Origin of the sequence: Pseudodesulfovibrio pelocollis (assembly GCF_030282845.1) — a bacterium.
GTDB classification, from domain to species: Bacteria; Desulfobacterota; Desulfovibrionia; order Desulfovibrionales; family Desulfovibrionaceae; genus Pseudodesulfovibrio; species Pseudodesulfovibrio pelocollis.
On record NZ_JASTWE010000025.1, the window covers coordinates 1 to 53,116 of the forward strand.

The window sequence follows — 53,116 nt, forward strand, 5'->3', positions numbered from 1 at the left end:
CACGTGCGTCGTGAGGTGGGTGTGGACCACCTCCGCCTTGCTCGCCAAGGCCGCGCCCAGGCCGGACACGTCGGCCATCCCGTGGGTGTGGTCCACGTCCGCCTTGTCCGGGTGGGCGTCCCCGGCCGCCGCGTGGTCGGCGATGGACTGGACCACATATTGCCGGGTGGCCAGAACCACGGTGGGGTCCACCTTGATCTGGATGGTCCCGGCCTCGGCCGTGCTCATGACCAGGTGCATGCGCACCGTCATCTCGGCCCCGGCCCCCTCGCCCGTGGCGGGCTTGACCGAGGCGGGCACGCTGCCCACGGCAAAGAGGTTGCCGTCCGCATCCATGAGCCCCACCTCGCGCACGGTCCACCCGCCCTGATTGTTGGGGATGACCAGTTCGGCAATGACGTGGCCCGGGTCATCCGGGTTGACGAACACGGTGTTCACCGGGGCCCGGTACACCTCGCCCACCAGCCCGGTCATGGATGCCTGGGGCGCGATCAACGTGCCCCCGCCGTCGCCCACGGCCATCTGGGCCAGGGCCACGGCCTGGTTCAGGGCTACGGCATTGGCCACGGCCGCCCGGCCGCTTTCGGTTAACAGACAAAAATAGGTGCTCATGCGCCCGCTCCTTGTGGTTCGATGTCGATGATGGTGTAGACTGCCAGGCCCGCTCCGCTGCGCAGGCCGCCCGCAATGTTCTGATCCTCGGGAATCCAGGGGTACACGTCGAGGCTCACGCCCACCTGGGCGGCCACCGGGGCCGCCACCCGGCCCTGGCCCGACAGGTACACGTCCAGCCGGTCCAGGTGCGACCGCCCGGCCTTGGTCTCGTCGATGGAGCGCAGTATCTGCCCATAGGCGGCAGCATCCGCCCCCTGGTCGAGCACGTCCACCTCCAGCCGAAAGGTGTAGGGCGTGCCGTCGTACTCGGGCCAGTTCACGTGCCGGGCGCGAAAGCCCATGGCCGTCAGCCCGTCCACCACGGCCCGGGCCGTGCCCTTGCGCCGGTGCACGGACAGGGCGCTGGCCAGCACCGTCCGTTTGCGCCCGTCGCTCCATTGCGGCTCCCACACGTCCACCGCACACTCGGCGGCCAGGGCGGAGAGCATCGGCTCGGTCAGCCGTTCAAGAGCCTGCCAGGGCGCGACCAGGGGCATGAGCGCGTCCACCCGGGCGAACTCGGCGTCCAGCATCTCGGCCGCCGCCAGCATGGCCGCGTCCCCGGCAAGGGACGAGGGCAGCAGGTCCACCACGCGCCTACTCATCCTCCAACCCCCCGTAGATCAGTGCACAATGCCCCGCGTCCTCCACGGCCACCTGGTGCCGCTCGATGGGAGTGAACCCGGGCAGGGTCACGGCCACGCGCCTGACCCCCGCGCTTTTGAGCCGGTGCACCAGCTCAGACGGGTCGATGTCCCGACCCAGCCGGGAGCGCTGCCAGACCAGCCACCCGTCAAAGGCGGCCCGGGCCGCGTCCTGAATCCGGTCAGACACGGCCGCGTCCCTGGCCGAAATCCAGTAGCTGGCCGCCACCTGATACGGCACCGGCTCCGGGGCCAGCACCGAGACATGATCCGTGTCCGCCCGGATGGTGTCCGCCCCGCAGATGGCCAGCACCGCGTCCAGTATCTCCTGGTCGGGCAGTGCGCCCCCGGTCATGAGCGGCCGCAGCTCCACCTGCCCGGGGCTGGGCGAGCGAAAGGAAATGTCCGCGATGTCCTGGTGGGCGGTCCTGCCCCACCAGATGTAGGCCGAGGCCGGTCCGGCCACGGAAAAGGCGCGCGGCGCGTCCATGATCCGCACCCGGTAGCGCTCGTCCCCCTCCAGGTCCGCGCCCCCTGCCGACAGGGTCGTGTTGACCGCCCCGGCCACATAGGCCTGGGGGTCCACCAGCTTGGCGATCTGCCCGGGCAGAAACCCGTTGCCCGCCGCCCCGGCGGTCAGGCAGGTGGCCCCCACCAGCCCCTCGGTCTGCCCGGGCGCGATGGTCAGGGTCTCGTCCGTGGCAAACAGCAGCGGGCCGCCCGGAGTCAGCCGCGTCCCGGCCGGGATGGTCGCCGCGAAACCAAGCGCTCCCTCCAGGGTGAAGCGCACCGTGGTCCGGGCCGCCGAGGCGGGCAGGCGCACGCAATCCACCGGAGCCCCCAGGTGATCCAGATGCCCGCCCCGGGCAAAGGAAACCAAATTCATCCGCGCCGCGTGCTCTATCTCCTGGTGGGCCAGGGAGAGCCGGTACAGCAGCGCCTCCACAAACAGCCGCTCCGGGTCGCCCGGCGACAGGGTCCGGCCGGTGACGGCCTCATAGAGCGCCATGCCCTCGGCCTCGATGCGGGCCGGGTCGGTCTCCACAAAGCTGATCCCGGGCAGGCTCGACAGGTCCACGCTCATCTCGTCTCCCTCCTCGATGCTGAAGGCTCCACGCCTTCAATGCTGACGGTGACGACGGGATACAGCCGCCCGTCCACGGCCCCGTCCCGGTCCGGGACAAATTCCACGCGCTCAACGCGCACCCCGGGCACCTGGGCCTGCACCTGGGCCACCACCTCGCCGGTGTACTCGGCCATGGCATGGGGCAGCGGCCGATCCAGAAAGGTCAGGGACAGGCCAAAGGTCCGGTCCAGCGGCACGCTGCCGCGCACCGTGGTCAGGACCATGCGCACCTGCTGCAATACGGAGCGGACCCCGGTTGCCCCGATCTCGACACGCTCCGGCACACTGGCATCGACGACAAACACCGCTACCTCCCTCCATAATTGCTGACAGACATCTGCCGCACCGGCGCGGCCGTGGCCGCGCGCACCCGGGTGACCCGGACCACGCCCGAGCCGTCGTCCGCGTATTCGCGCAAGTTCAGGTCCAGGGTCGCGGTCTCGATCCCGCCGCCCCGGGCAAAGACCGTGGTGCTCTCGGCCAGGCTGGCGAGCACGAAGCGGCCCAGCACACGGCCCCCGATCACCAGCGGATGGTGTTCGCCAGCTTCCTGCAGCGCCTCCAGCCGGGCTATGCGCGTCTCCGGGTCGGTCCATGCCCGCGACAGGGTGATCCCAAGGGAAATCTCCCACAGCCCGATGCCCGTGAACTGGAGCCGGGTCGCACCGTTGACCACCGGATGCTCGGCAAACCCGGCCTCGCGCTTACGCCCCATCTCGCGGACGGTGAATATCTCCCGGGCGCTGACCGCAAAGCCCACCGGCCCGAAGCTCCCGATGTCCGAGGCCGGGGCGGCCAGCCTGTCCAGGCCCAGGGCCGAGGGCAGCGATACCTGGGGCAGCCCCACGGCCGTTTCGGCCCGGTCGCCATGGTCGGCCAAAATGTCGAGCATGGCGGCAGCGGCCGCTGCCGCGTCCCGGCCGTCCCGCCAGGCCGCGCCAAACCCGGCCGCCAGCTCGCCGCGCAGTCGGCCATCAGTCCACAGCCGCCAGTCCGTTGCCCCGGCCAGATACCGCCCGCGCAGCAGCCCGCCGACCGCCTCGCGCACATAGCCAGTGGGCGCGCCCAGCGCCCCGCCCGCTTCCAGCAGGTCGCCGGACACGGCCTGAAATTCCCGCGCCACCTGGCTGGCAAAGCGCGCATACGCAGCCAGGTCCGAGGCCGGGACTGAAACCCCGCCCGGCATGGCCGCCGCCACCTCCCCGGCCACTTCGGTCACAGGCCGGGTCCAGGCCGCCCCGGTGGCAAACAGCCTGTCCAGCAGTTCGGTGCGCATGGCAGCCAGGGTCATATGCTCCCCCCGCTGCGCGTCCCGGCATGGGAGTTGCCCGCCGTGGTCAGGCTCCCGCCCACCCCGGCGTCCTGGCGCACCACCAGCTGGTCCACGTCCAGCACACCCACCAGCCGGTAGCTGCCGGTGTGGGTGGTGTCCGCGTCCTTGATCTCGGCCCCGCGCCCGCCGTCGCGCCCGGTCTGTGACACGTTGCCCATCAGGTATATGGTCGGGGCCTTCACCGCCGCAGACACCCCGGCCGTGAGCGTGGCCGCGTTGTCCACCACCAGCTCGGTGTCGCCGTTCACCACATGGCCGCGCAGCACATGGGCCGCCCGGTCGTACTCGAACCACGACCCGTCCGCGAAATGCACCCGGCGCGTATCGCGGCTGGCCACCGGCACCGCGTCGCCCCCGGAGTAGAACGCGCCCAGCACAAACCCGGCCTCCTGGCCGCTTGGCAGAAACACGCAGACCACGTGCTCGCCCAGGTCGGGCATGTGCAGGCACTTGTCCGCATGGCTCTTGGCCACCAGCACGGGCAGGTCGTGGGAGACCAGCCCGTCCGCATCGCCGAACCGCACGCGCACCGTGCCGCGCCCCTCGTCCACGCCCACCACATGGCCCACGCGCACCGTGCGCGCCAGGGCCTCCTCCAGACGGTCGATGCGGGTCATCATCTCCTGCAGCATCAGTACCCCAGTGTCCTGCGGACATTCAGATCCGTGGTGTAGCCGGAGTCCTTGTCCACCGCATGGGTGGCGGACTCCACGAAATACGTGCCGTCAAAACCGCCGAACCCGGCCAGGGCCACCACGCTACCACCGCGCAGGCGCGGCTCGCCCATCAGGGTCAGGGTGCCGGTGCATTCGCCCGCGTTCCTGCGGCGCAGCTCGCTTGCGGCCCGGGGCATGGCCGCGGCCTGCGATTCCACGCGCTCGTTGATCCGCAGCGTCTGGCCCGTGACCGGCGCGTTGTCCGGGGTGTAGGTGTACTCCCGGTCCTCGTCGGCCAGGGCGTCGTGATAGGTCACGGTGCAGGCCCGGTAGACGTCGTGCATGGCGTCGCCAAGGCGCACCGAAACGATGGCCGCCGAGCCGCGCGTCAGGGTCATGGACGCGGGCCGGGCGTCGTAGTCGGCCGCGTCGTAGACCACCAGGGCGTCCTCGGCCGCCTTGAAGTTGAGCCCGTACTGGTCGGCCAGCCGCTTGAGAAAGGCGAGGTCTCCCTCGCCCCGCTGGTCCACTCGGCCCAGCACGATGTCCGCCGCGTCAAAGACAGCCTCCATCCCGGCCGCTTCGGCGATGTCCCGCAGGATGCGGCGCAGGGTGGCGTTCTCCCAGGCCCGGTGCTTCTTCTCGCCGCGCAGGGAGTTGCGCACCTTGGCCGAGACCCCCTTGAGCGTCACCCGGTCCCCGCCCCGGCCCACGGCCAAGTCGATGCGGTCCAGCTCAAAGGTGCCGCAGGCCAGGGCCAGGGTCTGCCCCGGCTCATCCCAGTCGCGGCAGACGATCCAGGCCGTGAGCGTGGCCCCCTTGCCCGGATGCCAGCCCCCCTGCCACAACCCGTCACGGTCCTCCAGGGCCAGGGTGAAGTCGTCGGCCTTGCCCGATGCGTTGTCCGTGAACGAGGCCGAAACCACATAGGGCGAGACCGTGGCGCTGATGTCCACGCCCTCGTACTCCACCCGGACGGCGGCCCGGCGCGTGGCGGTCATGCCCGCCTCCCGGCCGCATCCTTCTTCCAGGGCGGCGCGATCTCGGTGGCGTTCTCGGGCAGGTCGGGCACGGCCAGGGCCAGCCCGCCGGGCAGCGAGGCCAGCCCCCGGATGTCAGGATTGGCCGCCACCAGATGGTGAAACAGCGTCTCGTCCCCCCACAGGTTCAGGGCTATGCGGTCGGGCGTCTCCCCCTGGCTGGTGATGTAGGCGTCAGTTGTAGGCAAGGCGCTTCTCCTCCTCGATGATCTGCGGCAGCACGCGCCGCACCGCCTGCTCCACCTTCTGCCCAAGGCTCCCGGCCCGCTCGGGCGGCAGGTCGCCCAGGTGGATGGGAAAGTTCAGGGTCAGCCCGCCGCCCCCGCCAGACCCGGACGGGATCGCACTCTGCGCCCCTCCGCCCCGGGGCTCGGCAGCGGGTTGCATTACCGGCCCGGCCTCCCCGCCGAAGAGCAAGGACACGGCCTTGCCGCCCAGGGTCAACAGGTCGCCGATGACCGGCACAGAGGTCACCCACCCGGCAACCCCCTTGAGCGCGTCCCAGGCCCGGCCGATGGCCCCGGCCACCGTGTCCCAGAGGCCGACGAAAAACTTGCGCGCAGGCTCCCACCTGGTCATGAGCAGCCCGGCGGCCAGGGCAATGCCGGTGATGACCAGCCCGATGGGATTGGTCATCACCGCAAAGCGCAGGATATTCAGGCCCGTGGTCATGGCCGCCGCAGCCCCGGTGACGATGGCCGAGCCAATGGCCCAGGCCCGCTGGGCCACGGCCAGGGCCACGGTGGCCACCCGGGCGCGGACGCTGGCCGTGGTCAGCCACAGCACCGCCCGGCGCAGGTCGCGCACCCCGCCGACGACAAAGGTGGACACATACCCATAGGCCAGGGTCGCCATGCGCATGGCCAGGAATCCCACCACCACCCCGCCGATGACGCTGGTCAGGGTCTCGTGTTCCGAGGCCAGCCCGGCCACCAGCCCCAGCCCGCCGCCGATGACCGAGAGGACCATGTTCACGCCCGGCAGCAGGGTCTTGCCCAGGGCATCGCCCAGCACCACCGCCGTGTTGGTCATCCGGTTCCACTGGCCCATGGAGTCCTCCTGAAAGGCGAGCACTTCCCTGTCCACGATGCCGCGCGAGCTTTCGGCCACGTCGGCCAGGGCCGCGTCCAGTTCCCCGAGCTTGTTCAGCAGGGGCACCACGCCCTTGGCCCCCTCGTCGCCAAACACCTCCTGCAGGGCCACGGCCCGCGCGTCCGTGTCCAGCCCGTCCAGAGCCGCGCCCAGCTGCTTGAGGGTGGCGATCATGTCCAGCTGGCCGCGCGCGTCGCGCACCATCTCGATGTTCCACTTGGCCGCCGCCTTGGGCAGCTGGCGCAGCACCGCGTTGAGCGCGGTCCCGGCCCGGCTGCCCTGGAGCCCGGCCGTGTTCAGCTGGCCGAGCAGGGTCACGCCCTGCTCCAGGTTGACGTTGTAGTTGGCCAGCCCGGCCGCGCCCTCGGTCATGGACTCGCCAAGCTGGCCGAAATCTCGGATCTGGAACTTGAGCTGCGCCTTGGTCAGCAGGTCGCCGATGCGGTCGATCTTCTCCGCTGCCGTGCCCTCCAGGGCGCTGCCCAGGTTGTTGTAGGTGGTGGCGATGACCTCGCCCACCCGCTCGTGGGAACCGGCCGTGACCGTGGACACCTTGGCCACTACCGAGGTGGCGGCCCGGGCCAGCCCGGCGTCCAGCCCCGCGCTGTTCAGGGCGTACTGGATGTCGAACGCCTCCTGCAGCGAGGCCAGCCCGGTCCTGGCCGCGTCCTGGGCCGCCTCCCTGCCCAGCCGCGACGCCTCGGCCCTGTCTTCCGCATTGAGCACCGTGCCCAGCCGGGTGGCCGAGCGCCCGGCCCGGGCCGAAGCCACCACCGGCGAGAGGGCCACCGCGCCCATGGCCGCCACGTCCGTCATCCGCGAGCGGTACTCGCCTCGCGACGACAGCAGGTCCTGCTGTTGCTTGGCCGCACGCGCCTGCCGCTCCTGGGCCTTGGTCAGCTTGTCCACCTCGGCGCTCGCCTTGCGGTATCCGGCGCTCACCTCGCCCAGGCTCTGGCCCATGGAGCGCATCCGCGCCCGCTGGTCCAGAAACGACGACGCGGCCCGGTCAGAGGCCGTGCGCATCTGCTTGACCCTGGCCTCGGCCTGGGCGATGCGCCGACCCATCAGCTCGCTGGCCCCGCCAGCGGCCGCAGCCTCCTGGCGCAGCCCGGCCAGATCGGCCTCGGCCTTGCCCAATTCGGCGCGCGAGGTACGCACCTGATCGCGCAGCCGGTAAAAGGCCGCACCGGCCTTGTAGACCGCGTCGCCCTTGATCTCGGCTATGGACTGGCCCAGTTGCTTGACCCCTGCCTTGCCCTGACTTACTGTCGAGGTGAAGCTGGGGCCAAGCGCGGCCCCGATGGCAAACGAAAAGGCAACGGTTTTTGCAGACATGCGTATCCTTCGGCTCCTGCTCTCTTTCGCGTTCGCGACCTGGGCCCTGTCGGGCCTCGATCTCGGTGCCTACCCGGCCGAGGCCTTGGTCGGCGGGTTCGTGCTCCTGGCCGCTGCGGGCGGCCTGCTGGCCATCCCCGTGGTCGAGGCGGTCAGCGCGGTGGTTCAGGGGGTTCGGGAATCGCGTCAAGCCAGCCCAGGAACTCGTCCATAAACATCGCCAGAATCGATTCCCGGCTCCACCCGCCAGCCGCCCTGGCCAGGCAGAGCACTCCCTGCATCAACCGTTTTCGCTCTTCACCGGCTCCTTGCCAGCGGTCTCGTCCGGCCCAGCGCCCCACTTGCCTGTCGCCCCTGTCCGGTCCGGGCGCTGGCGTTTCAAAAAAAGATACGTCTCCTGGATCTGCTCGTAGTCCTCGTCGTAGAGTTGCTCCATGTCCTGTGCGGGCAGGCCGCACAGCAGGGCAAAGAGGGCCAGTTCCATCTCCGCCTGGGTCGCGCCGTCCGGTGCGGTCCGGGCCGCGTCCAGCCGGTCCTGGACCGTGGACTTGCGCATGGTCAGTTCCGTCACCGTCCTGCCGCCCAGTTCATAGGCGTGGCACAGCGGGATCTGCTTCTCGGTGATCATGGTCATCCCTCCCTGCCCAGGTCGGCCCGGACCCCGGCCAGATAGTCCACACCATCGACCACGAACTTGTAGCCGAGCTGGTCGATCTCCAGCATGTCCACCCCGTTCTCCACCATCTTCAGGTAGGTCACGGAAAAGGTGAACTCGTTGTCCATGGCCTTGCCCGCCTCGTACTTGCCGCCGGGAATGCCTGCGGGCGTGCCCTGCAGCACCACCCGCTCCGGGCTGGTCACCAGCGCGCCGCCCACGGTGCGCGACTGCTTGGAGGCGCGCAGCTCCAGCATGTGCGCCGCCGGAGCCAGCAGCTTGTAGCTCTGGCTGGTCTTGACCCGGAACTTGATCTTGGCCTCCATGGGCTCCACATGCCCCAGGGTGATGGACTTGATGGCCCCGGCAATGCCTGCGCCGCGCAGCTCCTCGGACAGGAACGTGATGTCCGTGATCTCGGCGTCCACCACGCCCAACAGGGTTTCCCCGGACAGATACGCCTCGAACGCCACCAGTTTCTCGGGAATGTTGCTCATCACTCACCTCCGAACAACGCGCTGACATAGCTGGCGTCGTACTCAAGAATGTTCTCGATGACCCGGTTGGGCGAGGGCGGGGTCATGTAGGTGTGGAACCGGCTGATGCCGTCCATCAGGTCGGTCACCGGGTTCTCGTCCGCCAAAAAGGCGATGCGCCCGCCCAGGATGTATTCGCGCCGGGCAAAGCCGCTCAGCCGGATCTGCTCGGAGTCCACGATGGTCTCGATCTGGCGGCGGCTGAGCGGCGCATCGAGCAGCTGCCAGTAGGTCAGAATGAAGGTGTTGGCGTGCCAGTTGAAGAAGCGCCGGATGGGAATGAAGGCGTCCTTGGGATCGGTCACCGAGGGATAGGCGGCGGTGCGGTTGCCAAAGAGCTTCCAGCCGCCGTCAAAGTTGAAGGGCACGACCACGCCCTGGCCGTTGAGATACTCGGCCTCGGTCAGCCCCAGGTGGAGAGCCAGGCCGTTGACCCTGGCCCCGGTCACCTTGAGTCGCTTGTTGGAGGGCGAGACATAGGGCACGTCGTCGTGATCAACGTCGGTCAGGCAGATGCGCCCGGCGATCTGGGTGGAGGCGTGGAAGACCATGTCCCCCAGGACCGTCTTGCCCCAGCCCGCGATCATGCGCGCGCCGGTCAGGTTGTTGGTCTCCTTGTAGCCCGGCACGTCGGTGTACCTGGTCACGGTCGCGTCCGGGATGTCGATGACCGCCATGGCGCTGAACAGGCCGTTGATGTTCTCGGCCTTGGCCTCCATGACCACGGACACGGCCGGATCGTCCGACCAGCCCGGGGCCACGATCTGCCCGGGCACCAGCCGGTAGCGGGGAAACACCTCGGCCACCAGCTCAAGGCCGGTCCTGGCTCCGGTCCCGGCGTCGATGCCGCCGATGATGTCGGCGGCCGTCACCGCCCCCGGGTCGCTCGCCTCCCCGGCCTTGTGCACGGCCGGGTCGTAGACGTTGATGAACACCACCGGGGCCATGCCGAACAGGGCGAAATGCGAATAGGCGAACTCGCACAGGGTGTATTTCGCCCAGTCGTCGGACCAGCCGAAAGCGATCACGAACTCGTCATAGGTGTGGATCACCCGCACCTCGTTGACCGGCTTGTCGGTCAGGCCCTCCACGGGCGCGGTGCCCACCACCACGGGAATGCCCGCGCTGATCCGCCTGGGCGGCAGTATCCGGGTGGGCACCTCGGACGCCTTGACTCGATGATAGTAGGTCATGGGTTATCCCTCCATGGCGGCCACGGCCCTGTAGGCGGTGGCCATGTCGCTGGTTGCGTCGCGCAGGGCGGCCCGCGCCCTGCCCGCCTCGGACACCGGCACGAACAGCGCCCTCAGCGCCTCGTTGCCCTTGTTCCTGACGGCCCGGGCCAGATGCTCGGGCAGCACTCCGGCCGTGAAGACCGCGCCGTGCGCCACATGCAAGGCCCCCATCTTGGTGGGGCCGATGTACATGACCGGGCCGGTGTCGGGTTTCTTGTCAGCCATTCTCACGCCTCCAGGGTTTGTGCGGGAGCCGGTGCGCTCCACGTGGTTGTTATGGTCGCCAGATGAAACCGGTTCTGCTGTTTCTCCGGCGCGGGTTTCATGGAGCGCAGCGGCCATTGCAGCTCGTATCTGCCGTCCAGCACCCGGGTTTCGGTCAGCAGCCTGCGCAGCCGGGTCGCGGCCACCAGGGTCCACTGCTCGGCCACGGCCGCAGCGTGCTCGCCGTCATTTCCGCCGTCCTCCACGCCATACACCCCGATAACCAGGGCAAAGGTTTCCAGGCTGTCCCCGGTCTCGCTGTCCTCGCCTTCGAGCCAGCGCACGATGACAAAGGGAAACGCCTGCTCGTCGCGCTCGGCGGGCGGCAGCGCGCCGCGAAATATGCCGGGCGGCCCGGGTGTGCGACCCGGTCGCTCAAGGGTCAGCCCGGCGAGGTTCGCCCGCAGGAAGGCGATGATTGCGTCCTGGATCAGCAGGGCGGTCATCGCAGCCCCGCCTGCTGGAGCACGAAGCGGGCCTCATGCTCCATGTGGTGCGCAAACCGCTCGGCCACCCGCTCCTCCAGCTCGTCGGCCACCAGGTCGTTTTGCAGCCAGGTCAGGTAGGATATGGAGTACAGCTCCCGGATCTTCGAGTCCCACCCCTCGTCCACCCGCTCAAACACGCCCACATGCCCGGAATCCATCCTGGCCAGAAAGGCGCTTGTGAGCACGCTCGCCCGGCCCGTCTTCTTGACCCGGACCTTGACGCCCCGGTGGCGTTGCGCCTTGGGCGTCCTGTAGTATCCGGGCATGGTCGGCACCGGCTCGGTGGAGCCGACCACATAGCGGACAAGGGGCAGCGAGCCGCGCCCGGAAAAAACCAGCTCCCCATCAGGCCGGGCATAGGTGGCCTTGCGCACGTCCACCTGGGCCAGCACCTCGGACTGGGTCACGCGAAATTCCCCGGCCACCATCCGGGCCGTGAGCCGGGCCGCGTTCTTCAGCGTCTTGTTGATGGCCCGGCTTGCCGCCTTCTGCGCCCCCTGCTCCACAGAGGAGAGCGCGTCGAGCATCTCCTCCACCACGGCGCTGGCATTGTCCATGTCGAGCCTGATCAGCAGGGCCATCAGCAGACCTCCCGCCACATCTGGACCTCAAGGATGCCGCGCGAGCTTTCCACCCGCGCCACCTCGCGCTCCTGGCCGTCCACCGTCATCCGCTGCCGCACCTTGGGCGCGGGCAGATCCGCCTCGCGCCAGAAAAGCGTCCACACCCGTATCTCGACCCCTTCACGGCCGCCGCCCCGGCCGTCGCCGTCCAGCCCTGCGCCCTCCTCCCGCTCCACCACGCACAGGGTCACGCCGTCGATGACCACGGCCCGGCCGAAGTCGCGGAAGAAGAGATCGGACAAAACGTCCCGGTCAATGGTGTGGTGCAGGGTCATGTGTGCCTCCAGTCCCCGTCCCCTTCGGGCGGCCCGGCCAAGACGGTGAAGCCGGGCCGCCCTTGTTCAGGGGAGGTGCGGGGAAGACGCTACTTGATGCCGGTAAACACGTAGCCGCAGTTTTTGGAGATGTCCGAGAGCACGTTGCCGTCGTCGTCGTAGCTCTTGAGCAGGCGCACATCGATGTCGTGACGCACGCGCAGGATCGTGGCGCGCACCGTTTCGTCCCAGTAGTCCTCCACCACGTACTCCTCGCTTGAGCCCTCGTTCCACTTGAAGGTCCGGGCGATGGACGGCTCGACGATATCCGACCCCTCGGCAGCCACGCAGGCCAGGGTGGCCACCGCGTCGCTCCAGATGTCCTCCAGGGCCGGGTTCTTGGCACGGTTGCTGCCGTTGACCAGGGCCCCGGCCAGCTCGATCCTGATTTCGAGGTAGGTTTCCAGGTGGGAGATGTCGATGGTGCCGGTCTTCCTGGCGTCCGGGAAGATGGCGTACACCGCATCCTGCACCTTCTTGCAGGCGCACAGGTTGTTGTAGGTGGGCCAGGCGATGATCAAGGTGTTGTAGAAAACACCCTTCCTGCGCCCTATCTCGCGGGCCGCCTTGATGTCCGCCTTGGGGTCGGCGTCATCGGGCAGCGACCACTTGGCCGAGGCCGCGCCGGTCAGGAAGTTGCCCGGCTTCTGGAGCTTTGCGGCGGTCTCGATCTCGTAGGCGCGCAGCACGATGTTGGTGCACTGGTTGAGACCGGCAGCCTCCATGTCGATGATGGACGAGTAGATGGCCCGAAAACGGGCATCGAGCGGATGCTCGTGACCGCGCTCGCGGCAAGAGTAGTGTCCGGCCTCGAACTGGCCGCCGCTGCGCTTGTAGGCAGCGCCGGGCGCGCGGTGCACTTCCTCGGCGTTGAAGGCGTACTTGGCGGGCAGCACCGGGAAATCGGCGGCCTGGGCACTCACGGGAAAGTAGGGTGCCACCCTGGAGGCGATGAAGCCGAAGGCGGCCGCGCCAGTCATGGTCTCGTGCACGAGCACGGACAGGTCCGGGCGCAGGCGTCCGGCGGTTCCGGGGGTTGCGGGAATCATGGTTCTCTCCTTGGTTAGCTGCTGACAGTGATGACCTTGCCGCTCTCCACGGCCAGGACTTCGACGAGATCGCCGTCATCGGCAGCGGCCTCCAGGGCCACGCCGACCTTGACGTAGTCCCCGGCCGCCGTGGGCAGGGCCCGGACCTTGCCGAACGCGGCAGCAAACACGTCCGCGCCCACCACAAAGGCTCCGGCCGCCACCATGAGGTGGGTGCCGGGCTTGTTGAAGTAGGCCACGCCCACGTCTTCGCCTTCCACCTGATCGAGTCGGGCCACGCCGATGCCAAGGCTGGTCGCCGTCGCGTAGACCAGCTGCCCGCTCGCATTGAGCGCCACCCGGCGGCCAACGGCCACATCCTGCCCGCACCCGTGGGTGCCGATGCCGTAATCGTTGTAGCTCATGGCTTCCTCCTACTTCTGCCCGGCCAGCCAGGCCGCGTGGAGTTCGGGGTTCTTGCGGGCCACGGCCAGGATGGCCTTGCCCTTGGAGCACTCGGCCTCTTCCATGTGGGCCTTGACCAGGGCGTCGAAGTCGTCACCGGCCACAGCGCTCACGGCCTGGCCGTCCTGCCCAGCGCTCTCGCCCAGGCGCTCCTCAAAGGCCTTGAGTTTTTCGGCCCTGCCGGTCCGCTCGGCCGCGAGCGCCTGCCGGTAGAAATCAGCGGGCGCTATGCCGTCCCTGACCGCACTGGCGGTCGCTTCCGGGTCGGCCCCGGCGGCCATCAGATCGACCACGCGCTGCCGCTCGGCGTTGACGCCGTGTGCGTACAGTTCCGCAGCCAGATCGGGATTGGCCTGGGTCAGCTGCTCGGCGGTCATCGCCGAGAGGTCCATGAGACCGGAGCCACCGCTGTCGGCTCCGGCACCTTTGGGGGTGGTTCCGGGCATGTCTGCCTCCTGGGTTTGCATGTTGTTTCTGGCGTCGGCCAGTTCCAGAGCCCGCGCCACTGCGGACTCCATGTTGCCGACGCTATTGACAAAGCCGCGCACGGCAGCCTCGTTTCCGATATGGGTTGCGCCATCGGCCAGTTGTGCCAGGACATCCTCCACGGACATGCCCCGGTTCACGGCCACGGCCTCGACAAACAGCGCGTAGTAGTGGTCCACCCGCGCCTGCAGATAGTCGCGCCCTTCGTCGCTGAGCGGTTTCTCGTCGCTGGCGATGCGCTTGTACTCACCGGCGAAAAGCACGGTCCGCCGCACGCCCTGCGCCTCGTCGCGCCGGGAGTAGTCGAAATGCATGGCTGCCACGCCGATGCTGCCCACCTGGGCGTCCAGGGTGCACATCATCTCGTTGGCGGCAGACCCGATCCAGTAGGCCGCCGAGCACATCAGCTCGGCGCTGAAGGCCACCACCGGCTTGATCTGCCCGGCCGCGCGGATGGTCTCCGTCAGGTCGGACAGGCCAAACACCCCGCCGCCCGGCGAGTCGATGTCCAGCACAATGGCCCGCGCGGCCGGATCGGCGGCAGCCTTGCGCACCTGCCTGCCGAGCAGTTCGGTGGAGCATCCCCCGGAAATGGCCGAGAAGAGATTGAGCCGCCGGGCAATGACGCCGGACACGGGAATCACCGCCACCCCCTCCTCGGTCAGGGTATAGGGTCGGCTCTCGCCGCCGCCCTCTCCGGCCAGGCTGGCGAACACCTCGCCCCGCGTGGCCCGCCCCTCGATCAGGGCCTGGGCAAACTCGGCCACCTGTTCCATCTTCCCGGGCTCCAGGGCCCAGGTCTCGCCCATCAGGGCCGCAGCGGCCCGGCTATGTCTCATCCTCATTCTCCTTGTTTTCCTCCCAGGCCGATTCGGGAATGGCCGACGCGCCCATGGTCACGCCGTACTGCGCCTCGATCTCCCGGATGAACCGCTTCTCCTTGGCGATCTGGGTCAGTTCGCCTCGCCAGTCGCTGCCCTTGCGGCCGTAGATGGTCCGGTAGCTGGTCACGTGCGAGCCCAGCTCCATCACATCTGCCTTGGCCGCCTTCTCGCGGTCGATCTGGCGAAACGGCTGGGGCAGGTGCTCGCAGTGGGTGTACTCGTAGAGATTGGCCAGGAACTCATCCGCCCGGACAGGCAGGCGGCCGCGCAGGGCGGCCTCGAAGAGAATCCAGGACCAGAACGGCTGGTTCCACTGCAGGTTGAGGGTGCGGTGCTCAAAATCGTTGAACTGGTCCGCCTTCTCCATGGACGCCTTGGAGGCGGAGTAGCTGGCCTGAAACTTGCGCACCACGTTCTCGGCCCCGCGCCCGGTGGCCATGCCGATGCGGTCGATGATGGCCGAGAACATCTCGGTGTAGCGCGAGGGCGCGGCCTCATGCTGGAAGAAGGTCGGCTTCTCCTTGCCCGAGCCGAGCAGGATGGTGCCCTTGTTCGTCTCCACCACCCGCTGGTGCCAGGGGGTATCGCGCGAGACCGCGCCCTGGCCGTAGTCGTTGACAAACATGGTGTAGAGGTTGCGGATCATGGCCCCGACCACGGCCGCCTCGGCCAGGTCGTTGGAGTGCTTGATCTCCGAGATCATGGGCCCCAGGATGGAATCCTGCCGGTACTCCCCGACATTGCGCACGTCGGTCACCAGGAGCATGCGGGGCAGCCCTGTCTCCTTGTCCCACACGTCAAAGGCGGCGCACTGGCTCTTTGGCGGCCGCAGCATGGTCACGCCCGGCTGGCGTATCCAGACACGCACCGGCTCGCCGTCCCGGTCCACCTCCACCCCGTCGTATATCTCGACGCTTGTCGCGTCGCTCGGCGTGACCAGCCGAAAAGGATCGATGGGCAGCAGGCAGGTGGAGAGCGGGGCCAGTGGCCGCCGCTTGGCCATCACCTGGAACACCCCGATGCCCAGCAGCTTCCAGTTGAAGTAGGCCAGCCCTTGCAGCCCGTAGTAGTCGAGCCGCCGGGTGGCGTCGCAGAAGCGGCGGCAGTCCAAGGCCTGCTGCTCCCACACCCGCAGGGCAGCGGTCTGAAATTCCTCCTCCCACGCCGCGTCCCGGCCCAGCCACTCGGTCCTGGGCGAGGGCTGCGGGGTCAGGCCGATGCCCACCGCCTCCACCAGCAGCGACTCCAGCACCCCGTGGGCCATGGCGTCGTTGTAGTAGAGGTCAAAAGCGCGCTCGCTCGTACGCTCCTGCTGCCGCTCGGCCTCGCGCTGGGTGACGATGGAGTTGGTCCACGTCGAGAGCGAGCCCTCAAGCGAGGCCCCGGCCCGGCGCACGCGCCGCCCGCGCGAGACCCTGGCAAATGCGGCATGGCGAGAGGCCACTATCCCTGCCTCACCGCGCCGACCACGGCACGTTCCAGCACGTTGCCGCTGCGGGCCACCCTGGCCTCGGCGTTCAGCCCCTCGCGCACGCGCATCAGCTTCTCCGGGTCGCGCTTCACACGCCGCCCGTCGTGCTCGTACTCCTCGGCCTCGATGGCGCTGCCAAGCGCCTCGTCAGGGACTTCCGGTCGCACAGCCTGTTCGCTCATCCTGCCTGCCTCCATCGGGTTTCGCGGTAAAAACAACTCCCGTTTACCGCACCCGCAAGAGGCCGTCCGTAGCATGGACCCCAAATCAGGCTAATTGCTATCCGTGGAGTTTTGCTACACGGCGACCACAAAAAAGCGGGCGGCACTGTGCCGCCCGCCCGGGGATTCTTCTTCTTAAGATAGCAACCCTCATGCCAATCAACCATCCACCTCGACGCTCTTGAAGCGCAGCCCGCATATCCGGCACCGATGATTGCGCATCCGCACCTGCCCGGTCCATGCCCCGGTGTTGGTCACCCGGCAGCGCGCCGCGCCGCAGACCGGGCACACCCCGCCCATGCGCGGGCTGTAATCGACCCCCTCGCTGTCCTGTATCGCCTCCACCAGCTCCCTGAGCATCTCCCTGGGCAGATCCTGCGCGGCCTTGTTCATCGCCGTCCTCCGGTATAGTGGGGATTGATGATCCGCCCGGCCAGCGGCGACCCGCCCCGGACATCGTGGGCAAACCCGGCCGAGGGGTCGACCACCCTGCGGTACGTCGGTCCGGGCAGCAGTTGCAGCGCCGGTGTCCAGTCCGGGTGTGCTGCGGCCGCAGCATAGACCTCGCAGTCCAGGTAGTGGTTGGCCGCCTTCCTCTGCACCCACACCGGGTTGCCGTTCCTGTCCATGTCCCGCTCCTCGCTGGCCATCTGGCGCAGGTAGTCGTCGCCCACCTCCCGGTGCAGCCACATGGGCTGGATCGAGTCCGGCTGCATGCGCACCAGAAAGATCAGGTCCTTGAGGTCGTGGGTGTCCAGGGTGTAGATGGTGATGTTCTCCTGATATTCCCGTGGCACGTCCTTGTGCACGCCCGTTTCGGATCGGCGCACCACCGCATCCTGCTTGCGGCTGGCACCCTTGATGACAAAGAAGTCGTCACGGTCGGACTCCAGCACCATGAGCTTCACGTCCTCGGAGCGCGACCACCCCTCGGCCCGGCTCTCGTCGCGCGTGCCGCCCATGTCCACGCACGAGCGCCAGATGGGCATGACCACGTCATCGCGCCCGGCCACCGGATAGACTGCGTCGAGCTGGGCAAACACGTCCGCCCTGCCCGCCAGCTCGCCATAGTCCACCTGCCACGACTCGCCGGACTTGGCCCAAGCGCGGACCACGAAATAGAAGCTCGCCTTCTGCGAGTCGATGCCCATGGTCAGGGCCACGGCCTCGGCAGGCACCTCCCGGGCGGGGCGGTCATGCCGGATCATGGCTTTCACCTGGTCCTCGGGCGTCTTGAGCGTCACCACCTTGTAGGGCTTGGAGGCATGAGAATTGTCAAACCACTCCATGGCCTTTGGCGTGCCCTTCTCCACGGCGGCGAACCAGTCGCCCATGACCGTTGACAGGCTCATCCCGGCAAACACCCAAGACGGCATGATCACGGCCACGGCATTGGCGTCCGGCAGGTCGTGCTCGGCCCACAGGTCGCCCCGGGCCACGGCCAGGTTGCGGTAGTGGTCGTTCCAGTGCATGCCGCAGTGCTCGCACTCGTACCACGCCGCCTTTTGCTGCTTGATCTTCTTCGGGTCGCGCATCCTGCCCGGCACCCGGATGCGCTTGAGGTCCATGACCTGGAGCGTGCCGCAGTTGGGGCAACAGGCCCGCACCTGATAGATCACCTGCGCCTCCTCGCGCAGGGCCTTCCAGATGGACGACGAGCGCTCGTTGCCCCGGATCTTCGAGTAGCGCAGGGTCTTGGCCTCGTCGTCGTAGCCCATGTTGCGTTCCACCATCCGCCGCGCAGCCATGGGGTCAAGGTAGGCGTCCTCCTCGTCCACCAGCACTACGCGCGGCGATATGGACGAGGCCGAGGCGTCGGACCCGGCGTGCATGCCGTAGACCGCGCCGAACTTGGTCAGGATCAACCCCTTCTGCACTGCCTGCGCGTCCTCGGAGAGCATCTCCCGCAGCGGCCGCGTCTGCTTGAAGTGCGGCCCGATCTTCTCGTCGAAGATGCGGTTGCGGGTATCCTTGTCCGGCATGCCCACGGCCACCGAGCAGGGATCGCGGTACATCTCGGCCGCCATGCAGCAATAGGCCAGGGTCGTCTTGCCCGAGACCTGCGACGGGCCGACGATGAACAGCGTCCGCAGCATGGGCCGGTCCCACAGGTCCATGACCCAGCGGGCGATGGGGTTGCGCTCGTGCCGATAGGTCTGCCCCTTGTATGGGCCGGTGACGAGCCGGAAATGTCTCTCAGCGAAATCGGCAGTCGCTATCCAGGGCCGGGATTCCAGCACCTGCCGCTCGCCGGGGTAGAGATCAAAGGGAGGGCGATTCACGACGCGCCCCCTCTGCTGCGAACATCGAAACTGTCCGTCGCGGCCTTGAGCCTGCCCGGGTCGCCGTCCACCAGGGCGATGAACCGCAGCGCGGCCTCGGCTGCCTCGTCCCGGACAGCGGCCGCGTACCGCTCCCAGGCCTCGCGCATCTCGTCGGTGAACCACTCGCCCCTGGCGTAGGTGTTGATGGCCTCGGTGATGCGCCGCTTCCACGCCTCGATGATCAGCGGCCGCCTACCAAACACAAAGGCCGAGAGCTGCTCCGCACGCTCCTCGTCTCCACCCACGATGCGGATCATCTCCCGCGCTGTCTCCAGGTCGCCACCCATGGCCGAGAGCAGCTCCGGGGCGAAATCTCGCATGAACGAGGTCAAATGCAGCTTGATCCCCTGGGCCCGCTCGCCCAGCTCGCGCTCCACGCTGGCCGTGGACACGGTCTTGCCCAGCTCCCGCTGGAACCGCAGTTCCTTGAGCTTGGCCTCGATCTCCTTGTTCTTGGCGTCCGCCTCCACCCGCCGGGCGGCGCTGGCCTGACTGCCGGTCATCTCGGTCTCGTCCGCAGCCTCTGCCGGGTCGCCATCGGCCACCACCTTTGCCAGGTGCGTCCTGGCGTAGATGTCCACGGTCCTCTGGGCAAAACACCGCTTGCGGTTGCGCTTGAGCTTCTCGTTGCCGTCCTTGTCGTCCGTATGGTTGTAGACAGTCTTTTCCGAGACCTCGTAGACCGTTCCGCCCTCCTTCGTGGCCGACTCGCCATCGCCCCACAGATAGGTCTCACCAATCGGGCAGGTCAGATATTGGTGCACCTGCCTCGGCGTCTTGAACCACACGGTCGCTCTCTGTTTCCCGCTCATCCGCGCACCTCCAGCCGATCTCCGAAATACCCGAACACCATGTCCTCCAGAGAGCCTTCGCCAATCCACTCATCCAGCACCCGCCACGCATGGAAGCGCTGCCGCGTCTCGAAAACCACTTCCGCAACCTTGGGGTCGCCGTAGCCCGCGCTGTCCACGCACCCCACCCACAGCCGACCCTCGGCGGACTTGTACACCTTCAGCCCGTTGGCCGAGAGGTGATCCCGGAACGCCATCAGTTCGGCCCGCCACAGAGGCAGGTTCTCCAGGCAGTCCAGCACCTCGTCGAAGTAGGACTCCGGCGGAGCGGGCTGATCCTCCACAGGCTCCACCGGCGCGGTATCGACCCGGGCGTCTGTCGCGGCGAGATCACGCCTGACATACCCGGGCAGGCCATCAAGCACCCACTGCCGGATGTCCAGACCGTTCTGCGCCGCCTCACCCACATCCTTGCCCATGGACGGCGGCGCGGGCCAACGGACCGTGACAGGGTATTCCTCCTGCCAGAAGGTGTAGCTGTTGGTCGCCCCGGCCTTGTCGAAGTCCATGGCGTTGAGGATCACCCTGGCCCGGGTCAGGATGTCGGCCACGTGGCCACCCGGCCGCTTGGACGCCCCGCCGTTGCCCATGGCCCCGATGCCCAGATCGTGCACATGCTGCCAGACCAGGGCCGCGTCGCGCTCGGTTTCCAGCACTACCCACACCCGGTTCAGCGGATTGCCGTAGACGTGAAACAAGCCATTGGCCCCGCCCTTGACCTCCCAATACTTGCGCATCTCTCCCCACGGCGTGACCGGGTTCGGACGGCGTATCTTGAGCTTGAGCACCCGCCCGCCCCTGACCGCTGGCATGACCAGCCCCTCGGGCAGCCACACTTTCTTTTCCTTGCCCTGCGCGTTCTCCTCTCGGGGCAGCCCCCAGGCCGTGAACGGCGGCCACTTGTCGCGGTCGTTCCAGCCGAACCGGCACCTGAGCGCAGTCTCCACACTGATCCCCCATGCCGCCAGCTCAGCCAGACGCTCGGGACTCGCCTGTAGGCGCTGCACCGAGTGCTCCACAAAGGCTGCGGCCTTCTCCATCCACAGCGCGGGAGGGGCCTCCTCCTCGCGAGGCTTCCACCCCCTTGCTTCGCGCGGTTGCCTACCGGGTCGCGGCAGCGGCCTCGCCCCACCCTCGGGGCAGTATGTCTTGACGAACTCGGCGCACCCGTCAGGGTCGGCAGCCGACCGGCCGTGCGCGGCGTTGAAGATACCCACCAGATCGGAATTGGCGCCGCAGCTGTGGCAGTACGCGGCATCGATCTCGTAGTTGTAGAAAAACGCTCCGCCCGGAGTCTGCTCCCGGTGAAACGGACAGTGCGCACCAACCTCGTCGGCCCGGCCGCCCCTGACTTCGGTCAACAACGCCTCGGCAATCACGCGCCGCTCCTCGGCACCCAGGCGATCCCCGGCGATGCTCATTCCGCCCCCCTTCCTGCCGCCAGGCACAAAAGCCGCCTGCGAGAATGGCAAAGGGCGAAGGCGCGCCTTTCCCGGCTCGGTCCGCCGGAAATCATCGAAGGCTTCGTGGTCGCCTTCGACCACGATACAGCCTGCAAAACCCCGCCAGCCAAAGGATTCAGCCACAGCCTTAGACCCTTAGACAAAAAACAGCCAAAGTGCTCCCCCCATGTAATTTTCCTCTTTCCTCTTCTTGTTTTTTCTCTCTCTCCATTTTGAATGAAATAGGTATAAGAAGGGGTAAGATGGAAAACAAAGCCTGATAATGTGGCGACTTGGACATTAGAGAAAGCCTTAGACAACGCCTTCGACCTTCGACCATGACACAGGCTAGAACAACCCATCGTTGCCCCCCTTCCACTCGGGCCTGATCGAGATGTTGTAGTAGGTAAGGTTCTGCGGCGACACCCTATAGATGTCGCTCCTGTTGCCGAAGTCGCTGCCCAGTGTGCGCATGGCCCACACCTTCTGCTCGGGTATAGACTTCTCTTCGATGCACCACTTTTTGAATACCGCGTAGATGTCCTTCATCTGCGCCTTGCACTCTTTGGGCGTGTTGGTCTTGGGCGCATCCGCATGCACGTCGAGGCAATCCCGGATGAACTCCCCGATGAAGTCGTTGTTCTCCATGAAATCCCGAGTGTCGGACAGGACAGAATCCGGTGGGATCAACACCCCGGTCTCTATGAACTCCATCGCTCCCCGGACGCACCATGCCAGAATCCCCGGCAGGTGTTCCGGCGTATGCAGCTTGTTCTCCAGCTGCGGGTCCATGGGATAGACCTTGGCCACCGGGTCGGGCTCCGCCCCATGCTTGAACGTGCAGGGGAACTTGATGATGCGCAGGCGCTCCTGGAACGCCTTGTCGTCTCCGTTCACGGCCGGAACCCGGTTGGTCGCGAACAGCATCTTGAACTTGGGGATGAACTCGGTGACGTCCAGGGAATACATGCCCCGGCAGGTGATGGGATCACCCCCGGACAACTGCTTGATGGCACCCTCGGAGAACTTGGCCCGCTTCGGTGCCTCCGAGGCGCAGGCCAGCCGGGTATGCTCCAGCGAGACCAGATGCTGGTCAGGCTTGTCCGTGTTCTGGAGGCTCTTCTCGTCGAGCAGGTATTTCGACGGCATCATCTGAAAGTAGCTGCCCATGACCATGCGCAGAGTCCGGAAGAAGACGCCCTTGCCGTTTCGACCCTGCGGCCCCCACAGGCAATAGAACTCCTGATGCGTCATCAGGCCGGTCATCCAGTAGCCCACGCATTTCTGAATGTAGTCGATCAGTTCCTTGTCCTGGTTGAACACCTGGAACAAAAACTCGTCCCACAACAGGCTCTCCGCATGCAGCCCTCGCCATTCGATGGTCGACGCCCGGTTGATGAAGAAGCGGGGATCGGGATCAAGCGCCTTGCCCGAGCGCAGATCCAGCACCTTGTTCCCGCAGGCGAACAGATACGGGTCCAGGTTCCACTCCTTGCCCACCATGCCCAGGTAGCCCGGTGCCGCCACACTAGCCATGTCGAGCACCTTGTTGATCCGCGTCGGGTCTTTCAGGTCCTTGGCCCTGGCCGCCCACGCCTTCTGCTTCTGTCGCAGAGGCTGCAGCAGATCCTTCTTGTCCATCTTGCTCATCGCCAGAAATTCCGGCTTGCTCATCTCCTCCCGGATGCGGCGATCATAGTAGGCGGCCTGCCCCGCGAAGTCCCCGGCCACCTCGGCCACCAGATGCTTGTGGACCCGCCCCTTGTCCTGAAACCAGTGGGTGCAGTTGTACTGATACCAGCGGCCCTGGATGTTATCGAAGGCCAGCTTGCCGTCGAACCGTTCCGAGAATCGCCGCGCATCCCCCAGGTGGTTGTCGTCGAAATCCTGCTTGAGCAGCTTGACGTAGCCCTTGCCCGGCCCGCTCCCCGGCCCCGGCTTCTGGGAATCCTTCTCTGCCCGCTCCTGGCTGAACCGTTCGCGCTCCTGCTCCACGGCCTCGGCGATCTCCTTCCTGATCTCGTCCGACATCAGTGCACCTCCCACGACATGGACCACCCAGAGAGCATTCCCCTTCCGCCCACCCAAGGCGGCAACAGACAACCCCCACATGGCGGCAACAGTCCGCCGCAGCATGGCAACATCAGTCCGCCGCAGCATGGCAACGCCAGACGGCCGCAGCATGGCAACACCAGACGGCCGCAGCATGGCAACACCAGACGGCCGCAGCATGGCAACGCCAAACGGCCGCAGCATGGCAACACCAGACGGCCGCAGCATGGCAACGCCAGACGGCCGCAGCATGGCAACGCCAGACGGCCGCAGCATGGCAACGCCAGACGGCCGCAGCATGGCAGCAACAGACCGCAAGCATTGTAAAATTGTAAAATATTTACCACCCCACCCCCGCACACGAAACGCGCTCGATAGGTCCCGTATCTGGAGGAGCGCTGGGAGGACCCAAACGGCCTAGCACCACGAGTCTCGCGCCTTAGACCTTTTGACTCGCTATCTCTTTTTGAGGGGGTAAGGGGGAAGGCGAAGAGCGTGGTGACGCTCTGCGGATGCACCCGCTTGCGCGGGTGCGAGGACAGACGCAGGCTGGCAAAACCACGAAGGTGGACGCGACGGAGATGGTTCACCTTCGGTTCACCTTCAGGTGTCGCGGCATTTGAATTCAGGGGGAGGCAGTGGCAGCTATTTACAACGGTTTCCGTGCGGTGGCGGGGCATATAGCTCCTTCACACGGTGGAAGTCACAGGTTCAAATCCCGTATCGCCCACCACCGACCACCCAGGCGGCTCCGAGAAATCGGGGCCGCCTTTTTTTGCGTGGCCCTTCCGTCAGCCTGGGAGACGTGATACTTTATGAAACCCGGGTACGGGAGGAGGACAATGCAATGAACCGAATAGTTTTGATTTCCGCCATGTTGGTGGCGCTTATGCCGATCGCTCCCACGGCGTTGGCACTGGGGGACGGCACGTACATGCTGCGCAGGCAGGCGGATTCGGAATTCCGGATCGCGCAAAAGGCCTACCGCAGCGCCAGGGAAAAATACGGGGATTCTCTCGACGCCATGCCCGCCGACGAACGGGAGTCGGCATGCCGCAAGGTCGGCTGGGCCTTGCACGACAACAGAATCCGGTATTCCACTGAAGACATGATCAGCCAAATGCAATATAAGCGTCAGGTTGAAGCGCTTGAGACCTACGCCTCGGGCCTGGGCTGCCCCGACTAGCTGGCGAACTCCACTGACACGGCCACACGGCCGGTCATGGCCCGGATTGCAGCCCGCTGGGATTCCACCTGCTGGCCGTCGAGGGGCAACAGGTGCGCCTGCTGGCGGTCGAGAAACTCGGCCAGTTCAGCGGCGTCCAGACTGATGCCACGGGCCAGCACGGCCTCGCCCGTGTCCACCGCCAGGGTGCTGAAAATCTTGACGAACACGGTGATGACCTCGCGACTGTCGCCAACGGCCTCGTCGGCCAGGGCCGAGATGTCGCTGCGGAACCCCTTGTAGGGGTTGTCGCGGCCCATGCAGATGCCGATGAGGCCGGGCATGGCGCTGCCCAGGGCGAGCCTGTCGCCATCGCGCACATGCGCCGAGTCGATGTCGTCCATGGGGCTGCTGTTGAGGAAGATGGTCCTGACCTGTTCCTCAATGGTCCTGTCGTCATAGCCAAGGGCTGAGACCAGAAACTCCCGCACCGTCATGCCCGACCGTCCGGCAAGGAAAAATCCCTTCTGAAGCAGAAAGTTCCAGGCCAGACGGCCTTCCGGCCGCATGCGCACCCGCAGACATTTCTCGCTCGTCGTCATGAGATTTCCCGCCTTGCGTGGGCTGACACGCCCGGTTGCACGATTATGCCGAAGCAAGCATAGTGTGATGTTTTCTTTGACTTTTTAAAATCACAGTGCATAGATAATACACACTGTCAGCGAAAGTCAAACGTGCGTTTGCGCACGCTCCCAAAACCTCAAACAGCGAGGATGCATATGCCGAAGATTCTGAGGATCAACACCCGTACCAAAGAGTACACCTATGAAGACGCAGGGAAGTACGCCAACCTCGGCGGCCGCGCCCTGACCTCCCGCATCATCAACACCGAAGTCCCGGCCGACTGTCATCCGCTCTCGGCCGAGAACAAGCTCGTCATCGCCACCGGCCTGCTGGGCGGCTCCACCGCCGCCAACTCCGGCCGCGTCTCGGTGGGCACCAAGTCGCCCCTGACCAAGGGCATCAAGGAGTCCAACTCCGGCGGCCTCTTCGCCCACAAGATGCCCAAGATGGACCTGCTGGCCATCATCCTGGAGGACAAACCCGAGGAGGGCGCGCCCTTCTCCACCCTGTTCATCAGCGACGGCAAGGTGACCTTCAAGGACGCCACCCCCATCGTGGGCATGGACAACTACCCGGCCCACGACAAGCTGCTGGCCGAATACGGCGACAAGATGATGGCGGCCATGATCGGCCCGGCCGGAGAGACCCAGCGCCTGACCGCCACCATCCAGTTCACCGACCCCTACAAGCGGCCCGCCCGCTCGGCAGGTCGCGGCGGCACCGGCGCGGTCATGGGCTCCAAGAAGATCAAGGCCATCATCCTTGACCCCGAAGTGAACAACAAGGTCGGCGCGGTCGATGCCGAGGCCTTCAAGACCGCCCGCAAGACCTGGGTGGACATCCTCCAGGGCCACCCTGTCACCAGCCAGGGGCTGCCCGGTTTCGGCACCTCCATCCTGGTCAACGTGGTCAACGAGGCGGGTGCCCTGCCGGGCAAGAACTTCCGCCTGGGCCAGATCGAGCACGCGGCCGACATCTCGGGCGAGAAGATCGCCGAGGTCATCACCGCCCGCGGCGGCAAGACCACCGAGGGCTGCCACGTTGGCTGCGTCATCCAGTGCTCCCAGCAATACAACGACGCCAAGGGCGAGTACCTGACCTCCGGCTTCGAGTACGAGACCGTCTGGGCCTTGGGCGCCAACGCCATGATCAAGGACATCGACGACATCGCGGTCATCGACCGCCTCTGTGACGACAAGGGCATGGACACCATCGAGGTGGGCAACACCCTGGCCATCGCCATGGACGGCGGCATCATCCCCTGGGGCGACGGCAAGGCCTCCATCGAGCTGCTCTCCAAGGTCGGCACCAAGGACCCCATGGGCATGATCATGGGCAACGGCGTTGACTTCGCGGGCGCGGCCTTCGGCGTCGATCGCCTGCCCACGGTCAAGGGCCAGTCCATGCCCGCCTACGACCCGCGCGCGGTCAAGGGCGTGGGCGTCACCTATGCCACCTCGGCCATGGGCGCGGACCACACCGCCGGGTATGGCGTGGCCCAGAACATCCTCAAGGTGGGCGGCGACATCGACGGCCTGAAGAAGGAAGGCAACGTCGAGCTTTCCAAGAACCTCCAGATCGCCACCGCGGCCATCGACTCCATGGGCTTTTGCCTCTTCGTCGCCTTTGCCGTGCTCGACGCCCCCAACGGCGTGCAGGCCATGGCCGATCTGGTGCAGGCCTACACCGGCAAGCCCTTCAGCGCCGACGATCTGGTCAACCTGGGCGTCAACTGCCTCAAGGACGAGCAGGCCTTCAACGAGCGCGCCGGGTTCACCAAGATGGACGACAAGCTGCCCCGCTTCTTCGAGACCGATCCCCTGCCGCCCCATGGCGTGGTCTGGGATCTGAGCGTTGACGAGCTTCAGGGCGCCAAGGTCTAGCCCGCTTCACTGACACCACACGGCGGCGGCCGGGGAAACCTCCCCGGCCGCCGCCTCTGTTATTGACCATACCCGCAGGCCCGCGCTAGTGTCGGCGCATGGGTATCGAAATCAAATGCTTCGCCACACTGGCCCCCAGCCTGCCCGACAACGCCGCCGACTATCCGGCCGAGCCGGGCGAGACCGTGCGCTCGCTCATCGCCAAACTGGGCATTCCCGAGGACGATATAGCCCTCATCTTCATCAACTCCGCCCGGGCTTACCTCGATAGCGAGATCAAGGACGGCGACAGGATCGGCCTGTTCCCGCCCGTGGGGGGCGGCTGATCCATGGCCGAGTCTCCCGACGCGGCCATCCGCCGACTGGCATCCCAGGCTCCTCTGCCCCAGGGCGGGCAAGGTCTGGTCCTGTCGCCCGAGGCCGTGGCCGAAATCGCGGCGGGCACGGGCCTTCCCGGGTGCGGCATCGAGGCCCGGGCGCTTGAACTCGACATCCTCCCGACGCGCTACCTGCGCAACATGCACGGCATCACCCCCGGGGACCAAATCCGCCTGCTGCGCGGCAGCGTGGCCCAGGTCGGCCTGGGCGGGTTGGGCGGGACCCTCTTCGAGCAACTGCTGCGCCTTGGCGTGGGCACCCTGCGCGTGGCCGACGGCGACAGCTTCGAGGCGAGCAACCTCAACCGCCAAGCCCTGTGCGACATGACCACCCTGGGCCAGTCCAAGGCCGAGAGCGCGCAGCGCACGGCGGCCCGCGTCAACCCATCAGCCACGGTGGACGCCCGGCACGAATTCCTGACCCGGGACACCCTGCCCGGCTTCCTGGCCGGATGCGATCTGGCCATCGACGCCCTTGGCGGGTTGACCCACCGCCTGATTCTCCAGCAATGCGCGGCCGAGGCGGGCATCCCCCTCGTCACCGGAGCGCTGGCTGGCTGGACCGGTTACGTGGGCGTGGTCATGCCCGGCCAGCCCGGCCCGGCCCAGTTCATGGGCCAGGACAACGGGGCCGAGGAAGCGCTTGGCTGCCCGGCCCCTTCGGTCAACATGGTGGCCACCCTCATGGCTGCCGAGGCCGTACGGATTCTCAGGGGCGAGCCTTCTCCCCTGGCAGGCGGCATGATCCTCATCGACCTGAAACAATTGACTTTTGAAACCGTACGCCTGTGATACCGGGTGCAAAACCACACTCAATTATGCTTATCTTGACTTAATAGTTCGAATTCTGCCATGACGGGCTTAGTGTTCTTTCCGCAAAGGATAAGACCGCCCCCGTCCCAACAACTGCAACCCTGATGATTATGCCGAAAAAAAACAACGCCACCATTCGACTGCGAGTCTGGATCGAACAGGACCACGAGACCTACCTCGGGATAGGCAGCACGCTGCTCCTGCAACACATCGAAAGGCTCGGATCGCTGCGCAAGGCGGCCGAGGAGCTGGGCATGTCCTACCGGCGCGCCTGGGGCAAGCTCAAGAGCGCCGAAGAGCGCATCGGCCACCCTCTGGTGGAAAAGGTCAGGGGCCAGGGGCAGCGCTTTACGCTCTCGCTCTATGGCAGGGAGTTGATGAACAAATTCCTCTACTTCTATCTCGACGTCGAGGCATATGCCGCCCAGCGGGCGACTGAAGTGCTGGGAATGCAGGTGGACAAGGCGGGCGAGTTCTATCGGGAAGACACCGAGTGAGATGTCGGACCTATCCCTTTCCCGAACCAGCAAACCTGGAGGAACTCCCGTGAAACGATTTACCGCTCCCGCACTGTGCCTGCTCCTTGTCCTGACCCTGGCCCTGCCCGCCCTGGCTGCGGACAAGACCCTGCTGATGGCGACCACCACCAGCACCGCCAACACCGGCCTGCTCGATGAGCTTATCGTGCCCATGTACCTGAAGGACACGGGCGTGGAGATCAAGTTCGTGGCCGTGGGCACCGGCAAGGCCCTCAAGATGGCCGAGGGGTGCGATGTGGACGTGGTCCTCGTCCACGCGCCGGACGCCGAAAAGGCGTATGTGGATTCGGGCGTGCTCATGGACCGCAGGGAACTGATGTACAACGACTTCGTCATCGTCGGCCCGACCGCCGACCCGGCGGGCATCAAGGGCATGAGCGTCATCAACGCCCTCAAGGCCATCGAGGGGGCACAGGCCGTCTTCACCAGCCGGGGCGACAACTCGGGCACCCACCAGATGGAGCAGTCCCTGTGGACCTCGGCCGGACTGGCCATTCCCGAGAAGCAAATCTGGTACGTTCAGACCGGCCAGGGCATGATCGCCACCATCAACGTGGCGGCCGAGAAAAACGGCTACACCATGACCGATCGCGGCACCTACATCAAATACGCCGACACCAAGGGCGGCAACCCGCCCATGGTGGTTCTGGTTGAGGGCGACACGGTCCTCTTCAACCAGTACAGCGGTCTGGCCGTCAATCCGGCCAAGTGCCCCAACGTCAAATACGACATGGCCAAGCAGTACATCGACTGGATGGCCTCCCCGGCCGTGCAGCAGGCCATCGGCAACTTCAAGCTCCTGGGCAAGCCCCTCTTCACCCCCAACGCCAAATAGGCGCGACACGACAACACCGGGGGAGCGGCCTACCGCTCCCCCAACCAGCACAGGCACCACATGGACTTTCTGCTTCAGGGCTTCCTTCAGGGCTTCTTCCTCCTGCTTTCGGGCGATCCCGAAACCTATTCCGCCATCTGGGCCACGGTGGCCGCATCCACTATGGCCATGATCGCCAGCCTGACGCTTGGCATCCCCCTGGGATTCCTGCTAGGCCACAAGTCCTTCCGGGGCAAGAAAATCGTGCGCACCCTGGTGGACACCCTGCTCTCCTTTCCCACGGTGGTCATCGGCCTGCTGGTCTATGCCTTCCTGACCCATCGCGGCCCCTTTGGCGGGGCCGGGTTGCTTTTCACCCTGCCCGCCATCGCCATCGGCCAGACCATCCTCGGCCTGCCGGTGATCATCGCCATGACCGCCACGGCCGTGGAGGCGCTGGACAAGCGGCTGCCCATGACCCTGATCACTCTGGGCGCCAACTCCCGCCAGATTCTCTGGGCCACGGTGGTCGAGGCGCGCTTCTCCATCATGCTGGCCGCTGTCTCGGCCTATGGCCGCATCGTCTCCGAGGTGGGCATCTCCATGATGGTGGGCGGCAACATCAAGTGGCACACCCGGACCATCACCACGGCCATCTCCCTTGAGACCGGCAAGGGCGAGTTCGCCATGGGAATCGCCCTGGGCATGGTCCTGCTGACCGTGGCCCTGACCGTCAACATCATGGCCTCGGGCCTCAAGCGAAAGGCCGTGAAATGACCAAAGCCCTCATCAGCCTCTTCAACGTGCGCCAACGCTACGCAGGCCGCACCGTGCTCAGTGTGGACCGGCTCGACATAGCGCCCGGCAGCATCGTCGGGCTGGCCGGGCCCAACGGCTCGGGCAAGTCTTCCCTGCTTCGACTGCTCGCCTTTCTCGAATCCCCGGCCTCGGGCACCGTGACCTTCGAGGGCGTCCCGGCCACCGCCTCGCCCGGGCCGGTCCACCGCAAGGTCACACTCCTTGTCCAGGAGCCCTACCTGCTCCGGCGCAGCGTCTTCGGCAACGTGGCCTACGGCCTCAAGGCCCGGGGCGAGGCCGACCCCACTGAGCGGGTGCGGCACGCCCTGGAGGCCGTGGGGCTGGACCCCGAGCGCTTCGCGCGGCGCCAGTGGTTCGAGCTGTCCGGTGGCGAGGCCCAGCGGGTGGCCCTGGCCGCCCGGCTGGCCCTGCGGCCACGGGCGCTGCTCATGGACGAGCCAACAGCCAGCCTGGACGCGAACAGCGCGGCCCTGGTGCGCAAGGCAGCCCTGTCGGCGCGGGAAAAATTCGGCACGGCCCTGGTCATCGCCAGCCACGACATGGCCTGGCTGCACGCGGTCAGCGACCATGTCCTCCACCTCGAACACGGGTGCATCGTGGACACCAAGACACTCAAGCAAAAAGAGGAATGACGTGAAGGCACTCTCCATCATCGGCCCCAGGAAATCCGGCAAGACCACGCTGGGCCTTGCCCTGGCGCAATGTTTCAAGGCGCGCGGACTGACTGTGGCCGCCGCCAAGTTCAGCCACCACGACCTCGACTGGAGCGATACGGACACCGCCAAATACGCTGCCATCTGCGACACCGTGGCCGGGCTCGGGCCGGACGAGGCTTTTGTCCACTGGACCCGCGCCCGGTTCCTGCCCGACCTGCTGCCCCTGCTGACCGCGGACGTGCTCCTGGTGGAGGGCGGCAAGTCCATGGGCTACCTGCCCCGTGTGCTCTGCCTGGACGGCGACCTCTCCGACGGCACCGACTGGCTGGGGCCGGAACTGGCCATCGGCTCATGGGGTGCCGGGCGGGTTGAAGGCATCCCGGCCTTCACCGACCTCGACGCCCTGGCCGACGCGGTGCTTGAGCGCGGCTTCTTCCTGCCCGGCATGGACTGCGCCACCTGCGGCCGCCCCGACTGCCGCACCCTGGCCGCAGACATCGTGCGCGGGGCAGCCACCACGCGCGCCTGTCTGGCCATGCACAACTCCATCGAGGTGGACATCAACGGCGCACCGCTGGGCATGAAGCCCTTTGTGGAGGAGATCATCTCGGCCTCCATCCGCGAGATGCTGCGCACCCTCAAGGGATATTCGCCGGGCAAGGCTACCATCAGGCTGGACGTATAGCGGCGAAAGGGGTACCTCCCGGCCATGCGCATCGTCCTCTATCAGCCCGAGATACCCCCCAACACCGGCAACATCGCCCGCCTGTGCGCCGCGACACGGACCCCGCTGCACCTCATCGAGCCGCTGGGGTTCACCATCGACGACAAGCACCTGCGCCGCGCCGGGCTCGACTACTGGCCCCATGTAGACGTGACCGTGCACCCGGATCTGGACGACTTCCTGGCCCGGGTGGCCCCGCCCCGGCTGGTCCCGGCCAGCACCCGGGCGGCTATCGCCCACCACCGCTTCGCCTTCCTGCCCGACGACGCCATCCTCATGGGGCCGGAAACCCGGGGCCTGCCCACCGAACTGCTCGACCGGCACCCGGACACGGTACGCATCCCCATCTGGGGCGAAGTGCGCAGTCTCAATCTCTCCACCGCCACGGGCATCCTGCTCTTCGAGGCCCTGCGCCAGACCGGCCTCATTCCCGGATGATCCGCGCCCCGCGCCTTGTCTTTTCTTTTCGCGCCCTGTATTGATTGGCGAAACGACGTTCCAGACGGAACCCAATCCTTGCGAGCACCAGAACAATGAAACTCCTCGTCACCGGCGGCTGCGGCTTCATCGGCACCAATTTCATCCGACTGATGCTCGGCAAGCACCCCGACTGGTCCATCGTCAACCTCGACAAGCTGACCTATGCGGGCAACCGGCTCAACCTCGCCGACCTGGAGCGCGACGAGCCGCGCTATCGCTTCATCCAGGGCGACATCGGCGACCGGGAACTGATCATGGACCTGCTGGCCGACGACGCGGTGGACGCCGTGGTCAACTTCGCCGCCGAATCCCATGTGGACCGCTCCATCGACGACCCCTCGCCCTTTCTGACCACCAATGTCCTGGGCGCGCAAAACCTCTTCGAATGCGCCCGACAGCGGCGCGTGGGCCGGTTCGTCCACATCTCCACCGACGAGGTCTACGGCACCCTCGGACCTGATGGGAGATTCACCGAGGCCACGCCCCTGGCGCCCAACAGCCCCTACTCGGCCAGCAAGGCCGGGGCCGACCTCATGGCCCGCGCCTATTTCGAGACCTACGGCTTCCCGGTGATCGTCACCCGCTGCTCCAACAACTACGGTCCCTACCAGTTCCCGGAAAAGCTCATTCCCCTCATGTACCTTGCGGCCACGGCGGACAGGCCCCTGCCCGTGTACGGCGACGGCCTCAACGTGCGCGACTGGATCTACGTGGACGATCACTGCCTTGGTGTGGAACTCGCCCTGCTCAAGGGGCGCGAGGGGCAGGCCTACAACTTCGGCGGCGATGCCGAAGAGACCAACCTCGCGGTGGTCAAGACCCTGCTCGCCATCCTGGACAAGCCAGAATCGCTCATCACCTTTGTGGGCGACCGGCCCGGCCACGACAGGCGCTACGCCATGGACTACTCCCTGGCAGCCCGGGACCTCGGCTTTGCCCCAAGCCTGGATTTCGCCACCGGCCTGAGCCGGACCATCGACTGGTACACGGCCAACGCCAAGTGGCTTGAACAGGTGCAAAGCGGCGAATACCAACGGTTCATGGAGTCCTGGTACGAGGCGCGAAGCTGATGGAGCTCAAGGGCAAGGGCGTCGTCATCTTCGGCGGCAAGACCGGCCTGCTGGGCCAAGCCCTGACCCGGGCCTTCCGGTTGGCCGGGGCCAGACCCGTGCCCCTGTCCAGCCAGGACTGCGACATCCTCGACCCCCGAAACGTGGAACTCCTGCTGGACCGACGCGACCCGGACCTCATCGTCAACGCCGCAGCCTACACCCAGGTGGATCTGGCCGAGGAGCAGGAGGAGATGGCCTTTGCCCTCAACGCCACGGCCCCGCCGCTGCTCGCCTCGCTGGCGGCCAAGCGGCTGGTCCCCTTTGTCCACTTCAGCACGGATTTCGTCTTCCGGGGCACCAAGCGCACCCCATACCTGCCCTATGACGAGCCCAACCCCTTCTCGGTCTACGGCATCAGCAAGGCGGACGGCGAGCGGGGACTGCTGCGCTTCGGCTACGAGCGCACGCTGATCATCCGCACGTCCTGGCTCTTCGGCCCGGGCAAGATGAATTTCGTGGAAAAAATCCTGACCCTGTGCGAGACGCGCGACACCATCTCCGTGGTCAGCGACCAGACAGGCTCGCCCGCCTACACGCCGGACGTGGCCGCCCACACCTTGGCCCTGCTGGCACGCGACGAGACAGGCATCCATCACCTGGCCAACTCGGGCGAGGCTACCTGGCACGAGCTGGCCTCCGAGGCCGTGACCCTGGCCGGGCTCGACTGCCGGGTGGAGCCCATCCCCACCAGCGCCTACCCCACCAAGGCCATGCGCCCGGCCTATTCGGTGCTCGACCTCTCCCGCTTCATCCAGGCCATGGGCGTGACGCCCAGGCACTGGAAACAGGCCCTGGCCGACTACGTGCTCGGCGACCTCAAGCGCGGATCAGTCATCTGACCTGGAACACCGGGGTCGCCAACGGCAAAAGACAGGGGCCAAAGCGCGTCACGCGCCCCGGCCCCTCGAATCATGTCGCGCAGCGCCTCAGACCATCAGGTCGCGCACCTTCTTGTTGGCGTCCGCCAGCCGCTCGGAGAGCATGTTGATGAGGAAGCGGTTGATGGCCGTGACCAGCACCGGGGCGCGCTTTTCCACTGCGCTCAGCTTCTCCATGGTCATCATGTAGAGCACGCACTTCTCGGCGGCGCGCACCGTGGCCGAGCGCGGGGCCAAGGTGTAGATGCCCATCTCGCCGAAGACCGCGCCCGGGCCGACCTTCTTGAGCCTGAGCAGCTTGCCGCCCTCAAGCTCCAGTTCCACGTCGAGCCGCCCGGACTCGACGAAATACATGGAATCCGACTTGTCGCCCTGGCGGAACACGGCCTGTCCCTTGTCCACCACCACCCGCTTGAGCACCTTCATCAGGGCCGGGATGTACCGGGGTTCGGGAAAGACCGGGGCCAGCAGCTCCGGCAGGGTCAGGCTCTTCATGATCAGCATGTTTTCCGCGTCAAGCACCCGGTTCTCGCACCACTCCAGGGCGAAATCGAGATTGAAGAAAACCTTGAATGGCGAATCGTCCTCGCCCACATAGCCCATGCTGGACAGATGCTCCTCCAGTTCCAGTGGCGCGCTGGTGATGATCAGTTCCAGGTCGTACTCCTCCACCACATTGCGCAGCTTGTGAAACCCTATGCCCGCCGCCGAGGCCAGCCCGGTGACCATGCGGAAGTCGAGGACCAGGTATTCCACCGGCAGCATGTCCCGGGCTTCGAGCCGCTCGCGGATGGCCTTGAGCAGCGCCTCCATGGAACCGAGGAAGATGAACCCCTGGAGCCGCAGGATGTGGATGTGGTCGCCATACTCCTTGAGGGCGCGCTGCTGGGCCGGGGCGCGGTCCACGTTGCTGCGGTGGTTGACGCCCGAGAGCACGTTGCGGATGGTGCCGCCCTTGCTGTAGCGGCTCACCGTGGCCATCAGGGCCAGCCCCACGCCGATGCCGATGCCCGCCAAAAGCCCCAGGATCAGGGTCACGGCAAAGGTTATCCAGAGCATGATCGTGTCGTCGCGCCGGGTGAAGGCGGTCCTGGTCCTGAAGAGCCAGTCGCGGATGAGGTCGAGCCCGGCATAGATGAGGATACCCTCGGGCACGAACCGGGGAATCATGGGGATGACGATGTCCGCAAAATACAGACCGGCCGCGCAGAGCAGACCGGCCACCACGCCCGCCACCGGTCCCCGCGCACCTGTCGCCCGGTTGCCCGCGCTGCGTCCGAAGGAGATGGACGCGGGCATGCCGCCGCACAGGCCGCCCGCCATGTTGGTCAGCCCCAGGGCGCGAAACTCCTGGTTGAGGTCCGACTCGCGCCCATGGACCATTTCGAGCTTGGTCACCCGATACATGGAGGTCAGCACCACCAGGATGACGAGGCCGCCGATGAACAGACCGTTGGCCTTGATCACGCCCCACTGGATGGCCTCGAATCCATGATGCAGCGACTGGGCGGCCAGGGGTGCGGAACCACCGTCCGGCAGGGGAATGGGCGCCGCCAGCGAGACGAAGGAGGTGCCCCCGCCCCAGACCCCGGCGGCGTATCCAGCGGCCGTGGCCGCCAGGATCATGGCCAGCATGAAGAGCGAATTCTTGAGCCGGGAAAGCCCGATGAGCAATATCAACCCGAAGACGAGGCTGGGAAGCATGGCCGTGATGCACTGATCGGGCTTGATCAGGTCAAGGCAATCCCTGACGGCCACGAGGAAATTGTTCCAGTCAAGGGAGAATCCGCCCATCCAGTCAAAGGTGCCGAGCAGGACGAAGACGCCGACCCCGCCCACCACGCCGCCGATGATCTGGATGGGGATGTAGCGGACGTATTCGGCCACCTTGAGCCTGCCGAGCAGCCACAGGGCAAAACCCGCACTCAGGGCGGACAGGACCACTCCGGCCAGGATGGTGGGCACCATGGAGTCCGTGGGATAAAGCCCGGCCATGTCCCTGTAGAGGGAACCCACGAAAAGGAAAAGGACGGCAGCGGGCACTGTCTCCGGCCCGGCCAGCGAAAAGGGAATGCGCGACTGGACGGAAAACAGGATACCGCCCACGACAGTGGCCACCAGCGCCATGGAGATGAACGAGGGCAGAAACGGCTGCATGCCCGGCTGCGAACTGGTCAGGACAGCCAGGGCCAGGGCGAAGAAAAAGGCGAGAATGCCGGAGATCAGACCGGCAAAGACATTGAGCGGGAAATTGCCTTCGAACAGGCGGGCGGCCAGGGATGCGGGCCTGTCGTCCACCATGGTGGACACCCCTGCGGTGGACGGCGCGGGGTAGTCCTCGTCCCAGACCTGGGGCGAGCCGTCGCTGGCCAGATCGCTGACGTCGATGCCCACCTCGTCGGGATCGGGCAGGGAGGCCGGACGCCTCAGGGCCTTGCCGCAGCCCGGGCACCTGCCCTCGCCCCTTGCCGCATGGCCGCAGGCGGCGCAGACGATATCCTCGGATTCGTCATCACCCACATCATGGCCCATGCTGTCGGCCACAGTGATGGCATCAAGATCCAGGCCGCCCGTGCGCGCCTCGGTCCGCCCCGAACCGTGGGCGACGTTCGGCTCATCCGCAGCCGGAACATCGTCGCCAACGACCTGGCCACCGCGACCGCACTCGGGGCATTTCGCCTTTTTCCCGAGGAGAGAATCCGGGACATCGCGCCTGTAATCGCAGAACCCACAGCTGAAAATCGCCACGCAACACCACCAGGATCGAGGATGAACGCCACCGGGCCGTCCCGTCCGGACGGGGCCGAATTCTCCGTGACTTTTGCAACACATACGTGATCGCCGCCAACGAAGCAAGGGATGCCATAAAATCATGCCACCCCGGACGTATCAAAAAAACGCACCAGCCCCCTAAAGATATCCGCTTAACCGCCGATAAAAACCGCACGAGGAAGCCGAATTGCGCACAAGGACCGTGCCTGGCGCCTCGCACAGATCATCACTATCCCACGGAAGGGGCCGACCATGGGCGACACAAGCCACATCTCGATCATCGTTTCCGACCAGGAAACCCACCGCAGCCTGCCACGCATGCTGCAATCGGTGGGACGCCAGTCCACTGGGCTTGGCGCGGTCGAGATCATCGTGATCGGCAACGGCTCGCATGCCCCGGACGACCCGGCCGCCTGGGCCGCCATTGCCGACACCAGGGCCATTCGGCTCATGGAAGTCGCCCCGGGCACCCCGCCGGGCGAGGCGCTGAACCGCGCCGTGGAGGACGCCAGCGGCACTCTGCTGCTCTTCATGCGGCCCGACTACCGGCTGGACCCCAAGTACCTGACCACGGCCCTATCTGTCTTCTCGGAGTTCCCCGAAACCGACGTCATGTACGCCGACTACATCCGCATGGCCCAGGACAAGAGCCAGGGCCTGCGCTCCGGGCTTGTCCAGCTGCCCGACTTCGACGATTCACTGCTCCAGACCGTCAATTTCCTCGGCCCGGCCGTGATGCTGCGCCGCCGCGCATGGGAGCGCGTCCAGGGCTTTCGCGACAACACCGTCTACCGCTTCTGGGATCTCTGGGTCCAGGCCGCGTCGGCCGGGTGCGCCTTCTACCACGTGGACTACCCGCTGGCGTCCTGCGAACTGATCAAGACCCCCTTTCGCGAGCGGGCCGAGGATGGCCGCCGCAAGGCCATGCTGGTCATCAACAACCAGGGATACTTCCACATTCACACGGTGCGCTGGGCCCTGGCCTATCTCCGGGGCGACGGCTGGGCCCAGGCCTACAGCTTCATGACCATTCCCGACTCCATCGAGGTGACGCGGATGATGCATGACCACACCATGCGCAGCATGGGCACCGAGGTGCTGGTGCGCGAGGCCATCCGCCAGTTCGACCGCTCCACCCGGCAGGCGTGAAAGCGCCCCGGGAATGCAAGAAAAAAGGGCCGCTCCCCATGGAGCGGCCCTCTGTTCTCATCGCGAAATCCAGGAATCACAGCAAAATCCCGTTCTCCTGCAAATCCTTCCTGAGCAGTTCCCGGATGCGCCGGGCCACGGGGCCGGGTTTGACATCGTGGATGGGCTTGCCATTGAAGCGGACCACGGGAATGGCGTCGCCGGTGGTGCCCACGATGATCACCTCGCGGGCTTCGAGCAGCTCATCCTCGCTCACTCCCTTGAAGACGATGGGTATCTCGCCCTTGATCAGGTCCACGGCCCGCATCAGGGTGGTTCCGGCCAGGGCGTTGGTGAACTCTGGAATGACCAGCTTGCCCTCCTGGGACACGGTGCAGACGTTCTCGGTGGCCCCCTCGGCCAGAAGCCCGTTGCCGTCGAAGCAGAAGGGGAAATCGTAGCCCTTTTCCTCGGCTTCGTGCTTCATGAGCACATTGGGCAGATAGTCGATGGACTTGATGGTCGCCAGATACGACTGCTTGGCCGGGATGGACGAGCGGAAGGCGGTGACGCCCTTCTCGTAGACACTCTCGGGCTTGGGGTGCAGGTCGTAGGAGACCACGTACAGGCTCGCCTCGGGGCACTCCGAGGGATAGATGCCGAAGCCGCCGGGCCCGCGCCCGATGAGCACGCGTACCATGCCGGTGTCGCGACCGCCCGCCCGGGCCACATCGAGGACCAGGGAGCGGATCTCGTCCCAGGGGCATGGCGGGGTCATGTAGATGGCCTCGCAGGAGCGCTGCATGCGCTCCATGTGCGGCTCCAGCTGGTAGAGCCTGCGGTCCACGAACTTCATGGTCTCGAAGATGCCGTCGCCGCGATGGACGAGGTGGTCGTCCCACGGCATGAGCATCAGCGAGGGATCGGTGCAGATGTGCCCCACGCGGTGCTCGTAAAAGGCATGCACCTCGTCCATTCCCGGCCTTGGTGCCGCCAGCATCGCCTCAAGATAGGCCGCCCTGTCCACGACTCGCGCCATGACCATGCCCCCCCTTACTCGGAAACGCGCAGCAGGTCGCGCTCGATCAGGGTCTCGGCGATCTGGATGGTGTTCAGGGCCGCGCCCTTGCGGACGTTGTCCGAAACCACCCACATGTTGATTCCGTTGGCGATGGTCTCGTCCTCGCGGATGCGGCCGACAAAGGTGTCGTCCTCGCCTGCGGCGTCGATGGGCATGGGGTAGACCTTCTTCCCGGGAATATCGAGGACCGTCACGCCCGGAGCCTTGGCCAGCAGGGCGCGCACGTCGGCGGCGGTGAGCTTTTCCTCGGTCTCGATGTTCACGGACTCGCTGTGGCCGTAGAAAACCGGCACGCGCACGCAGGTGGCCGTGACCTTGATGGACGGATCGCCCATGATCTTGATGGTCTCTTTGACCATCTTCATCTCTTCCTTGGTGTAGCCGTTGTCCATGAACACGTCGATCTGCGGAAGGCAGTTGAAGGCGATCTGGTGCGGATACACATCGGCCACCACGGGCTGGCCGCTCATCAGGCGGCGGACCTGATTCTCAAGCTCTTCCACGGCCTTGTGGCCGGTGCCGGACACTGCCTGATAGGTGGAGACCACCACGCGCTTGATGCGCGCCTCGTCATGGATGGGCTTGAGCGCCAGCATCAGCTGGATGGTCGAGCAGTTGGGGTTGGCGATGATGCCCCTGTGCCAGTCCAGATCGTGCGGATTGACCTCGGGCACCACCAGCGGACAATTGTCGTCCATGCGCCAGGCCGAGGAATTGTCCACCACCACGCAGCCCGCCCTGGCCGCGATGGGCGCGAATTTCTCGGAGGTGGAGCCGCCTGCCGAGAACAGGGCCAGATCAACGCCCTCAAAGGCGTCCTCGGTCAGTTCCACCACCTTGAGCTCGCGCCCCTTGAAGGCCACCTTCTTGCCCACGCTGCGGGCCGAGGCCATGGGAATGATCTCGCTGTGCGGGAAATCGCGCTGTTCCAGAATCTTCAACATCTCCTGGCCGACCGCGCCGGTTGCGCCGCAGACAGCCACCACAGGATTCCTGCTCATGACTAAAGTTCCCCCGTCATATCTTCAGATTCTTGCCGATCTCAAGGCATGCCTCGGCACGGTTGAGCGTATACAGATGGACGCCGGGCGCCCCGCCGTCGATGAGCTGCTGCGCCTGCCTGATGGCGTAGTCGATGCCCAGGGCGTAGACGGCCTCGTCGCCGCCCTCTTCATTGGCCTTTTCGAGGGCGCTCAGGAACTTGCCCGGAATGGCCGCCCCGCACAGCCCGAGGATGAACTTGGCCGAGCGCAGGCTCATGATGGGCAGCACCCCCGGCACCACGGGCACATCCGCCCCCATGGCCCGCAGCCGGGTCACGTAGTCGAAGTAGAGCCGGTTGTCGAAAAAGAGCTGGGTCACCAGGAATCTTGCGCCCTTGGCGACCTTCAGGTTGACCATGTCCAGATCGGACTGGATGGAAGGCGACTCGGGATGCGGCTCGGGATATGCGGCCCCGCCCACGCAGATGTTCGGATAGCGCCGACAGATGAACTCGATGACATCCGTGGCATACCTGAACTCCTGAGTGCTGAAGTCGAAGTCCTCCTGCCCCCGAGGCGGATCGCCGCGCAGGGCCAGGACGTTTTCGATGCCCGCCTCGGTCAGGCTGGCCAGGAAGGCGTCGAGCCTGTCGGCCGAGGCGCCCACGCTGGTCAGGTGGACGATGGGCTCGATGCCATGGTCCCGCCTCATGCGGGTGGCGATCTCCAGGGTGTTGTCCTGGGTGCCGCCGCCAGCGCCGTAGGTGACGGAGGCGAACAGCGGCCCGAGCACCTTGAGCTTCTCGACCACCTCAAAGAATCCGGGCCATGCGTCCCTCTCCTTGGGCGGAAAGAACTCAAGGGAGATGAAGGGCGAGTGCTTCTCGATCAGATCACAGACGTGCAATTGCTTCTCCTTGCGGCTTCGCGGTGCGTACTCCCACCCGCCCTTTCCGGCGGGCAAGCAAATAAACTACGCCTTCTTCCAAAAATCATCAACAAAGAATCCCCCCTGCGCCCAGACCGGGCCGCCCTTGCCGTGCAGGGCTTCCACCACTGGCTCGTCGGCGGGCAGGAAGTCGAGGCCGTGCGGTCTCGCCGGATCGACCCAGACCATGCGCTGGTTCTCAAGGGGGGCCGTTTCCCCCAGGTAGTCGCGGATGTGGAAGAAATGCAGGTGGACGGAAAATTCGTCGTAATGGTGGACCAGATCGCGCCAGAACTCGACCCGTAGGGGCGTGATGCCAAGCTCCTCCCGCAATTCGCGCTTGATGGCCTGCTCGCCGGTTTCGCCGGGGTCGATCTTGCCGCCGGGGAACTCCCACCATCCGGCCATCCTGGTCCCCTCGGGCCGCTCCACGGCCAGATAGCGGCCGTCGCGCCAGATGATTCCGGCCACCACCTGGAGCAGAGGACGGCTCACCGGTCCTCCGCTTCGGCCTCGGCCGCGATGGCCTCCATGCGCTCCTCAAGCCCGGCCATGCGCCCCATAAGGTTCTCCACCCACTCCACGGACTCCTTGTAGGCCGCGTTGACCTTGAGCGCCTCCTCGGGCTTGGCGTAGGTGGCGGGGTCGTTCATCCGCTCTTCAAGTCCGGCCTGTTCATCAAGGGCCTTCTCCAGGTCTGCCTCAAGGGCGTCGTACTGCTTTTTCAGCGGCTTGAGCGCGCGATAGAGCGTGTTGCGCTCCTCGGCCCGCCGCCGCTTCTCATCCTTGGAAAGCCGGGTCTTGTCCCGCGCCGGTTCGGCCTCGCAAGCTTCAGGCTCGGCCTGGCACGCCTCCTGGCGCCGCTTTTCCAGATACCCTTCGTAGCCGCCCAGATACTGGACGATGCCGCCTTCCTGGTCCAGCGCCCAGATCTCCTCGGCCACCTCGCCCAGCAGATAGCGGTCGTGAGCCACGAAGAGCAGCGTGCCCTCATAGTCCTTGAGGGCCTGGATGAGTCCCTCGCGGGTCTCGATGTCCAGATGGTTGGTGGGCTCGTCGAGGATAAGGAAATTGGCCCGGGCCAGAAACAGGCTGGCCAGCAGCAACCGGCTCTTCTCGCCGCCGGACAATCCCTTGACCTTGCGGTCGAAGAAGGGTTCGCCCAGCAGGAAGAGGCCGAGCACACCCATGACCTGCTCCTCGGTCAGCTTGGGGTCCGAGAGGCGGCGAATCTCGCCGATGACCGTGTTGTCAAGGTTGAGTATCTCGTGCTGGTGCTGGCTGAAGTAGCCGACCTGGGTATTGGGACCGATCTTGACGTGTCCACCCGAGGGCGTGAGGTCGCCCATGATCAGCTTGAGCAGCGTGGACTTGCCCGCCCCGTTGGGAGCGGCCAGGGCCACCTTCTTGCCCCGGAAAAGCTGGAAATCCAGACGGGGCCAAACAGACTGGCCCGAGTCGTAGTGAAACTCCAGGTCCACGGCGGCCACGGGCACCTTGTCGCCGCGCCTGGGTTCGGGCAGGCGAAAGCTCAGACTGCGGCCGCGATGGGACTCGGACTGGACCTGCTTGATCTGGCTCAGTTCCTCCTCGAGCTTCTCCACCTTCTTCAGCTTGCTCTGGGCCTGGGCCGCCTTGCGCGCCTTGACGCGAAATTTGTTGATATACTTGTATTCGTTGTCAATACGGGCAGAGAGCTTGGCCGCTTCCTTGCGCCGCTGCTCGGCGTTCTCGCGGTCCCATTCCAGGAACTCGTCAAAGGACCCCTTGCGCAGCACCGGCCTGCCGCCGCCCAGGAAGAGCACATGGGTACCCACCCGGTTGAGAAATATCCGGTCGTGGACCACGAAGGCCAGGGCACCGCGGTAGTTGAGCAGGTAGTCCTCAAGCCATTCCACGGCCTCAAGGTCGAGGTGGTTGGTGGGCTCGTCAAGGAGCAGCACGTCCGCGCCCTGGAGCAGCACGCGCGCCAGCTTGGCCCGCTCGCGCCAGCCGCCGGAGAGTTCGCCAAGGGCCTTGTCCAGGTCGGTTTCGGCAAAACCGAGGCCGGTCAGGATGGCCCGCGCCTTGTGATCCGGATTGTAGCCGTGGAGCTCCTCGAACTCGGCCTGCCGGTGGGCCAGCCTCTCGATGCGCTGGGAATCGCCGTCGGCCACGGCCCGCTCCCACTGCTCCCAGAACTCGTTCCAGGACGGCAGGGCCGAGAGCACCCAGGAGAGCAGATGCTGCTCAAGCACATTCCCGGCCATCTCCTGGGCCACATAGCCCACGCGCGCGCCCCGGGGCACGGTGATCTGGCCCTGGTCCGGCTCGATCTCCCCGGCCAGCACCTTGAGCAGCGTACTCTTGCCGCAGCCGTTGGGGCCGGTCAGGGCCAGGCGCATGCCCGGTATGACCTCGAAGGCGACATCCGAAAAAACGGTTTCGCCCCCGTAGGATTTGCTGAGACTCTGGACTGTGATTCGTGACATGGCGCGGGTTCCTTCGTGTCTGGGAATTGTGGGAATATAATGCGCGGGCCAAACATGCAAGAGGGCTTTTGACCCCGGCCCGGGCAACGGCTACACTGCGCGCCATGGAACCATGGTTCGTCTACCTCCTGCGCTGCGCCGACGGCACCCTTTACTGCGGTGTGACCAACGATCTGGCCCGCCGCCTGGCCCGGCACAACGCAGGCACTGCCTCGCGCTACACGCGCTCAAGAACGCCGGTGACTCTGATCGCCGCCGTGAGGGCCCCGTGCAAGGGCGACGCCCTCAGACTCGAAATGGCGGTCAAGAAGCAATCACGAAGCCGCAAGCTCGACTTTCTCCGGACGAGCGGCCCTCCAGCCGCCTGAGGGCGGAGCGTCGCTTCAGCTTGCGCACGGCACTGAACACGGCTAGAATGATGCTCATGCCACCACGCCAGCACCGCCCCCACCGGCCATGGTAGACGCCAGCACCACATACACCCTGCTGGTCATGGCCGGGTTCATCCTCGTGGCCCTGCTGGTGGTCCATCATCACCACTGTTCCGATGCCGTGCGCCGTCGGCGCGGCGAGGTAGTGGCCGCCGAGCGCCATTACGGCGAAAAGATCACCGGCCTGGAGCGGCAGATCGACGACCTCTCGGAAAAGCTTCTGGTGGTGGAGGAGCAACTGGCCGCCATGGAGGAGACGCGATGACCCTCTCCCTCGCCCTCCTCGGCCTCGGCCTTGTGGCCTTTGCCATGCTCCGGCGCCTGTTCTCCCTCAGGCGCGACGCCGAGCTTGCCTCGCTTGAGAACCGCCTTGGCACCGTGCGCGACCGCTTCGAATCCATCCTGGCCCGCAAGCGCGATCTGGCCCGGGAACTGGATGACAAGGAGCGCGAACTGGCCACCCGGCGCAGCAACGGCGAAGGCATCCAGACCTTGCCGATGTTCGATCTCGGCACTGAAACCATCGACGAGAACGAGCGGGTCAGCCGTTACCTGGTTTCCAAGGGCAAGATCACCCTTGAGCAGAGCCAGAAGGCGTTCGACAAGATGGGCACCCTCCAGATGGACTATCTGGCCGTATGCCTGACCCTTGGCTTCATCGACCTGGACACGGCCAAGGCGGTCGCCAGGGCTGGCAAGCCTGCCCGCTGAACGCAACCCCACCCCCGAAGCGCCAAAGGGCCGCACCGCCTGCGCGATGCGGCCCGCATAAGGCGGATGTGGGAGGGGGCCTAAATATTGGCCAGCACGGCCTCGGTCATTTCCACGCAACCCACGAGACGGCAGCCCTGCCGCATGATGTCGCCGGTGCGGTAGCCCTGCTCCAGGGCCTGCTCCACGGCCTGCTCGATGCAGTCCGCCTCCTCGGCCATGCCAAAGGAATGGCGCAGCATCATGGACACCGAAAGGATGGTGGCCAGGGGGTTGGCCTTGTCCTGGCCCGCGATGTCGGGAGCGGAGCCGTGGATGGGCTCGAACAGGCCGGGATTGGCCTCGCCCAGGGACGCGGACGGCAGCATGCCGATGGACCCGGTGATGGCCGCAGCCTCGTCCGAGAGGATGTCGCCAAAAAGGTTGCCCGTGACCATGACGTCGAACTGGGACGGGTCGCGCACCAGTTGCATGGCCGCGTTGTCCACATACATGTGCGACAGTTCGATGTCCTTGTAATTCTTGGCGTGTTCGTCGATGACCACCTCGCGCCAGACCCGGGAGACGTCAAGCACGTTGGCCTTGTCCACGGAGCAGACCCGGTTTGAGCGCTTGCGCGCGGCCTCGAAGGCGACCCGGGCGATGCGCCGGATTTCGTGCTCGTGGTAGCACATGGTGTTGGACCCGAACCGCTCGCCGTCCTTCATGCCGTCAAAGCGCGGCTCGCCGAAGTAGATACCGCCGGTCAGTTCGCGCACCACCATGACGTCAAGACCTCGGGCCACGATGTCCGGCCGCAGGTAGCAGGCGTCGGCCAGTTGCCTGAAGAGCGTGGCCGGGCGCAGATTGGCGAAGAGCTTCAGCTCCTTTCGGATGCCGAGCAGCCCCTTTTCTGGCCTGATGGCCGGATCGATGGTGTCCCACTTGGGGCCGCCCACCGCGCCCAGGAGCACGGCGTCGGAATCCTTGCACATGGCGATGGTGTCGGCGGGCAGCGGCCCGCCCGTGGCGTCGATGGCGCAGCCGCCGATGAGGGCCTCGGCGGTCTCGAAGGAGCGGCCGTGCTTGGCCGCCACCTTGTCAAGCACGCGCAGGGCCTGGGCCACGATCTCGCGGCCGATGCCGTCGCCGGGCATAACGCAAATTTTCATAGTCTTCTCCAGTGATTGTGGTCGGTTTCTTCCGGTTTGCGGTCAGGCCAGCTTGTGCTTGACGTAGTCAACAAGGCCGCCCGCGTCCAGAATCTCCTGCATGAAGGGCGGCACCGGGGCGCTGGCGATCTCGTCCCCGGTGGTCAGGTTGCGGATGACGCCGGTGGCGGTGTCCACCTCAATCTGATCCGTGTCCCTGATTTTTTCAATGTCATCGCCCACTTCGAGGAGCACCAGCCCCATGTTGAAGCCGTTGCGATAGAAGATGCGGGCAAAGCTCCTGGCCACCACCACCGGGATGCCCGCGCCCAGAATGGAGATGGGCGCGTGCTCGCGCGAGGAACCGCAGCCGAAGTTGTCACCGGCCACGAGGATGTCGTTGCCCTTGACGCGCTTGATCCAGCCCGCCTCAAGGCCCTCCATGCAGTTGGCACCCAGCTCGGCGGAATCGGTGGTCACCAGGAAACGGGCCGGGATGATGGCATCGGTGTCTATGTGGTCGCCCACCAGGTGGGCGGTTCCGGTCACTTTCATGGTCTTTCTCCTAGAGTTTGGCCGGGTTGATGATCTCGCCGGCCACGGCGCTGGCCGCGGCCACCCAGGGGTTGGACAGGAACACCTCGCTGTCGAGGGACCCCATGCGGCCCTTGAAGTTGCGGTTGGTGGTGGCCACGGTGCGTTCGCCCCCGGCCAGGATGCCCATGTGTCCGCCCAGGCACGGCCCGCAGGTGGGCGGCCCCACGATGCAGCCCGCGTCCATGAATATCTCCATCAGCCCTTCCTTCATGCATTGCTTCCAGATGGCGGGGGTGGCGGGCAGGATGATGCAGCGCACCTTGGGATCAACCTTGCGCCCCTTGAGGATGGATGCGGCCTCGCGCATGTCCTCGATGCGGCCGTTGGTGCAGGAGCCGATGACCGACTGATGGATGCGCAGGCCCGAAGTCTCGTCCACGGGCTTGACGTTGTCCGGCAGGTGCGGACAGGCAATCTGCGGGGCCATGGAGGTGACGTCGATCTCGATGACCCGCTCGTAGACCGCGTCGCTGTCGGGCGTCATGGCCACGTCGCCCTGGCGGCCCGCTGCCGCAGTATAGGCCAGAGTCTTGGCGTCCACCGGGAACAGGCCGACCTTGCCACCTGCCTCGATGGCCATGTTGGCCATGGTCATGCGGCCCTCCACGGTCAGATTGTCCACGGCCTCGCCGGAAAATTCCAGGGCCTTGTAGAGCGCCCCGGCCACGCCGATGCGGCCGATGAGGTTGAGGATATAGTCCTTGCCGCCCACGTACTGGCCCGGCTTGCCGGTGATGTTCACCCGAATGGTGGGCGGCACCTTGAACCAGGTCTCGCCCAGGGCCATGGCCGCACCGATGTCGGTGGAGCCCATACCCGTGGCGAATGCGCCCAGGCCGCCGTAGGTGCAGGTGTGCGAGTCAGCGCCCACCACCACGTCGCCCGGGCCGACAATGCCCTTTTCGGGCAGCAGGGCGTGCTCCACGCCCACGTCGCCGCACTCGTAGTAGTGGGTCACGCCCATGGCCTCGGCAAACTCGCGCACCAGCTTGACCTGCTCGGCGGAGTCGATGTCCTTGTTGGGGGTGAAGTGGTCGCAGACCAGCGCCACCTTGTCCCTGTCAAAGACCTTTTTCGCGCCCATGGCCTTGAACGACTTGATGGCCAGCGGCGCGGTGATGTCGTTGGCCAGGACAATGGACACGCGGCACTGGACGATCTGCCCGGCCCCGGCGATCTCCTGGTCCGTATGTCCCTGAAGGATTTTCTCGGCTAAGGTATGGCCCATCGTCTATTTCTCCTCTTTGGCTTTCTCAAGCCTGTTCAATGCGTTGATCATGGCCAGGGCGCTGGCCCTGATGACGTCGCCGTCATTGGCGCGGCCCACGGCCTTGACGCCGTCGTGCTCGATGCGCACCGCCACCCCGGCCAGGGCGTCCGAGCCCTCGGTCACGGCGTTGACCGAATAATGTTCGAGCTTCGGCGCTGTCCCCACAAGGGAGTAGATGGACTTGAACACCGCGTCAACTGAACCTTCGCCGAATTCGCTGGTGCGCCGGACCTCGACCTCCTCGCCCTCGCGGCCGAACTCCATGACCATGGCCGAATGGGGCGGCACATTGCCCGTGCCCGAGAACACGCTCATGTCCACCAGCCGGAAGCGGTCCAGGCGGCGGTAGACCTTCTCCAGGATGAGCGCCTCCACGTCCTCGTCAAAGACCTGCTCCTTCTTGTCGGCCAGGTCCTTGACCGCCTTGAAGAGCACCTGCACCTGATCATTGTCCAGCGCGTAGCCAAGCTCCTCGGCCTTCTTGCGCACCGCGTGGGAGCCGGAATGCTTGCCGATGACGATGTCGTTGCTGGTGCGGCCAATGGAGGCCGGGGTCATGATCTCATAGGTCAGCCGGTTCTTGAACACGCCGTCCTGGTGGACGCCGGACTCGTGGGCAAAGGCGTTGGCCCCGACAATGGCCTTGTTGGGCGGGATGGGCATGCCGATGATCTGCGAGAGGCGGCGGCAGGAGGGGAATATCTGCTCGGTGACGATGCCGGTCTCGACGTTGTACAACTCCTTGCGGGTGTTCAGCGCCATGACCAGATCCTCAAGCGCGGCATTGCCCGCCCGCTCGCCGATGCCGAGCACCGTGCATTCCACCTGGCGCGCCCCGGCCCGGATGGCGGCCAGGCTGTTGGCCACGGCCGACCCCAGGTCGTTGTGGCAGTGGACGCTGATGATCGCCCTGTCCACGCCCCGCACATTCTCCATCAGGTACTTGATCAGTTCATGATACTCGAATGGCTGGGTATACCCCACTGTGTCCGGGATGTTGACCACCCTGGCCCCGGCCTCGATGACCGCCTCCGTGACCTTGACCAGGAAGTCCCAGTCCGAGCGCGAAGCGTCCTCGGCCGAGAACTCCACGTTGTCCGTGTAGGAGGCCGCGTGGCGCACGGCCTTTTCGGCCATGACCAGAACCTCGTCGGCGGTCTTGCCGAGCTTGTATTTCATGTGGATGTCGCTGGTGGCGAGGAAGGTGTGGATACGCGGATTGCGCGCCTCCCTGACAGCCTCCCAGCAGCGGTCGATATCACCGGTCACGGCCCGGCACAGCCCGGCCACCTGGACATCTGAGACCGCCTTGGCGATGGCCTGCACGGCCTCGAAATCGCCCTGGCTGGCAATGGGGAACCCCGCCTCGATGATGTCCACGCCCAGCGTTTCGAGCTGGCGGGCCATGCGTATCTTCTCGTCCAGGTTCATGGTCGCGCCGGGCGACTGCTCGCCGTCGCGCAGGGTGGTGTCAAAGACGTATACTCTGTCGGCCATTGTTTCCTCCGTGGTGTCCTTCTCGCCAAGGACGTTGACATGATTCGTGAATATGAAAAACCCGCCGGCGCGCATCAGATGCGCGGCGTTTCGGGGGCAGTACGACGTACCGGTATGGGACGGGTGAGAGCTAGCCTAGCTCTTCCTTGGAGCTGTCCCGCAGTAGTCGCTTGCCGCGGCGGGATAGTAGGAAAAGGGTGTAGATCGGGCCGGAGATGAGGTAGCCCAGGAAAATGATGAAGCCCAGCAGCCTGGGGCGCGAGGCCACCAGGGAGAAGACCAGGATCGCCGTGACCATCCAGCTGAAGGGATGGGCGGTGAAGGCGCTGAGCTCCTTGAAGGAATAGAACCGGATCGTGCTGACCATGAAGAAGGAGAGCACATAGACCAGCACCAGGGTGCCGGTGGGCAGCAGCGTTTCCATGGCCGACTCTGGCAGGTACACGGTGAAGAGTACCAGGGTGGCCAGGGTGCAGGCCGCAGCCGGAATGGGCAGGCCCACGAAGTGCTTCTTGGAGGTGGTGGCGGTCTGGACATTGAACCGGGCCAGCCGCAGCGCGCCGCAGGCCATGAACAGGAAGGCGGCCATCAGGCCCAGCCTGCCGAAGTCCTCCAGCACCCAGAGATAGACCATGATGGCGGGCACCACGCCAAAGGCGACCAGATCGGCCAGGGAGTCGAGCTGGACGCCGAACTCGCTGGTGGTGTTGGTCAGCCGCGCCACCTTGCCGTCCAGGCCGTCGAACACGCAGCTGGCCAGGATGCACAGGGCGCAGGCGACGAAATCGCCCTGGATGGCCCAGGTGAGTCCCAGAAAGCCGATGAACAGGCTGGCCGTGGTCAGCAGGTTCGGCAGAAGGTAGACGCTCTTGTGTCGCGCCAAATCCGTCTCCTCGGTCATTGTGTCCGCAGTATCGCCCCCCGGCTCAGGCCTTGCGCCTCTCGGCCAGGGGCGTCTCGCCAGCGACAACGGTGTCACCGACGCTCACAAGGGATACATAGCCATCAGGCATGTAAAGGTCAACTCTCGAACCGAATTTGATCAGACCAAACCGCTCACCGCGCTTGAGCTTGTCCCCGGGCTCGGCCCAGCAGACGATGCGCCGCGCGATGAGTCCGGCGATCTGGACCATGGTGAAGCGCTGGTTGCCCTTGCCGGTGATGACCACCACGTTGCGCTCGTTGTCCTTGCTCGCCTTGTCAAAGGAGGCGTTGAAGAACTTGCCGGGAATGTAGCGGATCAGCTCGATCTTGCCGGACACGGGCATGCGGTTCACGTGCACGTTGAGGACGTTCATGAAGATACACACGACCTGACGCATCTCGCCGGTCACCGGGTCGGCGGCCTGGCCCACCTTGATCACCCTGCCGTCGGCGGGCGAGGCCACGGCCTCGGCATCCTCGGGGCCGACCCGCTCGGGGTCGCGAAAAAAATGGCCGATGAAGCAGGTGACGGCCAGCCCGAGCAGGGCCAGGGGCCACCAGCCCATGATCGCGACAACCAGCGTCGCGAAAGCGGCGATGACTATATAGGGAATGCCCTCCAGGGCCAGTCCGACAGACGGTTTCTGCATTGCTTCTCGCTCCTTGTCTCTTTCACGGCTCTCTACCCCCAGGGGCGGCAAACCGCAAGTTCGTTTTACAATCTGCGCCCCTTGACATAGAATCGCTCCATGGACCCGGTCACGCACATATCGTCGGGCGTCATGGGCGCGCTGGCGGCCCGCAGGTGGCTGCCCGGGGCGAGATACCTCGTCCCCTTTGGAATGCTCTGCTCATGGCTGCCCGATGTGGACATCTTCTTCGGCCGGGGCGACCCGGAGTTCAACCTGCTCCACCACCGGGGCGTCTCCACCTCGTTCTTCGGGGGGCTGGTAATGGCCCTTGCCCTGGCCGCCCTCTACCGGCGCATCTCGCGGGGCACCTCGTTCACGTCCGCCGCCGTCTTCGCCTACGCCCTGATCCTCACCCACGTCTGGCTGGACCTGATCACCACCTACGGCACCCAGATCCTGGCCCCCTTCTCCACTCACCGCTTTGCCCTGGACGGCGCGTTCATCATCGACCCGCTCTTCACCCTCACGGCCCTGGTTCTCATCGGTCTCGCCATTGTCTTGAAAAATTCGAGACACGCCATCGCCCTGGCCGGGATGGTCTGGTTCTTCGCCTATCCGCTGGCCAACATGGCCGCAGGGGCTTACCTCGAAACCGTCTACGCCGAGCGCCTGACCCGAAGCGGCGTCGCCTTTGACACGGTCCACGTCACGCCCGACGCCCTGTCACCGCGCTACTGGAAGGTGGTCTCCACCCAAGGGGATGACTACCTGCTCGACACCATGGACCTGCTCGGCGGCGAGGTGGAACCGATGCGCCGCTACCGCCGGGCCGACATCGGCGAGCTTGAGGCCCTTGGCAGCCGGGAATCCATGTTCGCCACCTATGCTTGGTTTGCCAAGTGGCCCTATGTGGTCCGCGAGCCACTAGGAGGAAACCCGGCGGAGGGAGCGGTCGTGACCTTCGGCGACCTGCGCTTCGTCAGCACCAATCCGGTGCTGGCCCGCCACTTCAGCGGGCGGGGGCAGCCCTTCGTGCTCACGGCCTTTCTGGACGGAGACGGACAACTGAGCGGCTGGCGCTTCACCATGGGGGCCAGCTCCTTCGACGAATCCCTGGAGCACTGACACCCTATGAAAAAGCCCGGACAAAACCGGGCTTTTCCGTCACCGCCAGACGCGCATCGGGCCGGAAATCAGGTCAAATACCGGGAAAACCCGGCACCCAGCTTGTGCATGGGCAGCACGCGCCCCTCGATGATCAGCCCCTGGGCGATGAATTCGCAGGCCATGTATTCGGGCGGAGCCTGGAACCCGTTCTCCTTGGCAAAGATGAGCGAGATGCCCGCCTGCCCGCTGTGGGCGATGAGCCCCTCGGGGAAAAAAGCCGCCTGCCGGGCGTTGTCTCCCACCGCAGAGAAGAACGCCTGGTACTTGTTGAAGAAATTGTCAGCACACAGGGACTGCTGCATGCCCGCCACCATCTCGTTGGCCACATAGCTCAGGGGGCGGCCGCGCAGGAGGTTGTAGGCCCCCTCCCTGGTCGGGTCGGCCAGCATGACGCTGCCCGCCCGCAGGGAATGGACCAGATCATGGGTGCGCTCGCCCGACACCGGGTCGGCCTGAAAGCCGAGGCTGTGTACATCGAGAAAGCCGTTGCGCCGGGCCTGGATCTGCTGGGCCAGAATCATGATGCCGGTCCCGGCCCCGATGTCCGCCCCCACATAGGGGCCGCAATGGCCCACCGAGATGCGCGGCGCATCGCGCTGGCCGATGACCGCGCGCATGACGTGGGCCGCCCGGGACACGTCGGCCAGCACCCGCAGCACCGGCGACCACTGCCGCAGCCGGTTCATGACCTCGATGTCGTCGCCGGGCTCGTTGAGGCTGTGATGCCGGGAAAACCGGGCGTACAACTCCGCCACCTCGCCGTATTCCACCCGCTCGTCCTGCGCGCCGTCGTGGACATAGGCGAAGAAATACTTCACCGCCACGTTGAGCAGACCCTCGTCGGTCACGGGCTGGTCAGGGTCGCACAGCCGCTCGATGTCCAGCGCCAGGCTGTCGGCGGCATAGAAATCCGGCGCGATGCCATGACCGGCGAAATCCGCAGCGGACGTGAAATTCCTGGCCTGCATTCCGGCCGTGGCCAGGGGGGAGGCGTGGAGGCGATGCGCCGGGTGGTCGTCCGCCGCCGTGACCGGCCCGTGTTTGCGTTGTGTCGTGTTCATGATGGTATGCGACGGTGGTTTCGGTTGGGGAAATGTTTGCCGTCGCAGGCCACTTTGCAGAGAGCATACCGCTTCGGGGCAAAACCGGGCCAAAAAGATCGGGCCGCCCGAAATTTTCAGAATAAGCTCATTAATTCAACGTGATGAAAATGCGTTGCCGCCACCGCGCCGGATCGGGCACACGGCAAGAAAAAACCGGCCCCCAAAAGAGGGCCGGACGGATTGCG

The 53,116-nt window shown here is 65.9% G+C and carries 58 protein-coding genes; 18 read left to right on the forward strand and 40 right to left on the reverse strand.

Annotated elements, in window-relative coordinates; translation table 11 throughout:
* From QQS14_RS09880 to QQS14_RS09920, 9 genes are all read right to left on the reverse strand, one after another.
* Nucleotides 1–612: phage tail-collar fiber domain-containing protein (locus QQS14_RS09880; protein ID WP_285906824.1), on the reverse strand; the 612-nt coding region annotated here is incomplete at its 3' end.
* Nucleotides 609–1,259 carry a phage tail protein I gene (locus tag QQS14_RS09885; RefSeq protein WP_285906825.1) on the reverse strand — a complete coding sequence of 217 codons (651 nt, stop codon included), beginning with the start codon at nt 1,257–1,259 and terminating at the stop codon, nt 609–611. The genes QQS14_RS09885 and QQS14_RS09880, both read right to left, overlap by 4 nt.
* Nucleotides 1,252–2,382, reverse strand: coding sequence for a baseplate assembly protein (locus QQS14_RS09890; RefSeq protein WP_285906826.1), 1,131 nt, complete (start codon nt 2,380–2,382; stop codon nt 1,252–1,254). The genes QQS14_RS09885 and QQS14_RS09890 overlap by 8 nt, the downstream gene beginning before the upstream one ends.
* Nucleotides 2,379–2,729, reverse strand: coding sequence for a hypothetical protein (locus QQS14_RS09895; protein WP_285906827.1), 351 nt, complete (start codon nt 2,727–2,729; stop codon nt 2,379–2,381). The genes QQS14_RS09890 and QQS14_RS09895 overlap by 4 nt, the downstream gene beginning before the upstream one ends.
* 2 nt (nt 2,730–2,731) lie before the next feature.
* On the reverse strand, nt 2,732–3,715 hold the full coding sequence (locus QQS14_RS09900) for a phage tail protein (protein WP_285906828.1): 984 nt from the start codon (nt 3,713–3,715) through the stop codon (nt 2,732–2,734).
* On the reverse strand, nt 3,712–4,389 hold the full coding sequence (locus QQS14_RS09905) for a phage baseplate assembly protein V (protein WP_285906829.1): 678 nt from the start codon (nt 4,387–4,389) through the stop codon (nt 3,712–3,714). Before QQS14_RS09905 ends, QQS14_RS09900 begins: the two co-directional genes overlap by 4 nt.
* The gene (locus tag QQS14_RS09910) at nt 4,389–5,414 is read right to left on the reverse strand and encodes a phage late control D family protein (RefSeq protein ID WP_285906830.1); all 1,026 of its coding nucleotides are present in this window, start codon (nt 5,412–5,414) and stop codon (nt 4,389–4,391) included. The genes QQS14_RS09905 and QQS14_RS09910 overlap by 1 nt, the downstream gene beginning before the upstream one ends.
* Entirely contained in the window at nt 5,411–5,641 is a 231-nt protein-coding gene (locus QQS14_RS09915; protein ID WP_285906831.1) for a tail protein X, read from the reverse strand. The genes QQS14_RS09910 and QQS14_RS09915 overlap by 4 nt, the downstream gene beginning before the upstream one ends.
* Nucleotides 5,628–7,883, reverse strand: a complete 2,256-nt coding sequence (locus QQS14_RS09920) for a phage tail tape measure protein (RefSeq protein WP_285906832.1) — start codon at nt 7,881–7,883, stop codon at nt 5,628–5,630. Before QQS14_RS09920 ends, QQS14_RS09915 begins: the two co-directional genes overlap by 14 nt.
* Between QQS14_RS09920 and QQS14_RS09925 the strand changes: the two genes are divergently transcribed.
* A complete protein-coding gene (locus tag QQS14_RS09925; RefSeq protein ID WP_285906833.1) occupies nt 7,882–8,097 on the forward strand; it encodes a hypothetical protein in 216 nt (71 codons plus the stop codon). The genes QQS14_RS09920 and QQS14_RS09925 overlap by 2 nt on opposite strands.
* A gap of 66 nt (nt 8,098–8,163) precedes the next feature.
* Here QQS14_RS09925 and QQS14_RS09930 read toward each other — a convergent pair whose 3' ends face one another.
* The 17 genes from QQS14_RS09930 to QQS14_RS10010 all read right to left on the reverse strand — a co-directional run bounded on the left by QQS14_RS09930 (nt 8,164) and on the right by QQS14_RS10010 (nt 23,201).
* Nucleotides 8,164–8,511, reverse strand: coding sequence for a phage tail assembly protein (locus QQS14_RS09930; RefSeq protein WP_285906834.1), 348 nt, complete (start codon nt 8,509–8,511; stop codon nt 8,164–8,166).
* A gap of 2 nt (nt 8,512–8,513) precedes the next feature.
* Nucleotides 8,514–9,035 (reverse strand): phage major tail tube protein, encoded by a 522-nt coding sequence (locus QQS14_RS09935; RefSeq protein WP_285906835.1) that lies wholly within the window; start codon nt 9,033–9,035, stop codon nt 8,514–8,516.
* Complete coding sequence (locus QQS14_RS09940) at nt 9,035–10,267, reverse strand: phage tail sheath family protein (RefSeq protein ID WP_285906836.1); 1,233 nt, start codon at nt 10,265–10,267, stop codon at nt 9,035–9,037. Before QQS14_RS09940 ends, QQS14_RS09935 begins: the two co-directional genes overlap by 1 nt.
* Nucleotides 10,268–10,270: 3 nt before the next feature.
* On the reverse strand, nt 10,271–10,534 hold the full coding sequence (locus tag QQS14_RS09945) for a hypothetical protein (protein ID WP_285906837.1): 264 nt from the start codon (nt 10,532–10,534) through the stop codon (nt 10,271–10,273).
* A gap of 2 nt (nt 10,535–10,536) precedes the next feature.
* A complete protein-coding gene (locus tag QQS14_RS09950; RefSeq protein WP_285906838.1) occupies nt 10,537–11,019 on the reverse strand; it encodes a hypothetical protein in 483 nt (160 codons plus the stop codon).
* Complete coding sequence (locus QQS14_RS09955; RefSeq protein ID WP_285906839.1) at nt 11,016–11,642, reverse strand: phage tail protein; 627 nt, start codon at nt 11,640–11,642, stop codon at nt 11,016–11,018. Before QQS14_RS09955 ends, QQS14_RS09950 begins: the two co-directional genes overlap by 4 nt.
* Nucleotides 11,642–11,959: a head-tail joining protein gene (locus QQS14_RS09960; protein WP_285906840.1), complete on the reverse strand. Its 318-nt coding sequence runs from the start codon at nt 11,957–11,959 to the stop codon at nt 11,642–11,644. Before QQS14_RS09960 ends, QQS14_RS09955 begins: the two co-directional genes overlap by 1 nt.
* A gap of 89 nt (nt 11,960–12,048) precedes the next feature.
* Nucleotides 12,049–13,047, reverse strand: coding sequence for a hypothetical protein (locus QQS14_RS09965; RefSeq protein ID WP_285906841.1), 999 nt, complete (start codon nt 13,045–13,047; stop codon nt 12,049–12,051).
* A gap of 14 nt (nt 13,048–13,061) precedes the next feature.
* Complete coding sequence (locus tag QQS14_RS09970) at nt 13,062–13,451, reverse strand: capsid cement protein (RefSeq protein WP_285906842.1); 390 nt, start codon at nt 13,449–13,451, stop codon at nt 13,062–13,064.
* Between the two features lie 9 nt (nt 13,452–13,460).
* On the reverse strand, nt 13,461–14,816 hold the full coding sequence (locus QQS14_RS09975) for a S49 family peptidase (RefSeq protein WP_285906843.1): 1,356 nt from the start codon (nt 14,814–14,816) through the stop codon (nt 13,461–13,463).
* Nucleotides 14,806–16,305, reverse strand: a complete 1,500-nt coding sequence (locus QQS14_RS09980) for a phage portal protein (RefSeq protein ID WP_285906844.1) — start codon at nt 16,303–16,305, stop codon at nt 14,806–14,808. The genes QQS14_RS09975 and QQS14_RS09980 overlap by 11 nt, the downstream gene beginning before the upstream one ends.
* Nucleotides 16,305–16,514, reverse strand: coding sequence for a hypothetical protein (locus tag QQS14_RS09985; RefSeq protein WP_285906845.1), 210 nt, complete (start codon nt 16,512–16,514; stop codon nt 16,305–16,307). The genes QQS14_RS09980 and QQS14_RS09985 overlap by 1 nt, the downstream gene beginning before the upstream one ends.
* A gap of 198 nt (nt 16,515–16,712) precedes the next feature.
* A complete protein-coding gene (locus tag QQS14_RS09990) occupies nt 16,713–16,946 on the reverse strand; it encodes a hypothetical protein (protein ID WP_285906846.1) in 234 nt (77 codons plus the stop codon).
* Nucleotides 16,943–18,835 carry a terminase gpA endonuclease subunit gene (locus QQS14_RS09995; RefSeq protein WP_285906847.1) on the reverse strand — a complete coding sequence of 631 codons (1,893 nt, stop codon included), beginning with the start codon at nt 18,833–18,835 and terminating at the stop codon, nt 16,943–16,945. The genes QQS14_RS09990 and QQS14_RS09995 overlap by 4 nt, the downstream gene beginning before the upstream one ends.
* On the reverse strand, nt 18,832–19,689 hold the full coding sequence (locus tag QQS14_RS10000; RefSeq protein WP_285906848.1) for a hypothetical protein: 858 nt from the start codon (nt 19,687–19,689) through the stop codon (nt 18,832–18,834). The genes QQS14_RS09995 and QQS14_RS10000 overlap by 4 nt, the downstream gene beginning before the upstream one ends.
* Nucleotides 19,686–21,149, reverse strand: a complete 1,464-nt coding sequence (locus QQS14_RS10005; protein WP_285906849.1) for a hypothetical protein — start codon at nt 21,147–21,149, stop codon at nt 19,686–19,688. The genes QQS14_RS10000 and QQS14_RS10005 overlap by 4 nt, the downstream gene beginning before the upstream one ends.
* A gap of 369 nt (nt 21,150–21,518) precedes the next feature.
* Nucleotides 21,519–23,201 (reverse strand): DNA primase family protein, encoded by a 1,683-nt coding sequence (locus QQS14_RS10010; RefSeq protein WP_285906850.1) that lies wholly within the window; start codon nt 23,199–23,201, stop codon nt 21,519–21,521.
* Nucleotides 23,202–24,069: 868 nt separating this feature from the next.
* Here QQS14_RS10010 and QQS14_RS10015 point away from each other — a divergent pair.
* A complete protein-coding gene (locus QQS14_RS10015; protein ID WP_285906851.1) occupies nt 24,070–24,408 on the forward strand; it encodes a hypothetical protein in 339 nt (112 codons plus the stop codon).
* On the opposite strand, the gene QQS14_RS10020 is transcribed toward QQS14_RS10015, so the two are convergent.
* Nucleotides 24,405–24,989 (reverse strand): hypothetical protein, encoded by a 585-nt coding sequence (locus tag QQS14_RS10020; protein ID WP_285906852.1) that lies wholly within the window; start codon nt 24,987–24,989, stop codon nt 24,405–24,407. The two genes, QQS14_RS10015 and QQS14_RS10020, sit on opposite strands and share 4 nt — an antisense overlap.
* Before the next feature lie 177 nt (nt 24,990–25,166).
* On the opposite strand from QQS14_RS10020, the gene QQS14_RS10025 reads away from it, so the two are divergent.
* The 11 genes from QQS14_RS10025 to rfbD all read left to right on the forward strand — a co-directional run bounded on the left by QQS14_RS10025 (nt 25,167) and on the right by rfbD (nt 34,067).
* Nucleotides 25,167–26,894 carry an aldehyde ferredoxin oxidoreductase family protein gene (locus QQS14_RS10025; RefSeq protein WP_285906853.1) on the forward strand — a complete coding sequence of 576 codons (1,728 nt, stop codon included), beginning with the start codon at nt 25,167–25,169 and terminating at the stop codon, nt 26,892–26,894.
* Nucleotides 26,895–26,992: 98 nt separating this feature from the next.
* Complete coding sequence (locus QQS14_RS10030) at nt 26,993–27,220, forward strand: MoaD/ThiS family protein (protein ID WP_285906854.1); 228 nt, start codon at nt 26,993–26,995, stop codon at nt 27,218–27,220.
* A gap of 3 nt (nt 27,221–27,223) precedes the next feature.
* Nucleotides 27,224–28,063 carry a HesA/MoeB/ThiF family protein gene (locus tag QQS14_RS10035; RefSeq protein ID WP_285906855.1) on the forward strand — a complete coding sequence of 280 codons (840 nt, stop codon included), beginning with the start codon at nt 27,224–27,226 and terminating at the stop codon, nt 28,061–28,063.
* 131 nt (nt 28,064–28,194) lie between these two features.
* Nucleotides 28,195–28,581 carry a winged helix-turn-helix domain-containing protein gene (locus QQS14_RS10040; RefSeq protein WP_285906856.1) on the forward strand — a complete coding sequence of 129 codons (387 nt, stop codon included), beginning with the start codon at nt 28,195–28,197 and terminating at the stop codon, nt 28,579–28,581.
* A gap of 49 nt (nt 28,582–28,630) precedes the next feature.
* On the forward strand, nt 28,631–29,458 hold the full coding sequence (locus QQS14_RS10045; protein ID WP_285906857.1) for an ABC transporter substrate-binding protein: 828 nt from the start codon (nt 28,631–28,633) through the stop codon (nt 29,456–29,458).
* Between the two features lie 60 nt (nt 29,459–29,518).
* A complete protein-coding gene (locus tag QQS14_RS10050; protein WP_285906858.1) occupies nt 29,519–30,214 on the forward strand; it encodes an ABC transporter permease in 696 nt (231 codons plus the stop codon).
* Nucleotides 30,211–30,888, forward strand: a complete 678-nt coding sequence (locus QQS14_RS10055) for an ABC transporter ATP-binding protein (RefSeq protein WP_285906859.1) — start codon at nt 30,211–30,213, stop codon at nt 30,886–30,888. The genes QQS14_RS10050 and QQS14_RS10055 overlap by 4 nt, the downstream gene beginning before the upstream one ends.
* Nucleotide 30,889: 1 nt before the next feature.
* Nucleotides 30,890–31,597, forward strand: coding sequence for a molybdopterin-guanine dinucleotide biosynthesis protein MobB (locus tag QQS14_RS10060; RefSeq protein ID WP_285906860.1), 708 nt, complete (start codon nt 30,890–30,892; stop codon nt 31,595–31,597).
* A gap of 24 nt (nt 31,598–31,621) precedes the next feature.
* Nucleotides 31,622–32,074: a tRNA (cytidine(34)-2'-O)-methyltransferase gene (locus tag QQS14_RS10065; RefSeq protein ID WP_285906861.1), complete on the forward strand. Its 453-nt coding sequence runs from the start codon at nt 31,622–31,624 to the stop codon at nt 32,072–32,074.
* 95 nt (nt 32,075–32,169) lie between these two features.
* Nucleotides 32,170–33,186, forward strand: coding sequence for a dTDP-glucose 4,6-dehydratase (rfbB, locus tag QQS14_RS10070; RefSeq protein WP_285906862.1), 1,017 nt, complete (start codon nt 32,170–32,172; stop codon nt 33,184–33,186).
* On the forward strand, nt 33,186–34,067 hold the full coding sequence (rfbD, locus tag QQS14_RS10075) for a dTDP-4-dehydrorhamnose reductase (protein WP_285906863.1): 882 nt from the start codon (nt 33,186–33,188) through the stop codon (nt 34,065–34,067). Before rfbB ends, rfbD begins: the two co-directional genes overlap by 1 nt.
* Before the next feature lie 87 nt (nt 34,068–34,154).
* On the opposite strand, the gene QQS14_RS10080 is transcribed toward rfbD, so the two are convergent.
* Entirely contained in the window at nt 34,155–36,854 is a 2,700-nt protein-coding gene (locus QQS14_RS10080; RefSeq protein ID WP_285906864.1) for a SulP family inorganic anion transporter, read from the reverse strand.
* Nucleotides 36,855–37,130: 276 nt separating this feature from the next.
* On the opposite strand from QQS14_RS10080, the gene QQS14_RS10085 reads away from it, so the two are divergent.
* Complete coding sequence (locus QQS14_RS10085) at nt 37,131–38,027, forward strand: glycosyltransferase family 2 protein (protein WP_285906865.1); 897 nt, start codon at nt 37,131–37,133, stop codon at nt 38,025–38,027.
* A 76-nt stretch (nt 38,028–38,103) separates the two neighbouring features.
* Here the strand turns inward: QQS14_RS10085 and QQS14_RS10090 are convergent, their stop codons facing one another.
* From QQS14_RS10090 to QQS14_RS10110, 5 genes are all read right to left on the reverse strand, one after another.
* The gene (locus tag QQS14_RS10090; RefSeq protein ID WP_285906880.1) at nt 38,104–39,045 is read right to left on the reverse strand and encodes an aminotransferase class IV; all 942 of its coding nucleotides are present in this window, start codon (nt 39,043–39,045) and stop codon (nt 38,104–38,106) included.
* A 14-nt stretch (nt 39,046–39,059) separates the two neighbouring features.
* Complete coding sequence (locus tag QQS14_RS10095; protein ID WP_285906866.1) at nt 39,060–40,088, reverse strand: aspartate-semialdehyde dehydrogenase; 1,029 nt, start codon at nt 40,086–40,088, stop codon at nt 39,060–39,062.
* A gap of 16 nt (nt 40,089–40,104) precedes the next feature.
* Nucleotides 40,105–40,977 carry a methylenetetrahydrofolate reductase gene (locus QQS14_RS10100; RefSeq protein WP_285906867.1) on the reverse strand — a complete coding sequence of 291 codons (873 nt, stop codon included), beginning with the start codon at nt 40,975–40,977 and terminating at the stop codon, nt 40,105–40,107.
* A gap of 66 nt (nt 40,978–41,043) precedes the next feature.
* Nucleotides 41,044–41,493 carry a (deoxy)nucleoside triphosphate pyrophosphohydrolase gene (locus QQS14_RS10105; RefSeq protein ID WP_345782794.1) on the reverse strand — a complete coding sequence of 150 codons (450 nt, stop codon included), beginning with the start codon at nt 41,491–41,493 and terminating at the stop codon, nt 41,044–41,046.
* Nucleotides 41,490–43,469 (reverse strand): ABC-F family ATP-binding cassette domain-containing protein, encoded by a 1,980-nt coding sequence (locus QQS14_RS10110; protein WP_285906868.1) that lies wholly within the window; start codon nt 43,467–43,469, stop codon nt 41,490–41,492. The genes QQS14_RS10105 and QQS14_RS10110 overlap by 4 nt, the downstream gene beginning before the upstream one ends.
* A 104-nt stretch (nt 43,470–43,573) precedes the next feature.
* Between QQS14_RS10110 and QQS14_RS10115 the strand changes: the two genes are divergently transcribed.
* From QQS14_RS10115 to QQS14_RS10125, 3 genes are all read left to right on the forward strand, one after another.
* A complete protein-coding gene (locus QQS14_RS10115; RefSeq protein WP_285906869.1) occupies nt 43,574–43,837 on the forward strand; it encodes a GIY-YIG nuclease family protein in 264 nt (87 codons plus the stop codon).
* 88 nt (nt 43,838–43,925) lie between these two features.
* The gene (locus QQS14_RS10120; RefSeq protein ID WP_285906870.1) at nt 43,926–44,165 is read left to right on the forward strand and encodes a hypothetical protein; all 240 of its coding nucleotides are present in this window, start codon (nt 43,926–43,928) and stop codon (nt 44,163–44,165) included.
* Nucleotides 44,162–44,611, forward strand: coding sequence for a hypothetical protein (locus QQS14_RS10125; RefSeq protein ID WP_285906871.1), 450 nt, complete (start codon nt 44,162–44,164; stop codon nt 44,609–44,611). Before QQS14_RS10120 ends, QQS14_RS10125 begins: the two co-directional genes overlap by 4 nt.
* An 80-nt stretch (nt 44,612–44,691) precedes the next feature.
* On the opposite strand, the gene leuB is transcribed toward QQS14_RS10125, so the two are convergent.
* The 6 genes from leuB to QQS14_RS10155 form a co-directional block, all read right to left on the reverse strand.
* Nucleotides 44,692–45,762, reverse strand: coding sequence for a 3-isopropylmalate dehydrogenase (gene leuB / locus QQS14_RS10130; RefSeq protein ID WP_285906872.1), 1,071 nt, complete (start codon nt 45,760–45,762; stop codon nt 44,692–44,694).
* Between the two features lie 42 nt (nt 45,763–45,804).
* Complete coding sequence (locus QQS14_RS10135; protein WP_285906873.1) at nt 45,805–46,296, reverse strand: 3-isopropylmalate dehydratase small subunit; 492 nt, start codon at nt 46,294–46,296, stop codon at nt 45,805–45,807.
* 10 nt (nt 46,297–46,306) lie between these two features.
* Nucleotides 46,307–47,566: a 3-isopropylmalate dehydratase large subunit gene (leuC, locus tag QQS14_RS10140; RefSeq protein WP_285906874.1), complete on the reverse strand. Its 1,260-nt coding sequence runs from the start codon at nt 47,564–47,566 to the stop codon at nt 46,307–46,309.
* Between the two features lie 3 nt (nt 47,567–47,569).
* The gene (locus QQS14_RS10145; protein WP_285906875.1) at nt 47,570–49,105 is read right to left on the reverse strand and encodes a 2-isopropylmalate synthase; all 1,536 of its coding nucleotides are present in this window, start codon (nt 49,103–49,105) and stop codon (nt 47,570–47,572) included.
* Nucleotides 49,106–49,235: 130 nt separating this feature from the next.
* Nucleotides 49,236–50,006 (reverse strand): CDP-diacylglycerol--serine O-phosphatidyltransferase, encoded by a 771-nt coding sequence (gene pssA / locus QQS14_RS10150; protein ID WP_285906876.1) that lies wholly within the window; start codon nt 50,004–50,006, stop codon nt 49,236–49,238.
* A gap of 25 nt (nt 50,007–50,031) precedes the next feature.
* On the reverse strand, nt 50,032–50,679 hold the full coding sequence (locus QQS14_RS10155; protein ID WP_285906877.1) for a phosphatidylserine decarboxylase family protein: 648 nt from the start codon (nt 50,677–50,679) through the stop codon (nt 50,032–50,034).
* 99 nt (nt 50,680–50,778) lie between these two features.
* Here QQS14_RS10155 and QQS14_RS10160 point away from each other — a divergent pair, with 99 nt between their 5' ends.
* Nucleotides 50,779–51,786, forward strand: coding sequence for a metal-dependent hydrolase (locus QQS14_RS10160; RefSeq protein WP_285906878.1), 1,008 nt, complete (start codon nt 50,779–50,781; stop codon nt 51,784–51,786).
* 68 nt (nt 51,787–51,854) lie between these two features.
* On the opposite strand, the gene QQS14_RS10165 is transcribed toward QQS14_RS10160, so the two are convergent.
* Entirely contained in the window at nt 51,855–52,889 is a 1,035-nt protein-coding gene (locus QQS14_RS10165; protein ID WP_285906879.1) for a hypothetical protein, read from the reverse strand.
* Nucleotides 52,890–53,116 lie beyond the last annotated feature (227 nt).

What these genes read in the sequence shown, in the direction of transcription:
- QQS14_RS09885 (WP_285906825.1), bottom strand. Translation starts at nt 1,259, where the DNA reads ATGAGTAGGCGCGTGGTGGACCTGCTGCCCTCGTCCCTTGCCGGGGAC.
- QQS14_RS09890 (WP_285906826.1), bottom strand. Translation starts at nt 2,382, where the DNA reads ATGAGCGTGGACCTGTCGAGCCTGCCCGGGATCAGCTTTGTGGAGACC.
- QQS14_RS09900 (WP_285906828.1), bottom strand. Translation starts at nt 3,715, where the DNA reads ATGACCCTGGCTGCCATGCGCACCGAACTGCTGGACAGGCTGTTTGCC.
- QQS14_RS09905 (WP_285906829.1), bottom strand. Translation starts at nt 4,389, where the DNA reads ATGCTGCAGGAGATGATGACCCGCATCGACCGTCTGGAGGAGGCCCTG.
- QQS14_RS09910 (WP_285906830.1), bottom strand. Translation starts at nt 5,414, where the DNA reads ATGACCGCCACGCGCCGGGCCGCCGTCCGGGTGGAGTACGAGGGCGTG.
- QQS14_RS09925 (WP_285906833.1), top strand. Translation starts at nt 7,882, where the DNA reads ATGCGTATCCTTCGGCTCCTGCTCTCTTTCGCGTTCGCGACCTGGGCC.
- QQS14_RS09920 (WP_285906832.1), bottom strand. Translation starts at nt 7,883, where the DNA reads ATGTCTGCAAAAACCGTTGCCTTTTCGTTTGCCATCGGGGCCGCGCTT.
- QQS14_RS09930 (WP_285906834.1), bottom strand. Translation starts at nt 8,511, where the DNA reads ATGATCACCGAGAAGCAGATCCCGCTGTGCCACGCCTATGAACTGGGC.
- QQS14_RS09935 (WP_285906835.1), bottom strand. Translation starts at nt 9,035, where the DNA reads ATGAGCAACATTCCCGAGAAACTGGTGGCGTTCGAGGCGTATCTGTCC.
- QQS14_RS09940 (WP_285906836.1), bottom strand. Translation starts at nt 10,267, where the DNA reads ATGACCTACTATCATCGAGTCAAGGCGTCCGAGGTGCCCACCCGGATA.
- QQS14_RS09945 (WP_285906837.1), bottom strand. Translation starts at nt 10,534, where the DNA reads ATGGCTGACAAGAAACCCGACACCGGCCCGGTCATGTACATCGGCCCC.
- QQS14_RS09950 (WP_285906838.1), bottom strand. Translation starts at nt 11,019, where the DNA reads ATGACCGCCCTGCTGATCCAGGACGCAATCATCGCCTTCCTGCGGGCG.
- QQS14_RS09955 (WP_285906839.1), bottom strand. Translation starts at nt 11,642, where the DNA reads ATGGCCCTGCTGATCAGGCTCGACATGGACAATGCCAGCGCCGTGGTG.
- QQS14_RS09960 (WP_285906840.1), bottom strand. Translation starts at nt 11,959, where the DNA reads ATGACCCTGCACCACACCATTGACCGGGACGTTTTGTCCGATCTCTTC.
- QQS14_RS09965 (WP_285906841.1), bottom strand. Translation starts at nt 13,047, where the DNA reads ATGATTCCCGCAACCCCCGGAACCGCCGGACGCCTGCGCCCGGACCTG.
- QQS14_RS09970 (WP_285906842.1), bottom strand. Translation starts at nt 13,451, where the DNA reads ATGAGCTACAACGATTACGGCATCGGCACCCACGGGTGCGGGCAGGAT.
- QQS14_RS09975 (WP_285906843.1), bottom strand. Translation starts at nt 14,816, where the DNA reads ATGAGACATAGCCGGGCCGCTGCGGCCCTGATGGGCGAGACCTGGGCC.
- QQS14_RS09985 (WP_285906845.1), bottom strand. Translation starts at nt 16,514, where the DNA reads ATGAGCGAACAGGCTGTGCGACCGGAAGTCCCTGACGAGGCGCTTGGC.
- QQS14_RS09990 (WP_285906846.1), bottom strand. Translation starts at nt 16,946, where the DNA reads ATGAACAAGGCCGCGCAGGATCTGCCCAGGGAGATGCTCAGGGAGCTG.
- QQS14_RS10000 (WP_285906848.1), bottom strand. Translation starts at nt 19,689, where the DNA reads ATGAGCGGGAAACAGAGAGCGACCGTGTGGTTCAAGACGCCGAGGCAG.
- QQS14_RS10005 (WP_285906849.1), bottom strand. Translation starts at nt 21,149, where the DNA reads ATGAGCATCGCCGGGGATCGCCTGGGTGCCGAGGAGCGGCGCGTGATT.
- QQS14_RS10010 (WP_285906850.1), bottom strand. Translation starts at nt 23,201, where the DNA reads ATGTCGGACGAGATCAGGAAGGAGATCGCCGAGGCCGTGGAGCAGGAG.
- QQS14_RS10015 (WP_285906851.1), top strand. Translation starts at nt 24,070, where the DNA reads ATGAACCGAATAGTTTTGATTTCCGCCATGTTGGTGGCGCTTATGCCG.
- QQS14_RS10020 (WP_285906852.1), bottom strand. Translation starts at nt 24,989, where the DNA reads ATGACGACGAGCGAGAAATGTCTGCGGGTGCGCATGCGGCCGGAAGGC.
- QQS14_RS10025 (WP_285906853.1), top strand. Translation starts at nt 25,167, where the DNA reads ATGCCGAAGATTCTGAGGATCAACACCCGTACCAAAGAGTACACCTAT.
- QQS14_RS10030 (WP_285906854.1), top strand. Translation starts at nt 26,993, where the DNA reads ATGGGTATCGAAATCAAATGCTTCGCCACACTGGCCCCCAGCCTGCCC.
- QQS14_RS10035 (WP_285906855.1), top strand. Translation starts at nt 27,224, where the DNA reads ATGGCCGAGTCTCCCGACGCGGCCATCCGCCGACTGGCATCCCAGGCT.
- QQS14_RS10040 (WP_285906856.1), top strand. Translation starts at nt 28,195, where the DNA reads ATGCCGAAAAAAAACAACGCCACCATTCGACTGCGAGTCTGGATCGAA.
- QQS14_RS10050 (WP_285906858.1), top strand. Translation starts at nt 29,519, where the DNA reads ATGGACTTTCTGCTTCAGGGCTTCCTTCAGGGCTTCTTCCTCCTGCTT.
- QQS14_RS10055 (WP_285906859.1), top strand. Translation starts at nt 30,211, where the DNA reads ATGACCAAAGCCCTCATCAGCCTCTTCAACGTGCGCCAACGCTACGCA.
- QQS14_RS10065 (WP_285906861.1), top strand. Translation starts at nt 31,622, where the DNA reads ATGCGCATCGTCCTCTATCAGCCCGAGATACCCCCCAACACCGGCAAC.
- rfbB (WP_285906862.1), top strand. Translation starts at nt 32,170, where the DNA reads ATGAAACTCCTCGTCACCGGCGGCTGCGGCTTCATCGGCACCAATTTC.
- rfbD (WP_285906863.1), top strand. Translation starts at nt 33,186, where the DNA reads ATGGAGCTCAAGGGCAAGGGCGTCGTCATCTTCGGCGGCAAGACCGGC.
- QQS14_RS10085 (WP_285906865.1), top strand. Translation starts at nt 37,131, where the DNA reads ATGGGCGACACAAGCCACATCTCGATCATCGTTTCCGACCAGGAAACC.
- QQS14_RS10090 (WP_285906880.1), bottom strand. Translation starts at nt 39,045, where the DNA reads ATGGCGCGAGTCGTGGACAGGGCGGCCTATCTTGAGGCGATGCTGGCG.
- QQS14_RS10095 (WP_285906866.1), bottom strand. Translation starts at nt 40,088, where the DNA reads ATGAGCAGGAATCCTGTGGTGGCTGTCTGCGGCGCAACCGGCGCGGTC.
- QQS14_RS10110 (WP_285906868.1), bottom strand. Translation starts at nt 43,469, where the DNA reads ATGTCACGAATCACAGTCCAGAGTCTCAGCAAATCCTACGGGGGCGAA.
- QQS14_RS10115 (WP_285906869.1), top strand. Translation starts at nt 43,574, where the DNA reads ATGGAACCATGGTTCGTCTACCTCCTGCGCTGCGCCGACGGCACCCTT.
- QQS14_RS10120 (WP_285906870.1), top strand. Translation starts at nt 43,926, where the DNA reads ATGGTAGACGCCAGCACCACATACACCCTGCTGGTCATGGCCGGGTTC.
- QQS14_RS10125 (WP_285906871.1), top strand. Translation starts at nt 44,162, where the DNA reads ATGACCCTCTCCCTCGCCCTCCTCGGCCTCGGCCTTGTGGCCTTTGCC.
- leuB (WP_285906872.1), bottom strand. Translation starts at nt 45,762, where the DNA reads ATGAAAATTTGCGTTATGCCCGGCGACGGCATCGGCCGCGAGATCGTG.
- QQS14_RS10135 (WP_285906873.1), bottom strand. Translation starts at nt 46,296, where the DNA reads ATGAAAGTGACCGGAACCGCCCACCTGGTGGGCGACCACATAGACACC.
- leuC (WP_285906874.1), bottom strand. Translation starts at nt 47,566, where the DNA reads ATGGGCCATACCTTAGCCGAGAAAATCCTTCAGGGACATACGGACCAG.
- QQS14_RS10145 (WP_285906875.1), bottom strand. Translation starts at nt 49,105, where the DNA reads ATGGCCGACAGAGTATACGTCTTTGACACCACCCTGCGCGACGGCGAG.
- pssA (WP_285906876.1), bottom strand. Translation starts at nt 50,006, where the DNA reads ATGACCGAGGAGACGGATTTGGCGCGACACAAGAGCGTCTACCTTCTG.
- QQS14_RS10155 (WP_285906877.1), bottom strand. Translation starts at nt 50,679, where the DNA reads ATGCAGAAACCGTCTGTCGGACTGGCCCTGGAGGGCATTCCCTATATA.
- QQS14_RS10160 (WP_285906878.1), top strand. Translation starts at nt 50,779, where the DNA reads ATGGACCCGGTCACGCACATATCGTCGGGCGTCATGGGCGCGCTGGCG.
- QQS14_RS10165 (WP_285906879.1), bottom strand. Translation starts at nt 52,889, where the DNA reads ATGAACACGACACAACGCAAACACGGGCCGGTCACGGCGGCGGACGAC.